The organism is Streptomyces olindensis (assembly GCF_040645895.1).
Lineage (GTDB): Bacteria > Actinomycetota > Actinomycetes > Streptomycetales > Streptomycetaceae > Streptomyces > Streptomyces olindensis.
The window spans coordinates 99,685-149,574 of sequence record NZ_JBEYZD010000017.1 but is presented as its reverse complement, the minus strand read 5'-3'; the positions used below and the strand labels follow the sequence as shown (position 1 = coordinate 149,574).

General features: G+C 70.6%; 45 protein-coding genes and 2 pseudogenes. 20 read left to right on the top strand and 27 right to left on the bottom strand.

Annotation, left to right across the window (positions count from 1 at the left end; translation table 11 throughout):
- Window positions 1–63: 63 nt before the first annotated feature.
- A pseudogene (locus ABZ948_RS13895) lies at window positions 64–873 on the top strand (SDR family NAD(P)-dependent oxidoreductase).
- 438 nt (window positions 874–1,311) lie between these two features.
- Here ABZ948_RS13895 and ABZ948_RS13890 read toward each other — a convergent pair.
- The gene (locus tag ABZ948_RS13890) at window positions 1,312–2,271 is read right to left on the bottom strand and encodes a DMT family transporter (protein ID WP_359759184.1); all 960 of its coding nucleotides are present in this window, start codon (window positions 2,269–2,271) and stop codon (window positions 1,312–1,314) included.
- A 146-nt stretch (window positions 2,272–2,417) separates the two neighbouring features.
- On the opposite strand from ABZ948_RS13890, the gene ABZ948_RS13885 reads away from it, so the two are divergent.
- Window positions 2,418–2,870, top strand: a complete 453-nt coding sequence (locus ABZ948_RS13885) for an Lrp/AsnC family transcriptional regulator (protein ID WP_359759182.1) — start codon at window positions 2,418–2,420, stop codon at window positions 2,868–2,870.
- 916 nt (window positions 2,871–3,786) lie between these two features.
- Here ABZ948_RS13885 and ABZ948_RS13880 read toward each other — a convergent pair.
- The 3 genes from ABZ948_RS13880 to ABZ948_RS13870 all read right to left on the bottom strand — a co-directional run bounded on the left by ABZ948_RS13880 (window position 3,787) and on the right by ABZ948_RS13870 (window position 5,646).
- Entirely contained in the window at window positions 3,787–4,263 is a 477-nt protein-coding gene (locus ABZ948_RS13880) for a GNAT family N-acetyltransferase (protein WP_359759180.1), read from the bottom strand.
- 34 nt (window positions 4,264–4,297) lie between these two features.
- Complete coding sequence (locus ABZ948_RS13875; RefSeq protein WP_359759178.1) at window positions 4,298–4,462, bottom strand: hypothetical protein; 165 nt, start codon at window positions 4,460–4,462, stop codon at window positions 4,298–4,300.
- Between the two features lie 311 nt (window positions 4,463–4,773).
- Window positions 4,774–5,646 (bottom strand): alpha/beta fold hydrolase, encoded by an 873-nt coding sequence (locus ABZ948_RS13870; protein ID WP_359759176.1) that lies wholly within the window; start codon window positions 5,644–5,646, stop codon window positions 4,774–4,776.
- Window positions 5,647–6,130: 484 nt separating this feature from the next.
- Here ABZ948_RS13870 and ABZ948_RS13865 point away from each other — a divergent pair, with 484 nt between their 5' ends.
- A complete protein-coding gene (locus ABZ948_RS13865; protein WP_359759174.1) occupies window positions 6,131–7,393 on the top strand; it encodes a TolB family protein in 1,263 nt (420 codons plus the stop codon).
- 86 nt (window positions 7,394–7,479) lie between these two features.
- Here ABZ948_RS13865 and ABZ948_RS13860 read toward each other — a convergent pair whose 3' ends face one another.
- Window positions 7,480–8,400, bottom strand: a complete 921-nt coding sequence (locus ABZ948_RS13860) for an aminoglycoside phosphotransferase family protein (RefSeq protein ID WP_359759172.1) — start codon at window positions 8,398–8,400, stop codon at window positions 7,480–7,482.
- A 118-nt stretch (window positions 8,401–8,518) separates the two neighbouring features.
- A complete protein-coding gene (locus ABZ948_RS13855) occupies window positions 8,519–9,076 on the bottom strand; it encodes a TetR/AcrR family transcriptional regulator (RefSeq protein ID WP_359759170.1) in 558 nt (185 codons plus the stop codon).
- A 97-nt stretch (window positions 9,077–9,173) separates the two neighbouring features.
- On the opposite strand from ABZ948_RS13855, the gene ABZ948_RS13850 reads away from it, so the two are divergent.
- Both ABZ948_RS13850 and ABZ948_RS13845 read left to right on the top strand, forming a co-directional pair.
- The gene (locus tag ABZ948_RS13850; protein WP_359759168.1) at window positions 9,174–10,331 is read left to right on the top strand and encodes an FAD-dependent monooxygenase; all 1,158 of its coding nucleotides are present in this window, start codon (window positions 9,174–9,176) and stop codon (window positions 10,329–10,331) included.
- Window positions 10,332–10,699: 368 nt separating this feature from the next.
- Window positions 10,700–11,380, top strand: a complete 681-nt coding sequence (locus ABZ948_RS13845; RefSeq protein ID WP_359759166.1) for a serine/threonine-protein kinase — start codon at window positions 10,700–10,702, stop codon at window positions 11,378–11,380.
- A gap of 559 nt (window positions 11,381–11,939) precedes the next feature.
- Here the strand turns inward: ABZ948_RS13845 and ABZ948_RS13840 are convergent.
- Window positions 11,940–12,884: a LysR family transcriptional regulator gene (locus ABZ948_RS13840; protein ID WP_359759164.1), complete on the bottom strand. Its 945-nt coding sequence runs from the start codon at window positions 12,882–12,884 to the stop codon at window positions 11,940–11,942.
- A gap of 176 nt (window positions 12,885–13,060) precedes the next feature.
- On the opposite strand from ABZ948_RS13840, the gene ABZ948_RS13835 reads away from it, so the two are divergent.
- Window positions 13,061–13,657, top strand: coding sequence for a DUF6817 domain-containing protein (locus tag ABZ948_RS13835; protein WP_359759162.1), 597 nt, complete (start codon window positions 13,061–13,063; stop codon window positions 13,655–13,657).
- Window positions 13,658–14,110: 453 nt separating this feature from the next.
- Here ABZ948_RS13835 and ABZ948_RS13830 read toward each other — a convergent pair whose 3' ends face one another.
- Complete coding sequence (locus ABZ948_RS13830) at window positions 14,111–14,761, bottom strand: hypothetical protein (RefSeq protein WP_359759160.1); 651 nt, start codon at window positions 14,759–14,761, stop codon at window positions 14,111–14,113.
- Window positions 14,762–14,848: 87 nt separating this feature from the next.
- Between ABZ948_RS13830 and ABZ948_RS13825 the strand changes: the two genes are divergently transcribed.
- Window positions 14,849–15,481, top strand: a complete 633-nt coding sequence (locus ABZ948_RS13825) for an HAD-IA family hydrolase (RefSeq protein ID WP_359759158.1) — start codon at window positions 14,849–14,851, stop codon at window positions 15,479–15,481.
- Window positions 15,482–15,874: 393 nt separating this feature from the next.
- Here the strand turns inward: ABZ948_RS13825 and ABZ948_RS13820 are convergent, their stop codons facing one another.
- Entirely contained in the window at window positions 15,875–16,273 is a 399-nt protein-coding gene (locus ABZ948_RS13820; protein ID WP_359759156.1) for an SH3 domain-containing protein, read from the bottom strand.
- 306 nt (window positions 16,274–16,579) lie between these two features.
- Here ABZ948_RS13820 and ABZ948_RS13815 point away from each other — a divergent pair, with 306 nt between their 5' ends.
- Window positions 16,580–17,668 carry an NHL repeat-containing protein gene (locus ABZ948_RS13815; protein WP_359759154.1) on the top strand — a complete coding sequence of 363 codons (1,089 nt, stop codon included), beginning with the start codon at window positions 16,580–16,582 and terminating at the stop codon, window positions 17,666–17,668.
- A gap of 253 nt (window positions 17,669–17,921) precedes the next feature.
- On the opposite strand, the gene ABZ948_RS13810 is transcribed toward ABZ948_RS13815, so the two are convergent.
- Window positions 17,922–18,296 (bottom strand): hypothetical protein, encoded by a 375-nt coding sequence (locus tag ABZ948_RS13810; RefSeq protein WP_359759152.1) that lies wholly within the window; start codon window positions 18,294–18,296, stop codon window positions 17,922–17,924.
- A gap of 261 nt (window positions 18,297–18,557) precedes the next feature.
- On the opposite strand from ABZ948_RS13810, the gene ABZ948_RS13805 reads away from it, so the two are divergent.
- Window positions 18,558–18,938: an SbtR family transcriptional regulator gene (locus ABZ948_RS13805; RefSeq protein ID WP_359759150.1), complete on the top strand. Its 381-nt coding sequence runs from the start codon at window positions 18,558–18,560 to the stop codon at window positions 18,936–18,938.
- Between the two features lie 201 nt (window positions 18,939–19,139).
- On the opposite strand, the gene ABZ948_RS13800 is transcribed toward ABZ948_RS13805, so the two are convergent.
- The 5 genes and pseudogenes from ABZ948_RS13800 to ABZ948_RS13775 all read right to left on the bottom strand — a co-directional run bounded on the left by ABZ948_RS13800 (window position 19,140) and on the right by ABZ948_RS13775 (window position 23,772).
- Entirely contained in the window at window positions 19,140–20,159 is a 1,020-nt protein-coding gene (locus tag ABZ948_RS13800; RefSeq protein WP_359759148.1) for a zinc-dependent alcohol dehydrogenase, read from the bottom strand.
- Window positions 20,160–20,235: 76 nt separating this feature from the next.
- A complete protein-coding gene (locus ABZ948_RS13795; protein ID WP_359759146.1) occupies window positions 20,236–20,559 on the bottom strand; it encodes a putative quinol monooxygenase in 324 nt (107 codons plus the stop codon).
- 84 nt (window positions 20,560–20,643) lie between these two features.
- Window positions 20,644–22,155 carry a serine hydrolase domain-containing protein gene (locus tag ABZ948_RS13790; protein ID WP_359759144.1) on the bottom strand — a complete coding sequence of 504 codons (1,512 nt, stop codon included), beginning with the start codon at window positions 22,153–22,155 and terminating at the stop codon, window positions 20,644–20,646.
- A 538-nt stretch (window positions 22,156–22,693) separates the two neighbouring features.
- Window positions 22,694–22,807 (bottom strand): annotated as a pseudogene (locus tag ABZ948_RS13785) (hypothetical protein); the annotation flags it as partial.
- Window positions 22,808–23,097: 290 nt separating this feature from the next.
- Window positions 23,098–23,772 (bottom strand): PaaI family thioesterase, encoded by a 675-nt coding sequence (locus tag ABZ948_RS13775; RefSeq protein ID WP_359759142.1) that lies wholly within the window; start codon window positions 23,770–23,772, stop codon window positions 23,098–23,100.
- Between the two features lie 225 nt (window positions 23,773–23,997).
- Here ABZ948_RS13775 and ABZ948_RS13770 point away from each other — a divergent pair, with 225 nt between their 5' ends.
- The gene (locus tag ABZ948_RS13770) at window positions 23,998–24,585 is read left to right on the top strand and encodes a TetR/AcrR family transcriptional regulator (RefSeq protein ID WP_359759140.1); all 588 of its coding nucleotides are present in this window, start codon (window positions 23,998–24,000) and stop codon (window positions 24,583–24,585) included.
- 140 nt (window positions 24,586–24,725) lie between these two features.
- Here ABZ948_RS13770 and ABZ948_RS13765 read toward each other — a convergent pair whose 3' ends face one another.
- From ABZ948_RS13765 to ABZ948_RS13755, 3 genes are all read right to left on the bottom strand, one after another.
- Window positions 24,726–25,202 (bottom strand): tautomerase family protein, encoded by a 477-nt coding sequence (locus tag ABZ948_RS13765; RefSeq protein WP_359759138.1) that lies wholly within the window; start codon window positions 25,200–25,202, stop codon window positions 24,726–24,728.
- 86 nt (window positions 25,203–25,288) lie between these two features.
- On the bottom strand, window positions 25,289–25,915 hold the full coding sequence (locus ABZ948_RS13760) for an NAD(P)-dependent oxidoreductase (protein ID WP_359759136.1): 627 nt from the start codon (window positions 25,913–25,915) through the stop codon (window positions 25,289–25,291).
- Between the two features lie 201 nt (window positions 25,916–26,116).
- Window positions 26,117–26,698, bottom strand: a complete 582-nt coding sequence (locus ABZ948_RS13755; RefSeq protein ID WP_359759134.1) for a TetR/AcrR family transcriptional regulator — start codon at window positions 26,696–26,698, stop codon at window positions 26,117–26,119.
- 152 nt (window positions 26,699–26,850) lie between these two features.
- On the opposite strand from ABZ948_RS13755, the gene ABZ948_RS13750 reads away from it, so the two are divergent.
- From ABZ948_RS13750 to ABZ948_RS13740, 3 genes are all read left to right on the top strand, one after another.
- Entirely contained in the window at window positions 26,851–27,624 is a 774-nt protein-coding gene (locus ABZ948_RS13750; RefSeq protein WP_359759197.1) for a maleylpyruvate isomerase family mycothiol-dependent enzyme, read from the top strand.
- Window positions 27,625–27,745: 121 nt separating this feature from the next.
- The gene (locus ABZ948_RS13745; protein ID WP_359759132.1) at window positions 27,746–28,132 is read left to right on the top strand and encodes an ArsR/SmtB family transcription factor; all 387 of its coding nucleotides are present in this window, start codon (window positions 27,746–27,748) and stop codon (window positions 28,130–28,132) included.
- On the top strand, window positions 28,129–28,620 hold the full coding sequence (locus ABZ948_RS13740; protein WP_359759130.1) for an SRPBCC family protein: 492 nt from the start codon (window positions 28,129–28,131) through the stop codon (window positions 28,618–28,620). Before ABZ948_RS13745 ends, ABZ948_RS13740 begins: the two co-directional genes overlap by 4 nt.
- 90 nt (window positions 28,621–28,710) lie before the next feature.
- Here the strand turns inward: ABZ948_RS13740 and ABZ948_RS13735 are convergent, their stop codons facing one another.
- Entirely contained in the window at window positions 28,711–29,502 is a 792-nt protein-coding gene (locus ABZ948_RS13735) for a phytanoyl-CoA dioxygenase family protein (RefSeq protein ID WP_359759128.1), read from the bottom strand.
- A gap of 210 nt (window positions 29,503–29,712) precedes the next feature.
- Between ABZ948_RS13735 and ABZ948_RS13730 the strand changes: the two genes are divergently transcribed.
- Both ABZ948_RS13730 and ABZ948_RS13725 read left to right on the top strand, forming a co-directional pair.
- Window positions 29,713–30,135 carry a DUF350 domain-containing protein gene (locus tag ABZ948_RS13730; RefSeq protein ID WP_086603835.1) on the top strand — a complete coding sequence of 141 codons (423 nt, stop codon included), beginning with the start codon at window positions 29,713–29,715 and terminating at the stop codon, window positions 30,133–30,135.
- 229 nt (window positions 30,136–30,364) lie between these two features.
- Window positions 30,365–31,516: a S1 family peptidase gene (locus ABZ948_RS13725; RefSeq protein WP_359759126.1), complete on the top strand. Its 1,152-nt coding sequence runs from the start codon at window positions 30,365–30,367 to the stop codon at window positions 31,514–31,516.
- Between the two features lie 152 nt (window positions 31,517–31,668).
- Here the strand turns inward: ABZ948_RS13725 and ABZ948_RS13720 are convergent, their stop codons facing one another.
- Entirely contained in the window at window positions 31,669–31,845 is a 177-nt protein-coding gene (locus ABZ948_RS13720; protein WP_359759124.1) for a hypothetical protein, read from the bottom strand.
- A gap of 183 nt (window positions 31,846–32,028) precedes the next feature.
- Here ABZ948_RS13720 and ABZ948_RS13715 point away from each other — a divergent pair, with 183 nt between their 5' ends.
- On the top strand, window positions 32,029–33,204 hold the full coding sequence (locus tag ABZ948_RS13715; RefSeq protein ID WP_359759122.1) for a spore photoproduct lyase family protein: 1,176 nt from the start codon (window positions 32,029–32,031) through the stop codon (window positions 33,202–33,204).
- Window positions 33,205–33,624: 420 nt separating this feature from the next.
- Here ABZ948_RS13715 and ABZ948_RS13710 read toward each other — a convergent pair whose 3' ends face one another.
- Window positions 33,625–34,926 carry an MFS transporter gene (locus ABZ948_RS13710; protein ID WP_359759120.1) on the bottom strand — a complete coding sequence of 434 codons (1,302 nt, stop codon included), beginning with the start codon at window positions 34,924–34,926 and terminating at the stop codon, window positions 33,625–33,627.
- 208 nt (window positions 34,927–35,134) lie between these two features.
- Between ABZ948_RS13710 and ABZ948_RS13705 the strand changes: the two genes are divergently transcribed.
- From ABZ948_RS13705 to ABZ948_RS13695, 3 genes are all read left to right on the top strand, one after another.
- The gene (locus ABZ948_RS13705; RefSeq protein ID WP_359759119.1) at window positions 35,135–36,133 is read left to right on the top strand and encodes a LacI family DNA-binding transcriptional regulator; all 999 of its coding nucleotides are present in this window, start codon (window positions 35,135–35,137) and stop codon (window positions 36,131–36,133) included.
- Window positions 36,134–36,329: 196 nt separating this feature from the next.
- The gene (locus tag ABZ948_RS13700) at window positions 36,330–37,601 is read left to right on the top strand and encodes an MFS transporter (protein ID WP_359759117.1); all 1,272 of its coding nucleotides are present in this window, start codon (window positions 36,330–36,332) and stop codon (window positions 37,599–37,601) included.
- A 53-nt stretch (window positions 37,602–37,654) separates the two neighbouring features.
- Window positions 37,655–38,677 carry a zinc-dependent alcohol dehydrogenase family protein gene (locus ABZ948_RS13695; RefSeq protein ID WP_359759115.1) on the top strand — a complete coding sequence of 341 codons (1,023 nt, stop codon included), beginning with the start codon at window positions 37,655–37,657 and terminating at the stop codon, window positions 38,675–38,677.
- Window positions 38,678–38,716: 39 nt separating this feature from the next.
- Here the strand turns inward: ABZ948_RS13695 and ABZ948_RS13690 are convergent, their stop codons facing one another.
- The 5 genes from ABZ948_RS13690 to ABZ948_RS13670 all read right to left on the bottom strand — a co-directional run bounded on the left by ABZ948_RS13690 (window position 38,717) and on the right by ABZ948_RS13670 (window position 45,216).
- Window positions 38,717–39,559, bottom strand: coding sequence for an ABC transporter ATP-binding protein (locus tag ABZ948_RS13690; protein ID WP_359759113.1), 843 nt, complete (start codon window positions 39,557–39,559; stop codon window positions 38,717–38,719).
- Window positions 39,556–41,316: a dipeptide/oligopeptide/nickel ABC transporter permease/ATP-binding protein gene (locus tag ABZ948_RS13685; protein WP_359759111.1), complete on the bottom strand. Its 1,761-nt coding sequence runs from the start codon at window positions 41,314–41,316 to the stop codon at window positions 39,556–39,558. The genes ABZ948_RS13690 and ABZ948_RS13685 overlap by 4 nt, the downstream gene beginning before the upstream one ends.
- The gene (locus tag ABZ948_RS13680; protein ID WP_359759109.1) at window positions 41,313–42,254 is read right to left on the bottom strand and encodes an ABC transporter permease; all 942 of its coding nucleotides are present in this window, start codon (window positions 42,252–42,254) and stop codon (window positions 41,313–41,315) included. Before ABZ948_RS13680 ends, ABZ948_RS13685 begins: the two co-directional genes overlap by 4 nt.
- Before the next feature lie 9 nt (window positions 42,255–42,263).
- Complete coding sequence (locus tag ABZ948_RS13675; protein ID WP_359759107.1) at window positions 42,264–43,823, bottom strand: ABC transporter substrate-binding protein; 1,560 nt, start codon at window positions 43,821–43,823, stop codon at window positions 42,264–42,266.
- A 385-nt stretch (window positions 43,824–44,208) separates the two neighbouring features.
- Window positions 44,209–45,216 (bottom strand): LacI family DNA-binding transcriptional regulator, encoded by a 1,008-nt coding sequence (locus tag ABZ948_RS13670; protein WP_359759105.1) that lies wholly within the window; start codon window positions 45,214–45,216, stop codon window positions 44,209–44,211.
- A 150-nt stretch (window positions 45,217–45,366) separates the two neighbouring features.
- On the opposite strand from ABZ948_RS13670, the gene ABZ948_RS13665 reads away from it, so the two are divergent.
- The gene (locus ABZ948_RS13665) at window positions 45,367–46,143 is read left to right on the top strand and encodes an alpha/beta hydrolase (protein ID WP_359759103.1); all 777 of its coding nucleotides are present in this window, start codon (window positions 45,367–45,369) and stop codon (window positions 46,141–46,143) included.
- Between the two features lie 138 nt (window positions 46,144–46,281).
- On the opposite strand, the gene ABZ948_RS13660 is transcribed toward ABZ948_RS13665, so the two are convergent.
- Entirely contained in the window at window positions 46,282–49,644 is a 3,363-nt protein-coding gene (locus ABZ948_RS13660; RefSeq protein WP_359759101.1) for an alpha-L-rhamnosidase-related protein, read from the bottom strand.
- Between the last annotated feature and the right edge of the window lie 246 nt (window positions 49,645–49,890).

Sequence of the window (49,890 nt, the reverse complement as noted above, 5' to 3'; positions counted from 1 at the left end):
GACCACATCGGATTCGTCGAACTCGCGGTAGCCACTGCCCCGCCACTGCGGTCACAGCAACCCATGCTGCTCGTAACACCGAAGACGCACAGCACCCAGCAGTCTCCAACCATCGATCCGAAGTCCCTGGCGGGCAAGAAGACCGTGGTCACCGGCGGCACCATCGGCATGGGCCGGGCCATCGTCCAGGCCTTAACCGACCGCGGCGCCGAAGTGCTGTACACCGGACGCAGCGACCAGCGACTCGCCGAGGCCCAGGCCGCGCTCGACACCCCGCTGGCCCACGCGGTGCGCTCCGACGCCACCGACACCAACGCCATCGCCGCCCTCGGCGATCAGATCGCCGACCGCCTCGGCGGCATCGACTACCTGTTCGTCAACCAGGGCATCGCCGAGTTCCAGATACTCGAAGAGGCCACCGAGGAATCCTGGGACCGCATCTTCAACGTCAACGCCAAAAGCGCCTTCTTCACCGTGCAGCGGCTAGCGCCACTGCTGTCCGAGGGCGGCTCGATCGTGTTCACCACCGTCTCCAACGACCAGATCTTCCCCGGCCTGAGCGCCTACTCCGCAGCCAAGGAGGCCGTCGCCGCCTTCACCAAGGTGCTCGCCGCCGAACTGCTCCCCCGCAAGATCCGTGTCAACGCGATCGCCCCGGCTTCATCCTCATCCCCACCATGGGCGTCGCCGAACTGACCGACGAACAGCGCGCCGAGTTCATCGAACAAGGCAACACCCTCCACTCCTATGGGCCGAGGAGGCACCGTGGAGGAAATCGCCGCCGCCGCGCTGTACCTCGCCGTCGAGGCCACCTTCACCACCGGCATCGAACTGCCCGTGGACGGCGGATTCGGGCAGGGCATCGGCCACTGAAAACGCCGCCGGATGAACTCGCCCCAGAAGTCTCGACCGGCCAACCAGCCGGCGCACAGGAGCGCCGAAGGAACCGGGCGGGTGATCCGCTTCGACTGCCCCCCTGACGGTCATGACATGCCCGGAATGCGCCACCGGGGATAAGCGCTGATCCCCGGGCCCCTGGTGAGGCCGGCTCAGGTCAGGTCAGGGTTGGGTTCGCCTCAGCTCAGCGGGCTCTCCGTTCAGGACCACAGGCGTTCAGTAGTCAGTGGTCACGAAGTCTTCGAGTTGGCGGACGACACCGGCGTCGGACTGCGGGACGGTGACCACGACACGGGTCTCTTCCCCGGCATCTACGTGCTGACCGGGCTGCACCGCTACAGCAGACAGGGACTGGCTCTGCCGACCCCAAAAAACAGGGCCTCGACTGCCAGCTGATCACTCACCACGACACCGTCACTCCGCCGCAGCCCGGGCGGTCGCTGTCCCTGCAGGTTTGCTTCCGCTCGCCTCCGACTGCCCCGGGACTTCCCCTCCCCTGTCAATCATGCCCAGCGCCACCCCGACGATGATGATCAGGCCACCCGTGACCTGCGCGAGCCTGATCAACTCGCCGTTGATCACGACGGCGCCGATGACACCGAAGACCGGGACCAGATTGAGGATGTTGACAGCGACGCTCGACGTCATCCTGCGCAGGCCGTAGTTGTAGAGCAAGAAGCCGCCGACCGAGCACGCCACGGCGAGGTAGGCCAGCAGCGATGAGGCGGTCGCGTCCGGCATCCGCCAGTCGTCGGCCTCCAGCAGGGAGGCGAGCAGGAAGCCCCCCGCGCCCGCCAGGGTCTGGTAGTAGGTGACGCTCATGGCGTCCTGGCCGGCGCTCGCGCGTTTGCCGAGCACGTTGTAGCCGGCCCAGGCCAGCCCGCCGAGCAGCAGCAGGACATCCCCCAGCCAGCGCGAACTGCCGCCGACCTCGGCTCCATTGCGCACGACGAGGAAGGCACCGACAGTAGCCAGCAGCACGCCCGTCACCCTCGGCAGCGGCATCCGGGTGCGGAAGACGAACAGTTCCACCAGCATCGTCATCAGCGGATATGTGGCCACGATCAGCGACGCGTCGGATGCCGTGGACAAATCGACACCGACGTTCTCCAGGACGAAGTACACCGTGATGCCGAGGAAGCCGCTCAGGTAGAGCTGCCGCTGCTGCCGAGGGCCCGGCCGGGCCGGGCGGTGCCGACTCATTCGTACCATCACCCCCAGGAGTAACGCCGCGAGCGTGAACCTGATGGCGCCGATGCTGAGCGGACCGACGTCCTGCAGTACCCGCTTGGTCACCGCGTACGAACTGCTCCAGAACAGTGCGGCCGCCATGACCGCACACACCGCCCAAACCGTGGTGCCACGTTCACGCATATCGAGTCGCCCTCTCCAACACCCAGCGCCGATCACCTCGTCGTGACCGAATGAACTTCAGTCAACTAGGCTGGAGGCTAACAACATCATCGACGGTAATGCGACGAGGCCGAACTACCTTCGGAATCTCGCGGGATGAGGCAGGCGTGGACGAACTAGATTCGGCATTGGTGCGGATGTTGCAGGAAGACGGTCGGCGCACCAACCGGGACATGGCGGAGGAACTCGGCATCGCCCCGTCCACGTGTCTGGAGCGCGTGCGAGCACTGCGCAGGACCGGCGTCCTGACGGGGTTTCACGCGGAGGCGGATCTCGCCGCGATCGGCCGCGGGCTGCAGGCGGTGATCGCCGTACGTGTCCGCCCGCCGACACGTGCCGTGATCGAAGCCTTCCAGACCTTCCTGGAGACCATGCCCGAAGTCGTCTCGATCTTCGTCCTCACCGGCAACGACGACTTCCTCGTCCACGTCGCCGTCCGCGACACCGACCATCTCCACGCAGTCGTCCTGGAGAAACTCGCCAAGCGCCCCGAACTCGCCGACGTCCGGACATCCGTGGTCTACGGCCACATACGCAAGAAAATCATCGATCCCGCATGACACCGCCGCCATCCCGCCCGCAGCAGACCGGCCACCAAACCGGGTGTGGGCGCATCGCACTGAAGAAGCAGTACGCTCCCGTGAACTGGCTCTGGTCGGACAGCGGAGCGACCGTATACGCCCTCTGACAAGCCATCATCGCGAGAGCCATGCACGGTGCGGTGATCCCGTCCAAGGTGGCGGTCCGTGTGCGCTGTTCGGGTGCACCCCTCGCCCGCCGACGAGTTTGTCCTCGTCGCCGAACGGTCGTGGGTCGCACGCGGCGCGGACCCGGCGCTGCCGGGCGAACTTGTGGTGACACTGGAGTCGCCGGAGGCGGTCTGCGTTGTTCGAGGTGGTGACCTCGGCCGGTTGTGCGTCGAGAACCAGGCGCTGACCGCCGCCGGAACTACCACGCAGCGCTTCCGCCGTCGCAACGCGCGACCGGCGGAAGTATGCGGCGGGCTGCACTATTCAGAGACTCCGAGAGCACAGGCCGTTGACGCGTGGTTGCGGCTGACTCCGGCTATGAGCAGCAGGTCCCGGCACAAGCCCGTATCCACCCTCTCTGCCACACGGCACGCCTCCTTCACTCGGGGGCCGACTTCGTAGCCCTTTTGGTGAAGGTAGTTCCGGCATTGGACTTCAGTGGCCTGTGCGGGCACGGCGGAAGCCAGGACAGCGGCCCCTCCAATGAACACGGATGCCGCTAAACCGGTCAGCACTCGCTTCTTGCGCACGGTTTTCACCTTTCTTGTCGCTTCCTTGGTCATGCGCACCCACGGTGCCCTTGGACGCTGCCCCGCGCGAGCATGCGAATAAACGGTTCCGCGGCCGATGTTCGGACGGGCCGACACATACAGCCCTCGCCGCACCCGTACGTCTCGGTACCATGCTGGACAGGGGCACCACGGGTCCCCGCAGGCAATCTTGTCGCTCAACTTTCGGCCTCGACTGTGCCGTGTAGTCGGGTGCTTGGACACAGGTAGAAGAGTTCGGGATCGCCTTCGTCCAGGCCGTGGAGCAGGCCGACCGGGCTCCAGCCGACGAACTGCAGCAGGCGCTGCATGGGGTGGTTGGAGACATTGGTCGAGGTGAACAGCTTCGGGGTGGTGCACGCGGCTTCGGTGGCCTGAAGGAGATGCGTGCCCACGCCTTGTCTGCGGGCGGTGGGAGCGACCATCAGCATGGTGACGAAGCCCTGCTCGAAAAAGGTGTATTCCAGCACGCTGTAGCCCAGGGGGCCGGATGCGTCCTGGGCAAGAAGGACCAGACCTTGTTCGCACCAGCGTCGGATGCTCACGCCACGCGCGTGGTCGCCCCCTGCGGCGATGGAGTCGATGCTGACCAATCCGGTCCAGTCCGAGGCCTTCGCTCGACGTGTCACAAGCTTGCCGGGATTCTCAAGATCCATGGGGTGCATCGTGGCAGTCGCGTGGGCGGGGTGCTCACCTTTTGAGTTCGGCGGGCTTGGTGCCCTTCCTGTGGTGTGCGGGCCGTATGTAGGGCACGCCGCCATGCTTGGACGGCCGGTCGGCCTTGGGGTTGTTGACGTGGGGTGGTGTCGAGCGGTGCACCGCCCGGTCCGAGCGCAGCCGTCCCAGGATCTCCACGGGGGAAAGGTCAGTGAGTGGGCGCTGTGCGGGGCGGCGGGTCCTTCACGCCGGTCGTCACCCGGGCGCCCGGGATCTTCGCGAGAGCCCGGAACAGGCCCGCCTGGACGTTCGGCGGGATCAGCAGCGACCGGTACAGGATGTCGAGCTCCCGCCAGTCGCCGCGCTGTGCGCGCGTCTCCCCCTTGATGGAGCCGATGGCGTGCTCCGCGCGGATGCGCTTCGCCCGGGTGGGCGGACACAGCAGCAGCTCACCGCCACGACCGGGGATTCCGGCCTGCGGATAGCCGGTGGGCCGGCATCGACTGGCCTTATGCGTGTTGCTGGCCGGCGAAGAATTCGGCGAGGGCGGAGGCGAGCGCTTCCGGAGCCTCTTCGGCGACGTGGTGTCCGGAGTCGATGCCGTGGCCGCGTACGTCCGAAGCCCATGACCGCCAGATCTCCACCGGGTCCCCGTACAGGTCCTCCAGGTCGTCCCGCAGTGACCAGAGGATCAGTGCCGGGCACCGGATCCGTGCCCCGGCGGCGCGGTCGTCCTCCTCGTGCCGGCGGTCGATGGTGAGGCCCGCCCGGTAGTCCTCCAGCATGGCCCGCACCACGTCGGGGTTGCGCGTGGCCGCACGCCACTCGTCGTAGTTGTCCTGCCCCATGGCCTCGGGGTCGCCTCGGTACCAGCTGTCCGGGTCGGCGTTGATGACGCGCTCGGGGATGTCCGGCTGGGCGAAGAAGAACCAGTGCCACCACTGTGTGGCGAACTCGGTCGTGATGCGGGACAGGTGCTCGGTAAGAGGCAGACAGTCCATCAGCGCCACCCGCGAGACCGCCTCCGGGCGATCGAGGGCGAGACGCAGCGCGACATAACCTCCGCGATCGTGGCCGGCCAGCGCGAACCTGCCATGTCCGAGGGAACGCACCACCTCCACCACGTCGCCGGCGACGGCCCGCTTGGAGTGTCCCGCGTGATCCGCGGTAGGTGCCGGACCTGTGGACCGCCCGTACCCGCGAAGATCGGGACAGATGACGGTGAAACCCCGCCGGACGAGAAGCGGGGCGACGCGATGCCAGGTGGCAGAAGTGCGGGGGTGGCCGTGCAGCAGCACCACCGGCGGCCCTTCCCCGCCATGGCGAACAAAGATCGATCCCCCATCGACCTCGACCCGCTTTGCTTCGAAACCCTCGAACAAGGCCCGAACCTCCCGCCCTCTCACACCGCCCGTGCCGCCGATCGGCCTCCACCGACGAGCGCTCAACCGGCCCAGCCTTCCTCCTGCCCCCACGTGCGCCGTAGATTCAAAGGGATCGAGACTGTCTCCGAGGCCACCCGCGATGTCGACGCGGGGAAAAGATCAGCGGACGCAAGAGACACATGGCGGTGCCAGGGCGGCGACCCTGTGCCGAACGGCCGACTTCAGTCTCAGGCCCAACGTACGGACCGCTGATCTTGCCGCCTGGTTGTACCGCATTCATCGGATTGTTCGGGGGCGGCAGGTGGAGTTTCATCGAAGACGCGCCGCCTGCCGCCCCGACGTCCGGTGTGTGACCGCCCGGTCGACGCTGACGGCCGCCGCCGATGCCTGGCGCGCGGGGCATGCCGAGCCCGGGCGGCGTCCATGTCCGTACGAGTCAAGGGGAAACAAATTCATGCGAAACAGACTCGGAGCCACAGCCGTGGCTGTCACCGCCTGCGTGTGCGCGGCGGCGTTACTGGCGCCGACGGGGGCACAGGCCGCACCGCACGACCCGCACCGCGAGCACGACGGGAAGAAGGCGGGCGCCGAGCACCACGGGAAGAAGCCGGGCGCCCGGTACTCCGTCCGCCTCAGCCAGGGCGCCGACGGCGCGTCGGACGCCCCGTCGCTCAGCGCCGACGGCCGCTACGCGGTCTTCACGTCGTCGGCCTCCAACCTGGTCCCCGATGACACGAACGGCGCCCCGGACGTCTTCCTGCGGGACCTGAGGACCGGCCGCACCCAGCGTGTCAGCACCAACGCCGCCGGAGGCCAGTCCGGGCTCGGCGGCACCGAGGGAGCCATCAGCGCGAGCGGACGGTACGTGGTCTTCGTGTCGGCCTCGACCGACCTGATTCCGGGAGAAGTCCACGACAAGCCGTCGGTCTACTGGCGCGACCTGCGGACCGGGGAAGTGCGGTACGTCGGCAACGACCTCGGCAATTACCTGACGTGGGCGCTGCACGCGTCCGTCAGCGCCGACGGTCGGTATGTCGCCTTCGCCGTGAGCGAGACGGTCCCCCGACCGGGCGCCTCGATCGGCGTACGCGACATGCGCACCGGGGAGCTGACGAAGCACCCGTTCGCCCTGCACCGGGCCACCCGGCCGCTGCTCAGCGACGACGGCAGCGTCATGGTGTACACGAACAGCAGCTACTGGCCGTACGACAATCCGGCCTCCGACGTCAAGGTGGCCGACCCGCTCACCGGGACCCACCGGTCGCTGCACACCACACCCGACGGCGCCCGGGGCAACGGCAGGGCGTCCCAGGCCGGCATCAGCGGCAACGGCCGCTACGCCTCCTTCACCTCGACCTCCACCGACCTCGGCCCCAAGAACACCAACGGCGACGCTTCCAACGTCTTCGTCCGCGACCTGCGCACCGACGCCCTGCGCATCGTCGAGGCGCCCGACCCCGCCCTGTCGACCGCCGACGGGGCGCTCAGCCGCGACGGCCGGTACCTGCTCTTCCGGGCGTTCGCGGGTACGTCGGATCCGGGCACCTGGCACCTGCGCGACCTGCGCAACGGCCGCACCAGAGTGGCCATCACCGACGCCGCCGACACCCCGGCCCAGGCCGACACGGGAGACCGGCCGCTCGACGCCCGGGCCCGGACCGTGGCCTTCTCGTCCACGGCCGACAACCTGGCACCGGGCCCGCCCAGCCCGAAGGCGGACGCCTACGTGCGACGGCTGCGCTGAGTGCTTGCCCCACCGAAAACCGAGTAGGAGGGAGGACCGCAGCCCGCCTCCAGCGATGAGCGAGAACAGTTCCAAAGAGGCGCGCATCAAACGCCCTTCAGTACATGCTCAAGTGCCGCTCGGCCTACAGGTCCCCAGTGCGGCTTGCCGCCGGGAAGACCCCGATCTCCGTTCTGCCCCATGAGCATCAGGAAGAGGCACTTCAGCGCGGCCAGCCCGCGGGCACGCCGGATCGCCGCCTCGTCTGCATGCGCGTACGCGTCGAAGAACCGTGTGGTCGTGCCCGCGGGCAGCAGCACCCATGCGGCGGCGAGGTCCCACGCCGGATCGCCCGCGAACATGGCACCGAAGTCGACGACGCCGGAGAGCGTTCCGTCCGAGACGACGACGTTCGCCGGATGGAGGTCGCCATGCACCCACACCGGCGGCCCCTCCCACGCCTGGGCCGCAACCGCGTCGTCCCAGACGGCCCGGACGTCGGCAGCGACGTCGTCGGGGGCAACGGCCCGAAGGAAGTTCTCGAAGCCGTCCGTGCAGTCCCTGGGATGGGCACCGCGGTCCGTGGCGATCGGCGCCTCGGCGGGCGCCTCCACATGGAGCGCCCGGAGAAAATTTGCCAGCGTGTCGGCCGCGTGGGTGCCACGGCTGATCGAGCCGTGGTCCAGCGGCTCGCCGGGAACCCACGTCATCACGGTCCAGTGCTTGGGGAAGCGCTCGGACGGTTCGCCGAACCGCACCGGAGTCGGCACGGCGAGCGGCAGACGCGGAGCCAGCACCGGCAGCCACCGCCGTTCCTTGAGCTGGAGCTCCGGGGTGGGGTCCATGCGCTGCATGCGCACCGCCAACTCGTCCCCGAGCCGCCACATTTGGTTGCCCCAGCCGCCCGCCACCTCGCGGATGGCCAGCCCTGCAAGGTCTGGATGTTGCTCCCGCAGCAGGTCGCGAACCAGCTCTGCGGTGATCTCGATCTCGGTGTCGGTGTCGGTGTCGGTGTCGGTGTCGGTCATGCGAAGTCACGGTACTGAGGCGGCCGGCGGAACGGCGCTCGCTCTCCGGAACATCTCGCTGTGATGCCTCGGGCACCATCGGCCGTGTCGTAGATCGTTTCCCTCTTCGCGGGACGGGTCATCGCAGCGCCGCCGCCACGAGCCCGCGGATCTCCGTTTCGGACACACTTCCACCGCTCACCAAGCGGTCGAAGACCAACCCGTCCACGCACGTCAGCAACGTGACGGTCCGGGTTTCGGTGTCCGCCATGCCTTGCGCGGTCAGGAAGGCCTGTACGACCTGCCGTCCGGCGTTCTTTCGCGGCTCGAGGATCTCCCGAAGCTCGGGGTGATGGACGCTCTCGATGGCGCAGGCGTAGCGCGCGAGAGAGCGTCGCCGTCCTTCTCCTGTGAGCCGCTGCTCGATGAAGGCGGCGATCCCCGCGACCAGTTCCTCGGCGCTCCGCGGTACCGGCGTCCGGTTCCCGATCTCCTCGAGTTCTGCCTGGTCGAGGGCGACCAGGCGCCGGACCAGTGCGGTGAGCAGCGCCTGGCGGGTGCGGTAGTAGGCGGAGGTGGTGCCGGGCGGCAGGCCCGCTGCCCGGTCCACGGCTCGGTGGGTCAGTCCCCGCATTCCGGAATCGGCGAGCACGGTGATGGCCGTGTCGGCAAGGACGGTACGTCGATCGTCGGGCACCCCTTCTTTCTACACCCGTAGAGGCCAGGGGTGCTGCCAGGGGTATCCTTCTTCTACATCTGTAGAAACCGGGCGAGGCAGTCGGAGAGGGGCTGGCATGGGCGGCAGTGCGGTGGTGGTCGGGGGTGGCATCGGCGGGCTGGCCGCGGCGATCGGCCTGCGCCGGATCGGTTGGGAGGTGACGGTCGTGGAACGCGCTCGCGTCCTGGCCGACGTGGGCGCGGGCATTTCCCTGCATGCCAACGGCATCCGCGCGCTGGACGTCCTCGGTGTCGGCGAAGCGGTACGCGCCGCCGCGCGGCCCCAGTACACCGGGGGCACCCGCACTCCCCGCGGCGCCTGGCTGGCCCGGATGGACGGAGCCGTGCTGGAGCGCGAGCTGGGCACGCCGATCGTCGGTGTCCCCCGGGCTGTTCTGCACCGCCTGCTGCGCGAGGCGCTGCCTGCCGAGTGCCTTCTCGTCGGGGTCGAGGTGACATCGGTCGACCGCTCGGAGCCGGGCCGGGTGCGGGTGCCGGTCGAGGACGGCGTCGTGGACGCGGACCTGGTCGTGGCGGCCGACGGCGTGCACAGCCGGCTGCGCGGCCAGTTGTTCCCCGGCCATCCCGGCCCCGCCTACAGCGGATCGACGGTCCTGCGTGCCGTCACCGAGCATCCGGTGGCGCTGCGCAGCGACTTCGAACTGACCTGGGGAAAAGGGGCCGAGTTCGGCCACATCGCCTTCACCGACGGTCGGGCGGAGTGGCACGCGGTGCTCAACTCGCCGCCCGGCATACGGCATGCCGACGCCCTTGCCGCCATGCGCCGCCGGTTCGGCGACTGGCACGATCCGATCCCCGCGCTGCTGGACGCGACCCGGCCGGACGCCGTCCTGCACCACGACATCCACGAGTTGGCCACACCGTTGCCCGCCTACGCGGAGGACCGGATCGCGCTGCTCGGTGACGCGGCACACGCCATGACCCCGAACCTCGGTCAGGGCGCCTGCCAGGCCCTGGAGGACGCGGCCGCTCTGGCCGCCGCGCTCACCAGCGAGTCCACCATCGAATCCGCACTGACCCGTTACGACGCCGAGCGCCGCCCGCGCAGCCAGGCCGTGGCCCGGGCCGCGCGCCAGGCCGGCCGGATGGGCCAGCAGGTGTCCCACCCGCTGGCCGTGGCCTTGCGCAACACGGGACTCTGGCTGGCGCCCTCCGGCATGACCGTCCGGGCCATCCTGCGGCATGCCGACTGGGCCCCGCCGAGCCTGGGCTGACGGCACCAGAACCGCCATCGGCCTGGGTACGCTCCGTCCCACTCCAGATCGGACCAGACCCGCTGGCGCGCTCCAGCCGTTCGGGCCCGTGGGGGGTCTGTCAGGTGACACGCGTTCTCGACCGTCTGCTCGGCAGGGCATCGGCCATGAGGGAAGCCCACGAGGGGCGGGCGCCGGGGCCCTGGCCCCGTGTACGCGGTCTGCCCACCGACGAACCGACGGTGAACAAGCGACGGGCACCGCGTCGGCGGTCACGGGCTGCACCTGGTGTATACGGTCGGCGACAGTGTCGTCGTCGCATCCGACGCCTGGGGTAGGCCGGCGAGGAGACGACGTGGCAGACGCTCAGTACGCTGGGGCGTGGCGCGATGGGCGAAGTCCGGCGTTCCACCGACTTGGTGTTGGGCCGGCCGGTCGTGGTGAAGCTGCTGCACACCGACGGGTCCGGGCAGCCGGCGGCGACGGACACCGAGCGGTTCCGCCTGGAGGCCCGGACCGCCGCCCTCCTCAACCACCCCTACCTGGTCGGCGTCAACGACTTCGGCTCGCACGAAGACCAGCTCTACCTGGTCATGGAGCTCGTCGACGGCTGCACCCTGGCTCAGGATCGGTCGCTGCGCGGGAGCTTGCCCTGGCAGGAGGCGGCCCGGATCGCGGCGCAGATGGCGGCCGGCCTGGCTGCAGCGCACCGCCCAGGCGTGATCCACCGGGACATCAAGCCGGCCAACGTGATGCTCACCGCCGACCGCACCGTGAAAATCACCGACTTCGGCATCGCCCGCTTCGCCGACGAGGCCTCCGGCCAGCTGACCACCACCGGCAAGATCGTCGGAAGTGCCGCCTACCTGGCCCCCGAGCGGGCCCTCGGCCGCCCCGCCGAGCCCGCCTCGGATGTGTACGCCCTGGGCTGCGTGCTGCACGAACTGCTCACCGGACGCCCGCCGTTCACCGGCGACACCTCCCTCGTCGTGGTCCAGCAGCAGGTCGACGCCGCCCCGGCCCAGCCCCGCCGACTTCGCCCGGACATCCCCGGCCCGTTCGCCGACTAAGCGCTGCGCCTGCTCGCCAAGGACCCACCCAGCGTCCCACCGCCGAGCAGGCCGCGGTCTGGCTGTCCGACCCCGAGCAGCCGGCCGACCTGCCGGCGCCCCACCTGGTCACCGGGGTGGGCCCGCCCTCGACGTCCCCACCGACGGCGTATCCGTCGCGAACACAGACCCTTCCGCAAGCACGGCCACCGGCCGTCCGGCACCCCGGCGCGCCTCGGAAAGTGCTGGCCCCCATCGGCGGCACGGTCGTGTTCGCCGTATCGGTCACCGTCGGCGCGGTGCTGACGAGCGGCGGTGAGGACGCGGCCGCGTCGGCCGTCGGCGGTCAGACAGGACCCTTCCTTGTGCGAGGACGAGCCGCGGGCGAAGGTGCGTGACGTCACCGACGGCGGCAGGCGGATGAGCAGACAGGCACTCCGGATGCCCTCCGGGGCACTTCTTGCCGCCGGGTTGAGCTGACGCACACCGACCATGTCGAGACGTCGACTACCCGAGTCAACCCACCCGCGCGCGTGCGTCCTGGTCAGCAGGCGTAGGCGTTGCTTCTCACGGATCGCGCCTACTGATGAGTGTCGGCGGGGCGGGCATGCCACCAGCCGCGTGCATCGGCGGCCTTCTCCTTGCAGTGGCTGGCGACCGTGTCGGCGAAGACCTGGGCGAGCGGAGTGAGGGCGTCCCAGCGGCGCACCGCCCAACCCACGGGGAGAGGGGGAAGTCGGGGAATGGGGACGAGCCGAAGAGGGCCGTCGTCGCCGGGTATCTGACGGCCTGGCAGGGCAGGTACGACGGCGTGGCCGAGACCGAGTTCGGCCAGCAGGAGGGCGGTGTCCCAGTCGGCGACGCCGGTGTCGGAGCTGCTTCGGATCCCCAGTTCGGCGAATGCGGCGTCGAGGCGGGCACCTGAGGTGGAGTTCTGTGGCAGCCGGATGAGGCGGATGCCTGCGAGGTCGGCCACGTCGATGCGAGTCCTGCGTGCGAGCGGATCGTCGGCGCGGACGGCCAGCACCCAGGGCAGGTCGACGACGGGGCGCTGCTCGATGCCCCGCACCGGGCTGCCGATGGTGACCCAGGCGAGGTCCAGGTCGTCGGGGGCGAGGGCATCGAAACAGCTGCGGCTGGAGGTCTCTGTCTGGAACTCCAGGTTCACCTTCGGGTACTGCTGCCGGAAGGCGACGATGGCCTCGGACATGAAGTGCCGTACGGTCGTTCCCCCCGTGGTGACGCGCACAGAGCCGCTGTCACCGTTGACGAGGTCTCCCAGGCGCCGCAGGGCCAGATCCAGTCCGGCGATGCCATCGGCGGCAGCGTCCCACAGGACACGACCCGCGTGGGTGGGTACGACACCTCGCGCCCGGCGCTCCAGGAGACTCACTCCGGTCTCCCGTTCCAACCGCTTCACATGCTGGCTCACCGCCGACTGTGTGCGGTCCAACTGCCGGGCTACGGCGCTGAGGCTTCCCGCCCGGCACACGGCCACGAAGACCCGCAGGTCGTCCAAAGTCATGAACCCCAAGCTACAGCTTGGGTGTTGCGAGAAAACTACAGGATTGACTGGGGTGTGCCCGGACCGCGATGATCAGCGCAGGGCCCAGGCGGCAACCCGTCCGGCGCTTTCGTCGGTCCGGACCCCAGGCGAAGGCACGGACGGGTGCCGACCCGAGCGACGGAAGGATCCCGCCCGTGCCTGTTCCCCCTGCCGCTTCCGATCAAGCCATCGCTCTCCTGCGTGAGCTCGGAGCCGCCGAGATCGCCCATCCAGGAGGTACGCTCCTGGCGCACCTCGAGCGCGTCCACGAGCAACTCGCCGTGTGGGGCGCCCGCCCCGCCCTCCAGCTTGCGGGTCTGTGCCACGCGTTCTACGGCACCGACGGCTTTCCCACGGCGTTGTTGTCCCTTGAGCGCCGCGCCGAACTCACAGCGGCGATCGGTGTCGAGGCCGAAGCCATCGTGTACTTCTACGCCTCGTGCGACCGGAAGGCCACCTATCCCGGGCTCGCGGATGCGGACGCCTCGTTCCACGACCGGTTCACCGGCCGTGCCCGTACTCCCGCATCGCAGCACCGGCGGGACTTCGCTGAGCTGTCGGCCGCCAACGAACTCGACCTCGCCCGCATCGACCCATCCTTCCGTGAGAAGTGGGGAGCTGAGCTGCTGGCCCTGTTCACCCGCTTCCGTCCCTTGCTGAGCCGACCAGCTTGGTCGGACTGCCGCGTCGTACTCGCCTCGGATCCCCCGCCTCAGGACCGTGCAGGGCGCAGGAAAGTCGACACATCATGAGGGTCGCGTCCCCGTCGTCTGCCCCTTGTGACAGCTCTGCTGAGCCCACGGGGGCGCCGGAAGACTGAGAGTCAACGGCGGACCAGGGGGCCCGCAAAGGCCATCCGCCCGTCCATGCTCTGCATCGCTCCGTACGGATGCCCCGGAAGTCCGGACCGCGCCCGCGCCGGCCATCGCTCCCGGGTCCGGGGCGACCACGAACAGCTGCTTCGCCCGCGCGTGGCAGGCCGCCGGGTACTCGCCCATCGTCAGCCCGCGGTAGTCGACCTGGGCCCGGCCCGTGGCTTCTCACCCGCACGCTTCTCACCCGCCATGGTCCGGCCTCGGACGGCGGCCACGTCGGAGCGGGTGGCGGCCATGACGGCCTGGAACTCGCGATCGGAGTGCCCCGGGCACGCCGTGGGCGTTGGCTGGGCCCCATGGCCGGCTGCGTGCGCTGCACATGTCAGGCGTTCAGCCCCACGTCTCGCCGACGACCAGGTCCAAGCCGAAGTATCGGGCGGCGACGGACGCAAGGGGAGGCAGCGGGCCGTCCTCCATCGCGTGTTTGAAGGTGTGCACCAGGCATGTGCGCACCGGATGCAGCGGCCCATGGGGATTCCAACCGTCGTTCGTGGACAGGGGCCGGTTCTGCGGGCGGGCCAGGGCGAAAGCGACGAGCATCGTGCGCGCGTCTTCGAACCGGAAGTAGTCGGCGATCGCCCGGTTGGTGAAGTCGAGGTGATGGAAGACGACGGCGACGTCCTCCTCCCCGTACGGCGCCCTTTGCAGGGCGGGCACTACGTCGAGAATGGCGTCGCTCCGGGCCAATACGCGGGCCCGCTCGTGGGAGTCCCCCCACGGCGGCGGGTCGTCGTCTCGCAGCCCTTCGGGATACTTTTCCGAGCTCAGGACCGTGCCGGCCCCAGGGTTGTCCCAGCGGGCCTGGCCGCTGACACTTCCCCAGTTCAAACTCGCGTTGACGCACAGTTCACCGGCCAGCAGCGACCAGGGTGTGCAAGCCACCCGTTCGCGCGCCAAGTCGACCACAAGCCGTCCGAAGTCTTCCCGCGGCAATAGGACTGGCTTGGCGGGCGCGGTGAAGGCGTCGGTCCATATCCCCATGCGACGGGTGTACAGGCAAGTCCTGGGTCAGGGCCAACGAAATACGTCCCGTGGGCTGCTTGCAGTTCTCTGTGCTATGCACGGGTGATGACGATCACCAACGCTTGCGGATGGCCGTTCGACGCGGTGCTGTGCGACCTCCACAACGTGATCCGCTTCTATGACCTGACCCGATTGGCGGCTCTGGAACAGGCAGTTGGACTGGCCGAGGGGACAACCACGAGGGTGGCCTACGCTCCGGAGACAGACCTGCCGCTGCTCCTTGGAAAGATCAGCAAGCAGGAGTGGGTGGAGGCCATCGTGCTGGGACTCACCGGTGAGGTCTCGGAGCCTCAAGCCCGTGAACTGGGAACGGCACTCGCTGAGGCACCTTTCTGGGCTGACGAGGTGGTGGTCACGATGCTTCGCCGGATGCGGGAACACATGCCGGTCGTCCTGGTGACCAACGCAACTCTTGAGTTGGAGAGTGACCTCATATCGCTGGGGTTGTCCGACCTGGCAGACCATGTCGTGAGCAGCGCCCGGGTCGGAGTGGTCAAGCCCGACCGCGAAATCTATGAAATCGCCGCCGAGCGAGCGGAAACCGATATGGAGCGGTGTCTGTTCATCGACGACCGGCTGGAGAACATCGAGGCTGCCGTCGCACTGGGGATGACGGGTGTGCACTATCGCGGGCCGGAGGACCTGCGGAGGGTGTTGGGCTTCGCGCTCGATGCCTGAGGTTGCACAAGGCCAGCCGGAGGGCCCGACGCTCGTGAGGGCATCTGGTTCGGTGGGCATGGCTGGCCGTGCGGCTTCCGGAGCGGCTGGCAGGGCAACGATGGTGACCGGCTGCTGGCAGGGCGGACAGTTGCGAGTCGCTGCGGCAGCCGGGAGAGCAAGACCTACCGGAAGCAGACCACCACGCCCCCTGCCGACGGCGGCTCCTGGCAGCAGCTCCTCAGGGCGTGTCGATGGCCTTGTCCACCCCCGTACGCCGGCGCTCGCGCCTGCTTGGGGGGCGCCAGCCCGGGGTGACGGTTCGGGCGCGGGCGCACGGGGCTGCGACCCGGGTTTCGCCGTGGTTCGACCGGAGCTGAACCTCCTCGTGCACGCGGTGGCGGGACCCGCTGGTCAGCAGTGTCGGATCTGCTGCTGCCACACGCTGGGGTTGCCGGTGTTGAGGTACCAGTCGTTGACGTAGCCCGACCGCACCCCCAGGTCGATGAGCATCCAGTAGCGGTAGTTGGGGTTGTCCGCCGCTCCGTCGCCGGTCGTCCAGCAGGTGAGGCCGACCTCGTCACCGTTGAGGAGCGTCCCATGGGGAACGTTGGCGTACCCGTATCCGGGACCGGTGCGCATCTGCAGCCAGGAGCCCGGGTCGATCCCGGTCACCGTCGTGCAGTTCGTCATGTCCCCGGAGATGCTGCATCGGTGGATCGCCGCGTTCGCGGGCGTCGCCAGGCCCAGCACAGCGGCGGCGGTGGCCAGCGCGGTGATGAGTGCGGCCGGGCGACGAGGTCGAAGTGTCATGGTGATCTGCGTCCTCTCGGGTGACCGGCACCAGGTGTGTCCGGCTCGTTCGCCATGCTAGGTAGGCGAGCTACGAGCAGGTTCCTGACAGTTGTCAGGGTGGCCATGGGCCCAAGTGCGACGTCTGACCGGCACCACTCGCCCAGCCGGTATGACTATCCAGAGTTCTGTTGACAGACCTGAGTAGAGCCAGCACATGATGGCCGTCGACGGATTAGAGACTTTTGCAACTCGGCCGTCACCGCGAATAACTGGTCTGCCGGAAAACATCCCTGAACATCCCTGAAAGACGATCAGGAGTTCCGCATGAATGTCGCGACTCCGTTATCCCACGACGGGCGTGATCCGGTTGCGTCGTGTTTCAGGCGGTCTTTGACGGAACATCGGCTGCCTCACGCCGTTGAGACCCATGAAATCATCCCGCTTGCGGGCGGCGAGGGTGTTCTCATCTCTCAGCGCGAACCCAGCCAACTGGTGAAGGTTCCCCTGGACCCCGTCACGGGAGCTCTCGGCGAACCCACCGGTTACCGCCTCGGCAGTGCCGCGTCCGGCGCACACGGTCTCGCCGTGGGACACTCCCCCACCACACGTGGCCGGGTCTGGCTCACCCAGGAGTACATCGACACGGTCCTGCTCATCGACCCCGCCGGTGACGACCCGGCACATGAACCGACCGTCGTCAGACAACTGCCGCTTCCCCCGAACGCACGAGGACCGCATTACGTCGGGGAATACGGCGACGACCTCTGGCTCTCCCTCAAGGGCAACAACAGAGTGCTGCGCCTGAACCACACCGATCCCACCGACTACACCCTCTACCCCGGCTTGGACGTGCCGATCTTCGTCGCCCGTCACCCGGCCACCGGGCACTTCTACGCCACACAGGACCGGGAGAACCACCTCATGTGGATCGATCCCGACGAGGGCGCCGTGCGCCAGATCCCGGTACCGGCCGAGCAGGGCACCACACCCGTCGGCATGGTCGCGGGCCACGGTGCGGTCTGGGTGGCTCTGCTGGGTGATGCGCGCACCGGCACCGGCGTTTTCGGCCGTATCGACGGTGAGGACCGTGTCACCTGGTTCCGGCTCTCCGGCGAGGGACTGCAGGCCAGTCTCCTTCATCTGGCCTTCGACCCGCCCCACCAGCCGACCTGCGCCTGCGGCACCGACACGACGGAACAGATCCGCCTGTGGCTGCTGAGCTCATCCCTCCTGAGCCAGAAGGCAGATGACGCGATCTTTGAAGTCGTCATCCAGGACGACCGCGTCATCAGCCAGCAGCGGCATCTCCTCCCCACTCAACGATGCATGGCTCACCGCCTCCTGCGGCTGCCTGGCAGCGTGCTGGCCACCCAGATGCACACAGCATCCGTGGCCCAGTTGATCGTCGGCTGAGCCGACGCAAGCTGATCCTTGTGATCAACTGCCCGCAGACGCGTCCCGGCACCGCTACCGCTCGGCGGAGTGGCGCCCCGCCGCCCGGGGGCACGGTTCCGCGTTGTCGTTCGAGAGTCAGGGCCGCGGGGTCAGCACGAAGAGACCGGGACCGCTGTGGCAGAGCCTGGGCCGACGTCGTCGGCGATGGGCCGGGTGAAGTGGTAGCACTGACCGGCCGTTGTGTGCGACCTGGAGAGCAGGATGGAGACGGTTACCGTGTCTGCCCTGCGCACCGCGCTCTTGACGTCGTAGGAGCGCCGTCGTCCCGTGGGGTCGAGGGCAGGGCGGATCTCGCGGCGGTGGCGGTGAATTCGCGGCGGGACGTGTCGTAGGTGATCACGGGAGCTTCTGTGTGCCGCCAGATCACGCCGATGAGGGCGTCGGTGTCGGTGGCGCCGCTTGTGTCGAGTGCGCGGGTTGTGTCGTCCGCCGTGGCGCGGGCCTGCTTGAGGATCGATGCGAACGCCTTGTCCCTGCGCTCACTGTTGACGTTCCCGTCGTGCCAGTGCCGGTACCACAACCAGGAGACGGGGACGCCGAGAACGGTGATCAGCGCGATCAGGATGGTCAGGCAGCCGGTGGTCATGAGGCGGTTGGCCTGCCTCGTGATTACCAGTTTTCGTTCGGAGGTGGGGTGCCTCAGCGGCGCTTGGTCGCCCTGCGGCGAGCAGCGAAGCCGCCCAGTACGGCTGCCTTCAGGAGCAGGAGCGCGGCAACAGCGCCTACAGCCCCCGCAGACAAGTGCCAGTTCGCAACCAGCACACCCCCGAGCCCCAGCGGCCGGCACCTCGAGCACTTGGCCCACATCCGCGATCAGAGTGAGGATGCCGGCGAACGACTGGAGGCCGTGCTGCGGGCGTTCGCCCTCATCACGCACGACGTGGGCCATCACCACGACAGCGGCCTGGCGGCTTCCCTGCACAGTGGTCCACGGGTCGTGCAGGCGCAGCGGGAGCTGTACAGCATGGTCGAGGAGCTGCTGGCCGACGGCGCGCGCCAGGGTCGCGTCCGGGGGGACATCGCGCCCGGTGAGCTGGCGAGTTACTGCTTGCACGCCCTGGCCGCGGCCGGCGGCCTGCCCGCCCGGGCCGCGGTCCATCGCCTCCTCACGGTTACGCTGGCGGGGCTGCACCCCGTCGCCGTCCCCGCGTCGCATACCGACAGCGCCGCCGCCCACCCGGGGAAGCGACCTGGGCACCAGTCCCGCAGCTCCCAGCGACACGGGTGAAGCGCCCATCCGCTGCTCCGCAAGCGAGGCGCAGAGGCACGCCGTGAGACGGTTGCAGCCCCCGAGGCGGCGCGAGTTGTTGCTTGCCTGTCTGCGCCCGGCCGACCTGACCGCCGACCGGTACCCACCCCGGCGCTCGCGCGCTGGCCGGTGCCGGCCCTCTCCGCGCCCGGGCAACCAGCCCTCGCCGACTCCGACGCCTCAGTTCTCCAGGACGAAGATCGGCTTGTGGCCTGCCCGGTCGGAGGTCAGGACGTCGGGGATCTCGTCCCAGCGGTGGATGCCGCTGGTGACCAGCTCGGGGTGGAGCGTGCCGGCGGCCACCGCCTCCAGGGTCGGTGTCATGTTGGGCCGTGCGTGGCCCTTGCCGTTGTGGAAGTGGACTCCGCGCTGGTACAGCGCGAGCAGCGGGAGCTGGACGTCGTCGAAGTAGATGCCGACGCTGTTGACGTGGCCCTCGGGGACGACCGACAGCAGTGCCTTGCGCAGCCGCTCGGGGTCGCAGCCGGCGTCCACGGCGAGGTGGAAGTCCTTCTCGCGCCTGCCGTGGATGTCGTGGACCTCGGCGCCGAGCTGCTCGGCGACCTTCATCCTGACCGGGTCGTCGTCGTAGTAGACGGTGCGGGCGCCGGCGCAGTGGACCGCGACGTCGACGCAGTACAGGCCGATGGAGCCGGTGCCGCCGAAGACCGCGACCTTCGGGTCGGGGATCCCGGCGACGGTCGGCATCACGGTCTCCCAGCCGAGGGCGAGATTGTCGCCGATCGAGGCCAGGTGCACGGGGTCGACCCCGGCGGGCAGCTTGGCGAGGTTGAAGTCCGCGTAGGGAACGCGGATGAGTTCGTCGAAGGTGCCGCCCCAGGCCCCGTTCACCGGCAGGCCGTACTGGGCGTCGCCGTGACGGAGACAGCGCGCGGGGTGCCCGAGCTCGCACTGCGCGCAGCTGCCGCACGCGATGTGCCACGCGACGCCGACGACGTCGCCGACCGTGACCTCCGTGCAGTCGGGGCCGGCCTCGACCACCGTGCCCACGCACTCGTGGCCGAGGGGGAACGGGCCGAAGCCGGAGAACGGGGTCTTGTCGGCGATGACATGGTGGTCGAGATCGCAGGTCGTGGCCGCGAGCGGGCGCACGAGCGCGTCGGTGCCCTCGACGATGACGGGGGCGTCGACCTCGTCGAAGCGCAGCTGACCGGGCGCGACGAACATCAGGCTCTTCATGGGAAAGCTCCTCGCTTTCGTGGGATTCCGGGCCGGGCCGGCCGGTGTCGGCCGTCGGTCCGGCCCTCGTGGTCGGTCAGACGGCGCCGGCGTCCGGGTCGCCGGCGGGGACGGCGTCCAGGAAGACCATGTCCGGCGGTCCGGCCAGGGCCTGCGCCAGGGCGACGCCGATCTCACGCATCGCGGCGCCCTTCGTGTGCGCGTCCAGCGCCTCCCGCGAGGCCCACTTCTCGATCATGACGAACTCGCCGGTGGTGCCCGCCTTGCGGTGCAGCGCGTAGCGCAGGCATCCGGGTTCGGCGTGCACCGCGGGCAGCGCCGCCGTCAACGTCTTCTCGACCAGCTCTTCCTGGCCCGGCGTGGCGACCATCGTCGCCACCAGGACTACGGGCTCGGCCATGGGCTACCTCTCTCGCTTTATGACAGTCGTTATAACTATGGCAGATGGGCGGGGCGCTGCCGTCGATCGGGCAGGGCACCGCCTTCAGTCCAGGGCCGCGATAGCGGCCTTGACGTACTGGGTCGTGCGGTCGCCGCCGAGCAGTCCGGTGCCCATGCGATTCGTGACGTACGCGATCGCGGCCCGTCGTTCGGTGTCGATCACGACCACCGATCCGCCCCAGCCGGTCCAGAAACAGATCCGTCCCGGCGGGAGATACGGCACCGCCGGGGACGGCAGCCCGAACCCGATGCCGAAGCGCAGGTGTGCGCCGAGTACGAGGTCCGGCCCGTCCGTCTGCCGGTGGAAGATCAGGTCGATGGTCCGCGGTGACAGCAGGCGTATGCCGTCGAGCGTGTCGCCGCAGGCGATGACGGAGTGGATCCTGGCCGGCGACCGGGCGTTGCCGTGGCCGTTCGCCGCGCCGATCTCGGCGCGGCGCCACTCGGGATGCCGCGACTCCTCGGCGCCGCCCAGGGGACCGGTGAAGGTCTTCATCGACACGCCGTCCGGATCGGCGGCGGCGAGATCGCTCGACCGGAACGGCGGCGGTACGACATCGGCGACCCTGCCGAACTCGGAGTCCGGCAGACCGATGTGGAAGTCGGCGCCGAGCGGACCGGCGATCTCCTCGGCGACGAACCGGCCCAGGGTGCGTCCGTCGGTCCGCCGGACCAACTCGCCCACCATGTGCCCGTAGCTGAGCAGGTGGTAGCCGGCCGGACGCCGTGCCCGGGGCCACCACGGCGCCTGCGCGGCCAGCCGGGCCGTCGCCGCCGGCACGTCGCGGACGTCCGCGACGGTCACCGGCCGGTCCCACCCCGAGACGCCGGAGGTGTGCGACAGCAGGTGCCGGACCAGCACGCCCTCCTTGCCGCGGGCGGCGAACTCCGGCCAGTACCGGGCCACCGGGGCGTCGACGTCGAGCAGTCCGCGCTCCACCAGCAGCAGCGCGGCCAGGGACGTGACCGTCTTCGTGCACGACCAGACGTTGATGATCGTGTCGCGCCGCCACGGCGTCGTACGGTCCTGGTCGGCCCAGCCGCCCCACAGGTCGACCACCGGCTGCCCGTCGACCACGAGCGCGATCGAGGCGCCGAGTTCGTCTCCCGCGTCGAGGTTCTCGGAGAGCCGCGCGGCCAGCTCCGCGAAGCGCTCGTCGCACGTTCCGTCCGGATCCGCCATAGTCAGCCTCGGGTCCGCAGGTCGTCGCCGGCCGGCCGCAGCGCCGTGCGAGGCACTCCGCGCAGCTCGCGTCGGAGGCCGGCGCGCGCGATGTCGGCGGTGTCCAGCAGAGGTCTGGCGCATCCGCCACGGGGCGCGGTGGCCCTGCCGGGGGAAGCCCTGGACGCCCCTCTGGACGTAGCCGGAGGCCAGCTCGATCAGGGGCTGTTCCCGGACGCCGGGCTCCGCGGGCGGGGTGACCGCCGCGAGGTCCGCGCGGCGCATGTGGTTGAGGATGCGGCAGACCAGGCGGGCGGTGAGGTCCGCCCGCATCGTCCAGGACAGGTTGACGTAGCCGAAGCAGAGCGCGAGGTTCGGCACGTCGCTGAGCATGGTGCCCCGCCACAGCAGGGTGACGCGCGGGCTCGACCGGTTCGCCGTCGACGCTCACCGTGATGTGGCCGAACGCCAGCATGCGCAGCCCGGTCGCCGTCACGACGATGTCGGCCGGCAGGACCCTGCCCGACCGCAGCCGGATCCCCTCGGCGACGAAGCCGTCGATGTGATCGGCGACCACGTCGACCTCCTCGCGCTCGATCGCCTTGAACAGATCCGCGTCGGCGGCGATGCACACCCTCTGGTCCCAGGGCGCGTACGACGGGGTGAAGTGCTCACGCACCGCCTCCTCGCCGATCCGTCGCGCGGCGGCCCTGGTGAGCAGCGTCCGCGCGCGGTCCGGGAAGCGCCGGCAGTAGTGGTGGAAGCCGTTGGAGTAGGCGGCGTTGTGTGCCCTGATGACGCGGTGCGCCGGTCCGGCGGGCAGCCTCCGCCGGATCCTGGCGGCGAACCGGTCGCGCCGCGGCAGCGCGCTGATCCAGGTCGGGGTGCGCTGCAGCATGGTCACCTGCGCCGCGTCGCGGGCCATCGCGGGGACGATGGTGATCGCGGTCGCGCCGCTGCCGATCACGACGACACGCTTGCCCCGGTGGTCGAGCCCCTCGGGCCAGAACTGCGGATGCGCCACCGTCCCGGCGAAGGACTCGATGCCCGGGAACCGCTGGTCGTGCCCGCGCTCGTAGTCGTAGTAGCCGGTGCACAGGTAGAGGAACGAGCAGGTGACGGATCGGTGTAGTGGGCCTCCAGGTACTCCACGACCATGCGCCGCAGTTCCGGGTTGACGGGGGTCGACATCGGCCGGGTGAAGAGCTTCGCCGGCACCCGCAGCAGGGCACGGCCGGTGTCGAACCGGACCGGCGCGCCGAAGAACCCGGTGTACACCGACTCGTCGGTCAGCGGCGGGTGGGGCAGGTACACCCCGAGCAGTTCCTGGCGCTGTCACGTTTCCGGCTGCAGCCCGGGGAAGAGTGCGCGGAAGCGCTCGGGGTCGGGCGCGATGAAGACACCGTCCGCTGTGACCAGGTGCGTGGCAGGGTCCTCCTGGGTGGTGATCGTCCCGGTCACGTGGACCTTGCGGTTGTCCGTGCCGGTGACGCGTCCGAGGAGCCGCAGTGGTGTCTCCAGCGGGATGGGCCGGTGGTAGCGCAGCTGGAGGGAGACGGTCATGCCGGGGGTTCCGGCCACGGTGCAGGCGTGGCCCATGAGTTCGTCCAGGAGCATGGCGCTCACGCCGCCGTGGCCGTAGCCGGGCGGGCCTTCGTGGGCGATGCCCAGCGTGCAGTGTCCCATCACACCGTCGTCGGTGGGCGTGATGCGCACGGGCGGGGCCAGCGGGCTGCCGGCCCCCACGACCGGGCTGTACATCCGCGGACCGCCGGGGAACCGGTCCACTTCGGGGATCTCCGTGCGTGCGCGCCGTCGCCCGGTCAGCTGGCCGGTGACCTGACGGACGCCGTCCGCCACGCGGTGCAGGGTGTCGGGCGAGGCGGCGGTGCGGACGGTGGCGTCCACCAGCGCGCGCAGTTCGTGTCCCAGGCGGGTGATGGCGGCCCTCCGGTGCTCCAGGGACTCGGCTCCCGCTTCGGCGGGCGGCTCGGTGAGAGGGGTGTGCATCGGCAATCTCCGGGTGGGGAGGGGCGAGTTCTGGGTGGGGAGGGGCGAGGTCCGGGTGTCGTGGTCGGTCGTCGGCCCGGACGACGTCCGGGGATGCGACGCTTTCCGGGTCGGTGCTTTCCGGGTCGGTCTCGGCGGCAGAGCGGGCCTGTGTCAGCGGCGGCGGGAGACGATGACGTAGACTATGACGATTGTTATAGATCAGACATCGGAAGGGGTTCGCGGGTGACCAAGTCCAGTCCGTCGGCGCGGGAGCGGATCGTGGCCGGTGCGGCAGACATGATCAGTCGGCGTGGCCTGAACGCGACGAGCATCCGCGAGACGGCGAAGCACGCCAGCGCACCGCTCGGGTCGACGTACCACTACTTCCCCGAGGGCAAGCAGCAGCTGGTCACCGAGGCCGTGCGTTACACGGGCGAGTGGACCGCGCGCAGCCTGCGCAAGGAACTGCGGGCCGGGCCGGTCGCCGGTCTGCAGGCCTTCCTCGCTCTGTGGCGCAAGATCGTCGTGGACAGTGACTTCCGGGCCGGCTGTCCCGTCCTCGCGGTCTCCATCGAGGAACCGGCTCCCGGCGAGTCGTCCGCCGCGCTGGCGGCGGCCGCCGACGTCTTCACCACATGGGAGGGTCTGCTCGCGGACTCCCTGCGGGAGCACGGTGTCGAGCCCGAGCGGGCGGCGAACCTCGCGACGCTCGTCGTCGCGGCGGTCGAGGGAACCGTGGCCATGTGCCGTGCCAAGCGCAGCACCCAGCCCCTCGATCGCACCGCCGAGGAGTTGCGGGCACTCATTCTCGCCGCTCTCGCGGCGGACTGAGCCCGACTCACCGCGGACCGAACCCGACTCGCCTCGGTCGACGAGGACTGAACCCGGCTCGCCGGCCCGCCCCGGCCGCATCCCCCGCGCGTCCACCGCGGACCCCGGCAGCAGCATCGCCGCGTTCGCCACCTCCGGCTTCATACGCCCAGCGCGGCGCGGACCGCCTTGACCCGGTCCTCCGTGAACACTCCGCTCTCCAGCAGCGGCAGGATCGACAGCACGCCACCGGACGAGCCCCAGCTGCCCTCGTCGATCACCCGGAAGTTGACCCACCAGGCCGGCGCCGGCTTCTCCAGCCCGCAGGCCGCCGCCAGCGCGGCCAGCACGCGCTCGATGACCTCGGCCCGCACCTCCGGCTGCCAGGCCGCGTCCATGACCGCGAGGTCGATCACCATCACGTCGAGTTCAGGGTCGGCGTCCGCCAGTAGCCGGCCGCCGATGGCCATCATGTCCCGCTCCCGCTCCACGAAGTGCACCTGGAAGCCGGGCCGGGCGGCCGGAGCGAACCGGCCCACCTCGGGGACCAGTACCGCGTCCGTCAGCGTCTCGGCCAGCTCACGGCGCTGCTCCAGGCTCAGGCGGCCTTGGGGTGTGTTCACGGTGATGATGGTCACGACATCCTCCTATGACAGTCGTTATAGGAGGCAGGCTACACACCTTCCATAACGACTGTCATACCGGGCGGACTCCGAAGGAGACGTCAGTCGGTGACCACGGGGCTGCGGTGGATCCACTCGCTGCCGTGTGCCGCCTGGTACATGAAGGCGGCCACGTCAGCGCGGCTGATCGTCGGGTTGCCCTTCATCGGCAGCCGGTCCCCCGCGCTGTACGCACCCTTGGCGGGACCGTGGGTCAGCCGGGTCGGGTAGACCACGGTCCAGTCCAGACCACTGGAGCGGATGCGCTCGTCGGCGATCTCCTTGTCGGCGTAGATCGACCGCAGCAGCGTGCGGTAGATCGCCTTCTGCGCGGCGCTCGACTCGTCGAAGGTGTAGCCGACGCCGAACGACGACAGCCACACCAGCCGGGAGACGCCCGCCTCCTTGGCCGCGCCGATCACGGCCGCCGAGGAGCGCGTGAAGAGTCCGTCGGCGCGCACCGAATTTCCCCTGCCCAGCGCGGAGATGATCGCGTCACGCCCGGCCGCGCCGGCGAGGACGTCGTGGTGCGACGTGGCGTCCCCGGCGACCACCGTGACCTTGTCGGCCAGGTCGCCGAGAGCCGCCGGGTCGCGTACGAGGGCCGTGACCGAGTCGCCGGAGCGCAGGGCCAGATCGACGACATGGCGGCCGGTGGGGCCGGTCGCCCCGAGGACAAGCAGTTTCATGGCGAGGGCATCTTCCGTGAGGGCGCGGGGTGGACGTACGCGTGCGACATCGGGCTGCCACGCAGGAGCCGCGACGACAGAGCCGAACCGGACAGCAGTCCGCTACCCGGAAAGTAGCGGACTGCTGTCCGGTTAACAAGGTCGACCCCGCACCTCTCGCCACTGCCGTCCGGCCCGACCGCACTCACTGCCCGGCCGCCCTCACTGCCGGCCCGGCGCCCCCGCGCGCAGGCCGTCCATGACGATGTCCAGCAGCCGGGTGACCTGGGGGCGCCAGTCGCCGTTGATGTCGATCTGCCAGATGCCGGCGACGGCACGGAGGAAGTCGTCCGCGGTCACGTCCGGGCGAATGGTGCCGGCCTCGTGGTTGGCGTCGAGCAGGAACTCGATCGATCCGTACACCAGCGAGTATCCGGACGACCCCGGCCCTCCCGTCGCGCCGATGACCTGACGCAGCGCGTCGGCCAGCCCGGTCTTGGCCATGATGAAGCGGGCGAGCCGGTCCATCCACGCGCGCAGGGCCTCGTCGGGCTCCCTCGTCTTCAGCAACTCGACCGCACTGTCGGTGAGTTGCTGCACCTCGTGGCGGTACGCCTCCAGAACGAGCGCCTCCCGGTTGGGGAAGTTGCGGTAGAGAGTGCCCTGCCCCACGCCCGCCTTCTTGGCGATCACACTCATCGGGACTTCCGCGGAACGCGACAGCTCCACCAGCGCCACCTCCAGGATGCGCTCCCGGTTGCGTTGCGCGTCCGACCGCTGAGGCCCTCCGGTCCTCGACTCCACGTGCCCTCCTCCCGGGCTCCCGCCCGAAGCCCTTGCAGACCGGACAGCGGTCCGGTACTTTCCACGTGCCGGACTGCTGTCCGCTTTCGTTTCACCATAGCGGCGAAACCGTTCGGGGACGTTCGGGGTCGTCGAGCGGACGCGCCGACCAGATCATCACCGCCCTGCGCAGCGGGCACGAACACCTCGCCTCGCTGGTGCGCGGTCGGGGCGCCGGGGACCTCACCCGGACGTCCGGGGCGGCGGCGTGGGACGTGTCGCAGGTGCTCGGTCACCTGGGCAGCGGGGCGGAGATCGCCCTGGCCGTCCTCGAAGGCGCCCTGGACGGCACGGATCCCGAGGACGCTGAATTCAACAGGTCGGTGTGGGCGCGCTGGGACGCGATGTCCCGGGGCGAACGGGCCGAGGGGTTCCTGTCCGCCGACGAGGCCTTGGTCGCCATCTTCGAGGGACTCGACGCGCAGACGCGCGACGAACTGCGGATCAGCCTCGGTTTCCTGCCGGAGCCCGTGGACGTGGCGACGGTGGCGGGTCTGCGGCTCAGCGAGTTCACCTTCCACACCTGGGACATCGAGGTCGCCTTAGACCCGGCGGCCGTCCTGGCGTCCGACGCGACCGGACCCCTGCTCGACCAGGTCGGCATGTCCATCGGCCGCCTCGGGAAGGCCGACGCCCTGGACGGCCGTCCGGTCCGCCTCGCGGTACGGACCACCGCGCCCGAGCGGTCCTTCGGTCTCGACCTCGGCGAGGCGGTCGCGCTGGGCGAGGAACCGGCCGAGCCCGACGCGGTGTTGAGCGCGCCCGCCGAGTGGTTGCCGCGCCTCACGACGGGCCGCCACGCGCCCGCCTGCACGCCTACGGGCGTCACCCTCACCGGGGCCGCTCTGACGCTGGACGACCTGCGGCGGGTCTTCCCAGGGTTCTGAGCCGGGGGCTGCCCTGCGCGGTCGGGGCGGCCCCGGCCCTGCCCGGCTGCCCCGAGCCGGGAGCGCACGGAGACGGCTTTCTGGCCGCCCAAACGCGTAACCCATCGGTTACGCTTTCGGTGTGGACGAGCTGAGTGAGGTGGCCGACGCCATCGCCGATCCGGTGCGACGCGAGATCCTGCTCCTGCTGCGTCGCGCCCCGCTGACTGCGGGCGAGATCGCCGCCCGATTCCCCATCAGCCGACCCGCGGTGAGCCGTCACCTGCGCGTTCTGCGGGAGAGCGGCCTGGTACGGGACGAGCAGATCGGGCGCCACCGGAGCTATTCGCTCCTCCACACCCGTCTCGGCCACCTCGCCGCGTGGCTCGCCCGGTTCGACGACCGACAGCCCGACTGGACTCAGCGCCTGGCAGCCCTGGAGACCGAGGTCCACCGGACGCGGCGGGAGCGGAGCCGGGCCGCAGCACCCACCGACACCCACACCCCGACCCAGAAGGACACGGCATGACCCCCGAAGCCACGGGACGCCTCGTACCGATGCCGACCGGAAACGACCTCGTCCTCACCCGCACCTACCGCGCCTCCGTCGACGACGTCTGGGCGAGCATCACCGAACCGGAGCGCACGGCCCGCTGGTTCGGTCCTTGGCGCGGCGAAGCGGGGCCGGGCCGCACCGTCGAGCTGCAGATGGCCTTCGAGGAGTCGGCGCCCTGGTGCCCGCTGCTGATCGAAGGCTGCGAGCCGCCACGGCGACTCGCCGTCTCGATGCGGGACGAGGCCGGTCACTGGTCGATGGAAGTGCTCCTGTCCGAGGCCGAAGGCACCACCGAGCTCCGGCTGATCCACCACCTGACGTCCACGGAACAGCTCGGCACGACCGGCCCCGGCTGGGAGTACTACCTGGACATGCTCACCGCCGCACGCACGGGCGGACCCCGGCCCGACTTCACGGACTACTACCCCGCGCAGAAGGCGTACTTCGAGTCCCTGGCCTGAAACGCTGTCGGTGCCACCCGGCATGCCCCGGTGGGCAAGCCGTGCCTTGCGGCTTCTCCAGAAGATCCGGCCTCCGCCGGCGCTCGCTCCTCAGTGCAGGCCGATGGCCGGGGTGTCCAGTCCCAGGCCCCGGCGGATCGCGATCTCCACGGCGGAGTACGCGCCGTCGGCCCGCTCCAGTTCGTACGGCGCGGCCGGCATCAGTGGCGGCTGGGCCATGAAGCGCGGACGCACCCCGTGGTGGGGTTGCGCCGCGTGCACCAGGAACGGATGGCACAGGAAGACGTCGCCCGGGGACCCGGTGGCGAGGGCGACCGGCCGGTGGTCGGACGCCGCCACCAGGTCGGGCGCGAGAGTCAGTCCGCTCGCCCCGTCCTCCCCGTACTTCTCCAGCACCTTCGGCACGTCGAGGTGTGAGCCGACCCGGATGCGCGTCGGAGCGTCCTCCGCACCGACCTCGCTGAACAGGAACAGCATCAGCAACGCCCGGCCCCGGGAGCGCAGATCGGTGAAGTACCAGCTCTCGCCCTCCGGCAGATAACTCCCCTCGATGTGCCAGCCCGCGTCGTCAGGTTCCTCCTCGTGGGGGAAGCGCAGCGGGAACGTGCCCAGTGAGTAGCGCGGTTCCCAGCGGCCCGGACCGACGAGCAGGTCGTAGGCGCGGTGCAGGGCCGGGGAGTTGGGAGCTGCCGCGAACGGCCCCTGTGCCATGCCGGGAATCCAGTGCACGGGCTGTGTCCATGTCGCCGGGTCGTCCGGGTCGCAGCCCGTCTCCCGCCACAGCAGCCGTGCGCAGTCCGCGGCCACGCGGGGCGCGACGGCGCCCTCCAGCTTCACGAAGCCGTCGCGGAGGAAGCCGGATACCAAGGTCGTGTCGTCCATGCCCCCATCGTGCGGCGGACGGATCCCGGACACCCGACATCTTCCGCACCACCTTTGCCGGGTGGCCGTCGGGCCACTTCTCGCATCCGGGCGCCGGTCCGGCAGACGCGGCAGCCGGGCGATGATCAGAGGACGGAACGTCTGCGCTACATTTTGCCTCTCCTTGACCGCGATCACTCACGATCTCAACTTTCTGGAGTCGGCAACCCCATGAGCGACATCGTCAACGGACTCGGGCGGGCCACCGCGTACGGCGGGCTGGGGCTGGTCCTGCTGGTTCTCGGCATCGTCCTGGTCGACGTGCTGACGCCCGGAAAGCTCGGCCGGCAGATATGGGAACAGCGCAACCGCAACGCCGCGATGGTGCTCAGCTCGGCGCTGCTCGGCATCGGCGGCATCGTGTTCACGTCGATCTGGACGACGTACGAGGACTTCGGCAAGGGGCTGGTCTCGACCGCGGCCTTCGGGCTGCTCGGGCTGGTGATGATGGCCGTGGCGTTCCTGGTGGTGGACCTGATCACGCCGGGGCGTCTGGGGGCGACGCTGGTCGAGACGGAGCCTCATCCCGCGGTCTGGGTGACGGCGTCCTGCAACCTCGCCGTGTCGGCCATCATTTCGGCTTCCATCGCCTGACGTTCGCCACCTCAGAGGGAAGTTGTGGCCGCACCGCGGTCGAGGCCAGGGTGCGCCCCGCGTCGCCGTGCAGGGCGAAGCGGGGCGCGACTCATGCAGTGAAGGGTGGCCGGAGTTGGTATAGACCCCTTCATGGTCCCGGGCTAGGCTCGGCCGCGCACAACAAGAGAGCGCTCTCAAGTACGGCTGTTCCACCCCCACTCCGTTGGAACAACGAAGGGTCATTCCCTTGAGACGCATCACAAGCCTGCGTACCGGACTGTCCGTTCTTCTCCTGCTCGGCAGTTGGGCGGCCACGAGTGCCCTGCCCGCCTCCGCCGCGGACGCTCCCGCACGCTCCACCGAAGCACCCGCCTCCCCCGGGCTCCTGACCGCGATGCAGCGCGACCTGGGGCTGACCCGGGACGAGGCCGAGGCACGCCTGGCCGCGGAGAAGACCGCGACAGCCGTCGAACGCAAGGCGCGCAAGGCCGCCGGATCGGCCTACGGCGGCTCCTGGTTCGACGCCGACCAGGGCAGGCTCACCGTCGCCGTCACCCGTGCCGCGCAGGCCGACGCCGTACGCGCGACCGGAGCGAGCGTACGGCTCGTGCGCCACGACGCGCGGCAGCTCGACGCGGCGAAGCAGCGCATCGACGCCCTGTCCGCGCCCGACGGGGTCGGCAGCTGGCACGTGGACCCGAAGGCCAACAAGGTCGTCGTGAACGTCGTCGCCGCGCACCGCGACGACAACGATGTCCGGGCCTTCCTCGCCCGAGCCCGCCAGGCCGGTCCCGTGGCGGTGCGTCAGGCCCCGGCCGCACCGCGCACCTTCGCCGCCGGCACCGTGGGCGGCGATCCCTACTACACGGGCAACGTCCGCTGTTCCATCGGCTTCTCCGTGCACGGCGGCTTCGTGACCGCCGGGCACTGCGGCCGGCCGAGCGCGGCGGTGTACGGCTGGGACCGGTCGTACATCGGCAACTTCCAGGGGTCGTCGTTCCCGGGTGACGACTACGCCTGGGTGAACGTGGGCAGCGGCTGGTGGACCGTACCGGTGGTGCTCGGCTGGGGCACGGTCCCCGACCAGCTCGTCCGCGGCTCCGCCGAGGCACCGATCGGAGCGTCCGTCTGCCGTTCCGGTTCCACCACCCACTGGCACTGCGGCACCGTGCTGGCGAAGAACGAGACCGTGAACTACAGCCAGGGCGCCGTGTACCAGATGACGAAGACGAGCGTCTGCGCCGAGCCCGGGGACTCCGGCGGCTCCTTCATCAGCGGCGACCAGGCCCAGGGAGTCACCTCCGGTGGCTGGGGCAACTGCGCCGGCGGCGGCGAGACCTGGCACCAGCCGGTCAACGAGATCCTCAACCGGTACGGGCTCCGGCTTCACACCGCCTGACCCGTCCCGTCCCTCAGCGTGACCGGGCGGGCCTCGTCCATGCGGCGGCCGACGGGGCCCGCTCCGGCTGCGCCTCCCGCTCGTGCCGGGACGGCCTGGGACATCACCGAGCGCTGAGCGGCCGTGTCGCTCCGTTCCGGGTCTCCGCCCGGTCAGCGCCTGCGGCCCCGTGCCGCCCAGCCGCTGCCGACCCCCGCGACGTGCAGGGCGAGCAGGGCCAGCCCGAGCAGCATGACGTTGGTCGAGGTGAAGACGTCGTTGGTGGAGACCTCCGCCGCGTTGATGAGGAACGCGAGAAGAAACAGGACTGCCGCGACGATGCCCAGCACTCTGCGCCTCCTTGGGTGGGGTGCCGACCGAAGGTTCTTGTCACGCGTATGCCCCCGGCGGCCCCTCTCACGCACGGTGCGCACCGTGCGTGAGAGGCCAGGACGCGGCTGTCAGACGTGCCTCGTACGGTTGAGGGGACGGGGCCCTCTCCGCCCCCTCGCACCATCCCTCCGGGAGTACTCATGCACCACCCGTCCGGCAGCCCAGACGACGACTCCGGCGTCCTGTTCGGGCTCGACGCCCTCACCCCCGGACCCACCGTGTCCGGCCGGCCCACCTCCTTCCGCACCTCCGCACAGGCCCGCCGGATGCTGCCCGTGCGGGAGATCCACGCCGAGCCCGCGGCCGCCGCGTCACCGCGCGGGAGGCAGATCACCGCCCGGTTCCCCGACGCGCGCGTGACCATGGTCGACTCCCACTGGCGCATCCCCGGGCTGCACGGCAACGAGGGAAACGTCGAGCGCTGGGTGCGGATCAAGGGGGAGACGCTGGTCCTCGGTGAGAAGAAGACCCTCACCACACGCCCCAACGGCCGGTCGGCGGACTGGATCGCTCCCGGTCCCTCCAACGGCTGCGCCATGGCCTGCGCCTACTGCTACGTGCCCCGGCGGAAGGGGTACGCCAACCCCGTCACGGTCTTCACGAACATCGACCGGATCATCGGCCACCTCGCCCGGCACGTGGCCCGGCAGGGGCCCAAGCCGGAGCCGAACCAGTGCGACGCCGAGGCGTGGGTCTACGACATCGGCGAGAACGGCGACTGCTCGGTGGACGCGCTGATCTGCGACAACACCGCGGACCTGGTGCACGCGTTCCGGCAGTGGCCCACGGCCAAGGCGTCCTTCGCCACCAAGTTCGTCAACCCCGACCTGCTCGCCCTCGACCCCCGGGGCCGCACCCGCGTCCGCTTCTCGCTGATGCCGCCGGACGACGCCCGGCTGCTCGATGTGCGCACCTCGCCCGTCGCCGAGCGCATCGCGGCCGCGGCGGACTTCCTGGACGCGGGGTACGAGGTGCACTTCAACCTCTCCCCCGTGGTCGTCCGTCCCGGCTGGGAGGACGCCTGGGCCGAGCTGCTCATCCACCTCGACGACGTCCTGCCGCGGCGGGTGAAGCAGCAGGCCGCCGCCGAGGTGATCATGCTCACCCACAACCAGGAGCTGCACGAGGTCAATCTCGGCTGGCATCCCCGTGCCGAGGAGGTCCTGTGGCGACCGGAAATCCAACAGGCCAAGCGCTCCGAGAACGGTGCCCTGAACGTCCGCTACCGCAACAGCGTCAAAGGGGATGCCGTGCGGAGCCTGCGCGCCCTGATCGACCGGTGTGCGCCGTGGCTGCGGGTGCGCTACGCGTTCTGAGCCCGCCGAGCCGGGGGGGCTCTGCCCCAGGCTGTGGAGGTAAGGGTGCCGCTGCGTGTCGCGCAGGCCCTGCTGGACTTCCTGCTCTCAGGATGGGCCGCCTATGTTTCCAGGAGGCGGCGCAGCCAGCGCAGCTTGGCGGCGCGGGCCTCCACGGACAGGGCCGCTTCGGGGACCAGGGTGTCGAACCCGTGTGAGCCGCCCGGCCACACGTGCAGCTCCGCCGTGCCGCCCCCCCTGCCAGATGCGGCTCGCGTAGGTGACGTCCTCGTCGCGGAAGTGGGAGCGGCACTCATGGGGATGTGCGGCGGACGGAGTCCGGGCTGGTCGTTCACGGGGTATGCGGCGGACGGAGCCCGGGCCGGTCGTTCACCGGCATGCGGGCGGACGGAGTCCGGCCGGTTCGGCCGTTGCGGCGGGTCACACCGCTGTCGGCCTGGGTGTGCCGTCCGCTACCGCGTGGGGCGCCGTCGGTTCGGATTCCTCGGTCCTGGGCAGGCGGGGCACCCAGATCAGCCCGATGACCGCCGCGGCCAGCGCCAGGGAGAAGAGGACGCCGAAGAGCAGGCGGGTGTGGCCGAGGGCGAAGGCGGGGGTGCCCAGCGCGGCCAGTCCGGCGACGGTCCGGGTGAAGGCCATCGTCACGCCCTGGGCGGTGGCCCGCAGCAGGGTGGGGAACAGTTCCTGCGACCAGACCTTGTAGACGGACTCACCGGCGAAGGAGTTGCCGAGGCCGGAGAGGAGCATGACGGCGACCAGGGTGACCTTGCTCGGCCCGAACAGCGCGGGCAGTGCCCAGGCCAGGACGATCAGCCCGGAACCGGCGGCGAACCAGACGTGCCGGGACGGTGTGTCGACCACCCGCATGAACAGCAGGCCGGCGACGAAGCCGACCGGCAGTCCGACCAGGGTCAGCTGGGAGAACTGCGCCACCCCTCCCCCGGCAAGGGCGGTCCACAGGAACGTGCCGAACTGGCCGAGGGTGTTCGCGCCGAGGTTCCACACGGCGTAGTACAGGCCCGTCGCGAGCAGGGCGTAACGGGCCGGGGCCCGGAAGAGGTCCCGGACGCGGCCGCGTTCGAGGGCCGAGGAGCGGGCCGCCGGCTGCTCGTCGGCCGCCCGGCGGGCGGCCGCCCACTCGGCCGACTCGCTCAGGGTGAGGCGCAGCAGCAGGACGGCGACCGCCACGACGAGCAGGTGGGCGAAGAGGATCCGGCCGCCCGCCATGCCCTGGACCCCCATGAAGGAACTCAGGACGAGCACGGCCACGATCCCGGCGAGCCAGAGCATGCCGGAGAACACCACCATCGTGGCCTTCCGGCCGGGCGGCGCCTCCTCGTTGACGAGGGCGAGCGAGACCGGAAGGTCCGCGCCGATCGCCAGGCCGGTGGCCACGACACCGGCGTAGAGCAGCGCGGGGTCCGTCGCCGCCAGGAGCAGCAGGACACCGGCCGTGTAGAGGACCAGGGAGAGGGTGAAGACCTTCCGGCGGCCGAACCGGTCGCCCAGCCGGCCGCCGCACAGGGCGCCGACCGCGAACGCCAGCGTCTGCAGACCCAGCAGGGCTCCGATGGCGTCGGCGCCGAGGTGGAGCGGCCCGGCGTAGTGGCCGCCGATGGCGATGCCCGACGTGACCAGGGCCGCGGCGTCCAGATAGGAGGCCATGCCGGCGAGGGCCGCGGTCTTCCACGGGTTCCTCGCGGTGGTCTCGGTACCGGGCATGGCTCCTCCTCGGCGCGTATGAGGGAGGGGGCGGGAGGTGGGGGCGGCCTGGCCGCGAGCAGTTCGGGTGACATCGGGAGGCGCTGCTCCGGCGGGAGCTGCCTACTCGTTTCACTTACGCGTGCCAGTCGAGCGTTGTGGCCGGTAAGCTAACCGCGGCCGGGGGCTTTGACAAGAGGTGCGACCGAGGCGAGGGCGGGTGTCCGGGGTGTCCGAGGGCAGACGGGTGACCAGCGCGGACGTGGCTCGTGAGGCCGGAGTGTCGCGCGCGACGGTCAGCTACGTCCTCAACGGCGTCCCCCACCAGAAGATCCCCGAGGCCACCCGGCAGCGGGTGTGGGACGCGGCCTCGCGGCTGGGCTACGCCCCCTCGGCCGCGGCGCGTGCCCTGCGCACGGGACGCTCGGAGATCGTGCTCGGCCTGCTGCCGGACTGGCCGATCGAGCACGTCCTCGGGCGGCTCATCCAGCAGCTCACCAACGCCTTCGCCGAGGCCGGGCTGACCTTCGTCGTGCACTCGTCGGCTCATCCGGCGCGCCCCCTGCGGGACATCTGGAAGGCCATGACCCCGGCGGCCGTGCTGGCCCTGCAGGACTTCGACGACGCGGAAGCCGAGGCGATGCGGGCCGCGGGGATCGAGGTCGTGATGGCGATGCACGGCTCGCCCCGGGGTGAACCCCGGGCGCCGCTGGTGTCCGAGCAGCCGATCGGCGCGCTCCAGGCCCGGCACCTCGCCGCCCCGCACCGCCGGCTCGGTTACGCCTACCCCGACCTGCCGGGACTCGACGTCCTGGCCCGCCCGCGGCTGGAAGGCGTCCGCGCGGTCTGCGCCGACCTGGGCATGCCCGAGCCGGACGTCCGGACAGTGCGGCTCGACGCGGCCGGGGCCGCCGAGGCGGTGAAGGGGTGGCTGGCCGCCGACCCGCCGGTCACGGGCATCTGCGCGTTCAACGACAACGTCGCCCTCGCCGTCCTCGCGGGCCTCGGCCATCTGGGACTGCGCGCTCCGCGCGACCTGGCCGTGATCGGCGTCGACGACATCCCGGGCGCGTCGCTGGCCCAGCCGCCGCTCACGACGGTCGTCCGCGACACCGACGCCATCGCGCGGGGACTGGCCCGCCGCGTCGTCGACACGCTGGGCGGCAAGGAGACCCCGGCCGAGCCCGTCCGGGACGACCTCCTGCTCCGCTTCCGGGAATCCGCCTGACGGGCGCGCGCCCGCACCGTTCTCCCCCGCCCGGCTGTCGGCGCGGCCGTCGGAGCGGCCCTTCCTGCCCGGGCCCGGGCACCCACCGCGAGGGGGGTTGAGCCGGTACCCCCCATAAACGCGGTCTCCCTCGCCCGCCGCCGGAGCTGTTTCGTGGGACGCGCACCACGTTCCCGATCTGCTGCGGAGACGACGTATGACCATGCGAGGAGGAACCCTCCACGCGCCTGCCGGCACCCGCGCCCATGACGGCGAGCGGCCGCCCACCCGGCTTCCGCTCGTCGTCCACGTACTGGCCCTGGGCACGTTCCTGATGGGGACGACCGAGTTCGTGGTGGCGGGCCTGCTGCCGGAGATCGCGCGGGACGTCGAGGTCGGTGTCGGGCGGGCCGGACTGCTGATCACCGTGTTCGCGGTCGGGATGATCGTCGGCGCGCCGCTGATGGCGATGCTGACGCTGCGGCTGCCGAGGCGGCTGACGCTGGTCCTCGCCCTGGGTGTCTTCGCGGCGGGGCACGTCGTCGTCGCTCTCGGCTCCAGCTTCGCGCTGCTGCTGGCGGCCCGGTTCCTGACGGCGCTGGCGACCGGGGCGTTCTGGGCGGTGGCCAACGTGGTGGCCGCCCGGGCCGCCGGTCCCGCCGCGAGTTCCCGCGCCCTGGGCGTCGTGGGCGCCGGGGCGATGCTCGCCAACGTCGTCGGGGTGCCGCTGGGGGCCTTCGCCGGGCAGCTGATGGGCTGGCGCGGACCGTTCTGGGCGCTCGCCGTCCTCGGAGCGGCCGCCATGGGGCTCATCGCCCGCCACGTGCCGCGTGACGCCGACGGCGACCAGGCGGTCTCGCTCCGCTCGGAGCTGTCCGCACTGCGCTCGAAGCGGCTGTGGCTGGTCCTCGCGGCCTGCACGACCACCACCGGTGGCGTGCTGTCGACGTACACCTACATCGCGCCGCTGCTGACCGGCGCGACCGGGCTGGCCGCCGGCCTCGTGCCGCTGGTCCTGGTCGGTTTCGGGGCCGGTGCCCTGGCGGGCTTCCTGCTGGGCGGCCGTCTCGGGGACCACCGTCCTCACCTGACGACGATCGTGGCGCCCGCGGTGACCACCGTCCTGCTGCTGGCGATCTGCCTGCTGGCCGGGCACGCCGCACCCACGGTGACGATGATCACCCTGCTCGGGCTGTTCGGGCTCGGCGCCAACCCGGTACTCATCTCCCTCGGCGTCCGTTTCGCGGGCGAAGCACCCACCCTGGGGTCCGCGTTGACCGTGTCGGGCTTCAACCTGGGCACCGCCGTCGGCTCCTGGATCGCCGGACTGGCCATCGATTCCTCCCTGGGGGTCACGGGACCCGCCGCCGTCGGCACGGTCATCGCGGCGCTGACCCTGATCCCCGCCGTCACCATCGCGCTCGTCCGGCGCCGCCGCCCGGGCTCGTCCCCCGCCCTGGCCGCCGGCGAACCCGCCGGGACGAGCTGAAGAACGAACCGGCGCCACGCGCGCCACAGCACAGAAACAAGGAGACAGCACCCATGCGCGGAGTAGTGATGCACAAGGCCGGCGACGTCCGGGTGGAGGAGCGCGAGGATCCGAGGATCGTCGAACCCACCGACGCGATCGTGAAGCTGACCGCCACCTGCATCTGCGGTTCCGACCTGTGGCCCTACCGCGGCATCGAGCCCGCCGACCACACCCTCATGGGCCACGAGTACGTGGGCGTGGTCGAGGAGATCGGCTCCGAGGTGAAGACCGTCAAGCCCGGGGACTTCGTGGTCGGATCGTTCGTCATCTCCGACAACACCTGCGAGATCTGCCAGGCCGGATTCCAGTCGAAGTGCGTGCACGCCGAGTTCGTCCACGCGGGCATCGGGACGCAGGCGGAGAAGGCCCGTATCCCGCTGGCCGACGGCACCCTGGTCGCCACCCCCGGGCAGCCCGACCCGGAGCTGATCCCCGCCATGCTGGCCGCCTCCGACGTGCTCGGCACCGGCTGGTACGCCGCCGTCGCCGCCAAGGCCGGACCCGGCAAGACCGTCGCCGTCGTCGGGGACGGCGCCGTCGGTCTGATGTCCGTCCTGGCCGCCAGGCAGCTCGGCGCGGAGCGCGTCATCGCCATGTCCCGCCACCCCGAGCGGCAGAAGCTGGCCCGCTACTACGGCGCCACCGACATCGTCGAGGAGCGCGGTGACGAGGGCGTCGCGAGGATCAAGGAACTCACGAACGGCCTCGGCGCGCACTCGGTGATCGAGGCGGTCGGCACGCAGGAGTCCTTCATGCAGGCCGTCGGCGCCACCCGCGGCGGCGGGCACCTCGGCTACGTGGGTGTGAACCACGACGTGAGCATCCCCGGCATCGAGCTGTTCTTCGCCGGCGTCCACACCCTCGGCGGCCCGGCGCCGGTGCGGCGGTTCCTGCCCGAGCTGATCCGGCTCATCTGGGACCGTGAGATCGATCCGGGCAAGGTCTTCGACCTCACCCTGCCCCTGGAGGAGGCCCCCGAGGGGTACAAGGCGATGGACGAGCGTCGCGCCACCAAGGTGCTCCTCACCCTCTGAGGCGTCGGTGTGCGGCCACCGGTCCGGGCCCCTGACGGCTCAGCCGGTGGCCGCTCGCGCGTCCGTCCGTTCCTGTCGGCGCCTGCGCTGCAGGACCGGGTCCGGGACGGGCGCGGCCGCCACCAGGCGCCGGGTGTAGGGGTGCCGCGGCCGCTCGCACACCTCGGCACTCGGGCCCTCCTCGACGATGCGTCCTTGCTGGAGCACCAGGGTGCGCGCCGCGAACTCCTTGACGACGGCCAGGTCGTGGGTGATGAACAGGTACGCGCAGCCGAACGTCCGCTGGAGTTCGGCGAGGAGGTCCAGGGCGGCGGCCTGGGTGGTGACGTCGAGGGCGCTGGTCGGCTCGTCGCAGATGACGACCCGGGGCTGCCGGGCCACCGCCCGGGCGATGGCGATGCGCTGACGCTGGCCGCCGCTGAACTGGGCCGGGTAGCGGCCGGCGGCGTCCTCCGGCAGGCCGACCCGGCGGAGCAGGTCGGCGATGCGCTCGTGGACCTCCGCGCGGGAGAGGGCGGAGCCGCTCGTGAGCAGGGGCTCGGCGAGGGTCCGGCCCACGGGCAGCGCCGGGTTCAGCGAGCCGTAGGGGTTCTGGAAGATGGCCTGGAGGTCGGCGGACAGGAGCCTGCGGGCCCGGCCGGTGAGACGGGTGATGTCGCGCCCGCCGAGCAGCACGCGTCCGCCGCTGACCGGGGTCAGTCCCAGCACCGCCTTGCCGATGGTGGTCTTCCCCGAGCCGGACTCGCCCACGAGCGCGACTGTCTCGCCTTCACCGACCTCGAACGACACGTCCTCGATGACGGTGGTCGGGGGCCGGCGGAAGCCGCGGGACGGGTAACGGACCGCGAGGCCGTCGAGTTGGAGTACGGGTGTTCCGGTCACGCGATCCTGCCCTCGGTGGGAACGATGCTGGGGGTGCTGGCGATGAGCTGCCTCGTGTAGGGGTGGCGGGGCCGGTGGAAGATGTCCTCGACCGGGCCTTCCTCCACGATCCGGCCCTGTTCCATCACGAGGGCGCGGTCGCAGCTGTCCGCCACCACGCCCAGGTCGTGGCTGATCAGGATGATCGCCATGCCGTGCTCGTCGCGCAGCGACCGCAGCAGGTCCAGGATGCCCGCCTGCACGGTCACGTCCAGTGCCGTGGTGGGTTCGTCGGCGATCAGCACCTTCGGGGAGCCGGCCAGCGCCATGGCGATGACGACGCGCTGGAGCATGCCGCCGGACAGCTCGTGCGGGTGCCTGCGCGCGACGTCGTCGGGGTCGCGCAGGTGGACGCTGGTGAGCAGGTCCCGGACGCGTTGCCGGACGGCTTCCTTCCCACCGGACACGGCGCCGGTGCGCCGGACGACCTCCGACAGCTGGGAGCCGATGGTGAAGTAGGGGTCGAGGGCCACCATGGGTTCCTGCGACACCAGGGCGATCTCGCTGCCGCGGACGCGCCGCAGCTCCCGTTCGGGCAGGCCGCTGATCCGGGTGCCGGACAGCCAGGCCGAGCCGCTCGTCACGGCCCCGTTGGGCGGGAGGAGCCCGAGCAGGGACAGGCCGGTCACGGTCTTTCCGCTGCCGGACTCCCCCACCAGGCCGAAGATCTCGCCGGGGCGCACGGTGAAACCGATGGAGTCGACGACGGTCCGTGGCCCCCGCGCGGTGGCGAACGCGATGGAGTAGTCCCGGACTTCGAGCACCGCCCCGTCGGACGGCTCACCGGGCGCGTCCGCCGTGTCCTGGGCGGCCGTGGCGGGGAGCGGCCGACGCAGCCGGCCGCCGGTGGCCCTGCGCCGGTCCTCCTCCAGGTCGCGCAGCCCGTCGCCGAGGAGGCCGAAGGAGATGGACATGAGGCCGATCAGACCGCCGGAGACGAGCAGTAGGTAGGGGTCCTGCTGCATGTTCTGCGCGGCCTCCCCGACCATGCCGCCCCAGCTCGGGGCGGGTGCCGGGGTGGCCATGCCGAGGAACCCGAGCCCGGTCTGGATGGCGAGGGCGATTCCCGCGAACAGGCAGAGCTGCACCAGCAGTTGGCCGGCCAGGCCGGGCAGGATGTGCCGGGCCATGATGCGCGCCGGGCCGAGTCCCGACACCCGCGCCGCGTCCACGAACAGTTCCTCCCGCAGGGCGATGCAGGAACTGCGGATGACCCGGGCGAGGTTGGCGGAGGCGAAGAAGCCGATCGTGAGCATGGCGGCGGCGTTGCTCTGCTGGAAGATGGCGAGGACGGCGAGGGTGACGATGATCGCCGGAACCGACAGCATGACGTCCGACACGGCGACGACGACCCGGTCGGTCCAGCCGCGCAGGTACCCGGCGAGGACGCCGAGGGTCACGCCGACGACCGCGTGGACGAGGACCGCGAGGCCCACGCCGAGCAGGGTCGGGCGTCCGCCGTGCAGCAGCCGGCTCAGTACGTCGCGGCCGAGGCTGTCGGTGCCCAGGGGATGGTCCGCCGACGGACCCGCGTGCGCGGCCGGCAGGTCCTGCGCCAGCGGCGGGTGCGGTGCCAGGAGGGGGGCGAGGAGCACGGCGGCGCTGACCCCGGCGACCACGACGAACGCCATGGCGGTGAGGGGACGCCGCCAGAGCCCGGTGAAGGGGTTGGTCCTCGCCCGGGGCAGCGCCTTCGGGGGCGGTTCGGCAGTGGTCATTCCGCACGCACCTTCGGATTGAGGAGGCCGTAGAGGATGTCGACGAGGAGGTTCACCACGATCACCAGGACCGTGAAGGTGACGGCGACGCCCTGCACCACCGGCAGGTCGTGCTGATTGGTCGCGTCCACGACCGTGGTCCCGAGGCCGGGCAGGGTGAACACGTTCTCGATGAGGATCGTGCCGGGAATGAACGCGATCATCGTCAGTCCGATCGTGGTCACGACCGGCAGTCCGCAGCCGCGCAGCGCGTGCTTCCAGATGAGCGACGCGGGCCGGACACCGGACGCCCTCAGCGTTCTGATGTAGTCGAGGCCGAGGGTGGTCAGCATCGCGTCGCGCGTGACTTTGGCGATCATGGCGACGCCGCCGATCGCCAGGGCGACCACGGGGAGGACGAGGCCGGCGGCCCACTGCCCCGGCGACTCGGTGAACGGGGTGTAGCCGGTGGCGGGGAACAGCGCGAACCTGACGGCGAACAGGGCGACGAGCAGCAGCGCGATCCAGAAGTTGGGCAGTGCGCCGCCCAGCAGGGACACGACGTCGACCACGCGGCGGCTGAACCTGCCGCGGGTGGCGCTGTGGACGCCGAGCAGGACGCCGACCAGGCTCGCGAGTCCGGTCGCCCCGATCACCAGCGCCAGGGTGACCGGCAGGCGTTGCCCGATCAGCCCCAGCACCGGCTCGTCGGTGAACAGGGAGGTGCCGAGGTCACCGTGGAGGACGCCGCTCAGGTAGAGCCAGTACTGCACGGCGACCGGCTCGTTCAGGTGCAGCGCGGCGCGCAGCGCGGCGTACTGCTCCGGTGTGGCGTTGAGCCCCAGCAGGGTGCGTGCCGGATCGCCCGGCACGAACGACTCGAGAAGGAAGGTGATCGCCGAGACGACCAGCAGCAGCGGGACGGACAGTCCCAGCCTGCGGAGAATGATCGGGAGCATGGGTCCTCGTCACCGGGTCGTCCACACCGTGGCAGATGTCGGCAGGGAACTGCCCTGGGGGAACTGCACGCCGTGGAGCTTCTTGTCGTGCATGACGATCAGGTCGGCGCCGGAGACCGGCAGGGCGAGCGCCTCGCGGGTGATCACGTCGGTCAGGTTCTTCGCCGCCGCATCCGAGGAACCGGCGTCGGACGCGGCGAGACGTGCGTAGGCGGCGTCGACCTCGGGGTCCTTCACGCCGAAGACGTTCATGATGCCGGTCTTGGTGAATCCCGCCTGCTGGGCGTAGAAGTTGGCGTCGCCGCCCTGTCCGGGCGAGAGTGCCGTGGCCGCGTACTTCTTCGTCAGCAGGTCGTCGATCCACCCGCCGAAGTTGGTGGCGGCCTTCAGCTTCAAGGTGACGCCCACCTTGGCGAGTTGGCCCTGTACGGCCTGGACGAGCTTGGCGGTGGTCGGGTCGAAGGAGCCGTAGTTGACCGGGATGGTCAGCCCGTCGGCGTAACCCGCCTGGGCCAGCAGCTTCCTGGCCTTGGCCGGGTCGTAGGGGTACATCTTCTGGGCCTCGGGGCTGAAGCCGTCGTAGCCCGGCATCGCGGGCTGGGAGACGGGTGTTCCGTAGGCGCCGTAGACCGCCTTGGTGATCGCCTCGCGGTCGATGGCGTGATTCAGCGCCCGCCTCACCCGCACGTCGGCGAGGCCCTTGACGACTTTGCCCTCGCGGTCGAGGAGGAACAGGCCGGCCCAGGTGGTGGGCTTCTTGACCACGGTGAGCGAGGTGTCGCCCTTGATGGTGGGTGCCACGTCGGGCGTGCCGAACATGAAGTCGATCTGCCCCGACTTCAGGGCCTGGACCTGCGAGTTGACGTTCGGGATCACCCGGACGGTGATCTTCTTGAAGTGGATGGCCGACTGGTCGTAGAAGTTCTTGTTCGGCACGTAGACGTAGTGGTCGCCGGAGACCGACTGCGCGGCGCTGTACACGTACGGCCCGGCGCCGAAGGTCGCGGAGGCGAGCTTCTTCGGTGCCTTCAGTCCCGCGGGGCTGATGATCGCGCCGCCCAGGAACTGGGGCGTGAACAGCGCGCCCATGTCCGGGTTGGGCGTCGGGCTCTTGACCACCACGGTCGTACGGTCGGGCGCGGAGAAGGTCAGCGGCCGGTAGTAGGAGGCGTTGGGCCCGCTGCCCTTCTGGAAGTACCGGAATGACTTGATGACGTCGGCAGCGGTGATCGGCGTGCCGTCGGCGAACTTGACCCCGCTGCGCAGGCGGAGCCGGAACTCGGTGTTCCCGCTGCCCTCGTAGCCCCACTTGTCGGCCAGTCCGGCCCCGAGGGAGCCGTCGGCGTTGCGGGTCAGCAGCGTGGCGTAGGCCGGGTCGAGGTAGTTCAGGAACGGCCCGGTGGCGATCTGGGCGGGGTCCAGGCTGTTGGGCGCCGAGGACAGGCCGATCGTCAGGCCGGCCGGACCGGTGCCGCCGGCGCCGCTGCCGCCGTTTCCACCGCCGCAGGCGGCGAGCGCGAGCGAGGCCACTGCGCCGAGCGAGACGTGGAGGGCGGTTCTTCTCTTCATCGAGGTCTCCGTGCGGTCGGGAGGGATGGGGAGGTGAGGACGGGAAGAGCGGGCGCGATGAGGGCCGGGAGAACGGGGCGAGCCGGGTGGACGCGGTGGAGCGCGAGGGAGCCACCGAGGCGGACCGACCTGGCGGCGGGCGCGGCCGGGGGGCCACCGCCGCTGTGGACGAGTGGGATCCCGGAGCGTTACTTACACCTTTAAGCGAGTGCCCGTAAATTAACTGTGTCGTCTTGGTTGCGCAAGGGGTTCACGGGTGACGGTCGCGGCGACGGCAACTCCGGCCCTCGCTTTCGCTCCGCGCCCGGGCGGGTGGACGACACCCCGGAATGCCTTGTCGCCCCTGTTCAGCGGCTTGTCGCCGACCGCGGCGCCCCGGGTCCGGTCAGGCCGACACCCGGACCTGGACTCGCAGGTGCTCCGTGACGGGATCGGTGAAGGGTCCCGTCTCTCCGAGGGCGTCGACGATGCGGCGGGCCAGGTCCCGCGCGATGAGGCCGGTGTCGCGGACGACCGTGGTCAGCGGCGGCCGGGCCAGCGCGGCGCCGGGGATGTCGTCGACGCCGATCACCGCGAGGTCACCCGGGGCCCGCAGGCCCAGCGAACGCAGGGCGGCCAGGACGGCCAGGGCGACGGCGTCGTTGAAGGCGCAGACGCCCGTCACCGGCGGGTCGGCGGCGAGCCAGGCGCGCACCGCCGCGACGGCGCCGTCCGGATCGGGGGAGACGGTCCGTACATCCGGCTCCGCGAGACCGGACTCGGCACACACCTTGCGCACACCCTCCAGTCGCGGCTCCGCCAGGACACCGAGCCGCGCCAGATCCGGGTAGGCGTAGCCGAGCCGCCGGTGCGTCCGTACCAGGTGGCGGGCCTGCGCCGCACCGATCGGCTCCTCCGGTACGAGGGCGGAGCGGTGTCCGCCCCGCGCCGAGCCGTGCACCGCCATGACGACCTCGACGCCCGCCGCCCGCATGGCCCCGGCCTCGTCCTCGGGGAACGCGTCCAGGGCCAGAACGGCCGCCGGTGTCAGGGCTTTCCACACCTCGCCCAGGGGCCGGGCCGGGTGCGCCGCCGAGTGCACGAGGAAGGTGAGTTCGTGCTCGGCCAGGGCGTCCGTCAGCTGCTGGACGAGCCGGCCGAGGACGTGTTCGATCGGCCAGTCGGGCAGCAGGCCGAGCACGATGTCCGAGCGCCCTTTGCGCAGACTGCGGGCCGCGGCCGACGGCGCGTAGCCGAGCCGGGCGGCCGCTTCCCGGACCCGCCGCCGGGTGGCCTCGGGGATCCTCTGGTGCGGGGAGTCGTTGAGGACGTAACTCACCGTCGCGCGGGAGACTTCCGCCTCGCGGGCGACATCCGCGCTGGTCACGCGTCTGCCACCGGGTCTTCCGGTCATGCGTCCCCTCCCTGTGGCGACTGTGGCGATGTCTTGCCAAAGCCCATGGGTGCGGCTAGCTTGTCCGCTCAGCTTACCTACACGTTTAAGTGACGCGATGAGCGGACCGCCGCGCCCGCCCGCACTCGACACGTCCCGAAAGGCATTCGCGTGATCCGCCCTCACGACTTCCGCCACGGCGGCATGACGTTGCGCTCCACCGTCCACATCCCCGACGGCCCGTCGCACACCCGCCGGCCCACGGTGGTGTTCGTGCACGGCTTCACCTCCAACCGGCTCGAACTGCCGAACTTCGTCGCCATGTCACGGCTGTTGGAGGAGCACGGCATCGCCTCCGTCCGGTTCGACCTCTCCGGCCACGGCGAGAGCGACGGCGACTTCTTCGACGTCACGATCGGCGGCGAGATCGCGGAGACCCGCGCGGTGCTCCAGGCCGTCCGGAGATTCGACTTCGCCGACCCCGACCGGATCGGCCTGGTCGGTATGAGCATGGGAGGTGTGGTCGCCGGGATCGTCGCCGCCGAGGAACCGGGCATCGGAGCGCTGTGCCTGTGGTCGCCGGCCGCGGTCGCCCCCTTCGAGCTCGCCGGGGGCCACCTCAAGGGCCGCAGCCTGGCGGCCGAGATCGAGGAGAAGGGGTACTTCGACGCCGACGGGCACCGGATGAGCCCCGCGCTCGTGGCGGACATCGCCGGTCTCGACGTGTACGGACGCTCCGCGCCCTACCGGGGCCCCGTCCACATCCTGCACGGCGACAAGGACGACATCGCCCCCATGGACCATGTACGCCGCTACCTGGACCACTACGACGGCAACGCGGAACTCGAGATCGTCGAGGGCGCGGACCACGCCTGGGGCACCGTCCCGCACCGCACCACGCTGCACCGGTCCACGCTGCGATTCCTCATGAGGCACCTGACGTCATGACCACGTTCCTCCCGCCCGAGGGGGGCAGCCCCCGCAGCCCGTCACGGAACTCGGGTCCGGCCGTCACCCCTTGCGCCTGCCCGGCTGACGGCCCCACGATCGCGGCCCGCTGTGCCCTGACACACAGCGGGCCGCTCTCTACTTGACGCTGATCTCCGCGAGTTGGAGGCGGTAGCGGGTCGACTCGTCGGAGGCCGGTCTGCCGAGTCTGGTGGCGCGCAGTCGCAGGTAACGTCCGCTCGCGGTGGTGAGCGTGTAGGTCTGGGCGGCTCCGTCGGGGTTGCTCTGGCCGGTGACCGTGCGCACGGTGGTGTAGGAGGAGGCACCGTCGGCGCGGGTCTGCAGCGTGAAGTCGACCGGGAAGCCCGCGGTTCCGCCGCCCGCGGCCGTCGTGTCGGTGCGCGGGTGGAGGGTGACGGAGCCGATCGCCCGGTCGGCGCCGAGGTCGATCTCGACCCACACCGGTGTGTCACCGACGTCGGCGGAGGAGAAGTCGATGCTCGTGAACCCCTTGGCACCGGCCACGCTCGTCGTGGTGCCGTCGAACAGGCGGGTCTTGCCCCAGTCGCCGTTCTCCAGGGTGTAGTTGCCGGTGACGGTGATCGCGGCGGTGGGGACGGTGAGTTCGGCGAGCTGGAGGCGGTACTTGGCGGCCTCGTCGGCCGCGGGGGCGCCGAGCCTGGTCGCTTCGAGGCGCACATGGCGGGCGGTGGTCGTCCTGAACCCGTACGTCTGCACGCGGCCGTCGGGGTTCGGCTGCCCGGTGACGGTCCGGACGGTGGTGTACGTGCCGGAGCCGTCGCGGCGGGTCCGGATCGTGAAGTCGACCGGGAACCCCGCGGTTCCGCCGCCCGCCGCCGGGGTGTCGGTCCGCGGGAAGAGGCGTACGGCGTCGAGGTCGGTGTCGGCCCCGAGGTCGATCTCCACCCACACGGGGCTGGCGCCGACGTCGGCGGAGGTGAACTCGTTGCTGGTGTAGCCCTTCGCCCCGGCCGCGCTGCGGAGTGTGCCGTCGGTGAGCCGGCTACGGCCCCAGTCGCCGTTCTCCAGGCTGTTGTTGCTGGTGACCGGACGGCCGAGGGCCAGGTCGTCGAGACGGCCCGTGCCCGTCGCCGTGAACGTCCACGTGCCCGGCTGGACGGTGAAGTAGACGTACGAGGAGTCCTTGCCCGCCTGGGTCAGACCGCTGACGCCGCCGGTGGCGGAGCCGTCGGTGAAGACCGTGGTGCCGTTGGCCTTCACGACCGGCCGGGCGCCTCCGTACGTGGGCACGCCCACCCGGGCGGTCGTCCCCTTCGGCGAGGTCAGGGTCAGGGTCACCTGGGTGCCGTCGCGCACGATGCCGAAGCGGATGTCGCCCTTGGCGGTGGGCGTCACCGTGTCGATCTTCGTGAGGGTGCCCGTCTGCGGGACCACCTCGTACGCCGTCCAGCCCGGCGCGGTGGGGCGGACCCCGGCCGCGTACGCGGACAGCGCGTACAGCGGGCCGCCGTTCCAGGCGTGGTTGTCGGTGCCGTCGGCCTTGGTCCACAGCTCCCACAGCGTGTGACAGGCGGGGTCGGCGACCTGGGCGGCGAAGCGGTTGCGCATGCGCTCCTCGGCGACGGTGGCCGCGCCCATCAGGTACAGCGCCTCCAGGACGTAGAACTCCATGTAGGGACTGGCGTTGAGGTGGGTGCGCAGCACCTCGGTCACCGCCCGGTGGCGTGCGGTGCCGGCCAGGCCGGCGACCACGGCCAGGGCGTTGGCTCGGTCGTCGGTGTCGCGGGTGTAGCCGGGTGAGCGGTACTCGCTCCGGGAGGCGTCCCACAGCACGCGGTCGAAGTTGGCCTTGACGCTGTCGCGCCGGGCCTGCCATCCGGCGACGTCCGCGTCGTTGCCGCTGAGGCCGGCGAGCTTCACGGCGGTGTCCAGGGCCAGGTAGTACCAGCAGTTGTCCAGGACGCGGGCGTCGATGTCGGTGCCCCAGTCCTCCCAGTCCCAGTCGCCGGCCCGGTGGTTGACCAAGCCGTCGGCGTCCAGGCTCCACAGGTTCAGGTACCGCTTCACCGCCGGGTAGGCGACGGTGACGGCGCTCGCGTCACCGGTGTAGAGGTAGTACGTCCAGAACGACCACACCGAGGCGAGCATCTGCACGGGCAGTTCGGCGGTCCAGATGCTCGCCGGGACCGGCGAGTACAGCGCTCCGCTGTCCTTCTGCCAGGCGGCGAGCTGGGCGATGGCCTTCTTGCCGAGCGCGTGGGAGCGGGTGTCGAAGGTGTAGAAGCCCTCCTTGAGCTGGTTGACGACATCGCCCCACCACTGGGCCCGTTCGCGGGTGGGGCAGTCCATGTAGTTGTCCCGCATGTTGACGTACATCGTGCGGGCGGCCTTGGTCCACAGCGTGTCCAGGAAGGCGTCGCCGCTGCTGAACGAGCCCGTGAAGTCGGTGTCGTAACCGGACTCCCGGTACTTCAGTTCCAGGATCGTCACGCCCGCCGGGATCGTGTACCGCACGGCGGTGCCGCTCATCCAGGCCAGCGGCTCGAACTCCTGGACGCCGCCGGTGCAGACGTAGGTGGCGCGCACGTTGTACTGCGTCCCCGGCTCGATGCCCACCAGCCCGGCGCCGTCGTCGTAGTGGTCGGTCTGGACGCCGATCACCGCACCGGCCGGGGCGTCCACCTTCAGGAACGGGGTCACCTGGATGTTGGACGGCAGGGTGGCCGAGATCGCGGTGGCGCCCTGGCCCGAGGAGGGCAGCGACGCGGCGTTGGTGTAGGACTTCAGTCCGGAGTAGCGGAACAGCGGGATCGGCCGCTCGACGAGGGCGTTCCAGGGCGAGGCGCCCGCCGCGCCGTAGTCGGTCGGGGCCGTCCAGCCGCTGTCGTCGAAGCCGGGCGACCGCCAGCCCGACACGACGGCGGCGGCCCGGGCGTCGTAGTGGATGTTGGACTCGGGCAGCCGGAAGTTGACCTGCGTGCCGCTGGTGTTGTTCGAGTAGCCCGGGTGAACGGTGTGCTTCCAACCGGTGTCGCTGACCAGCCGGGTGGTCGTCGAGCCGGCCTGGATGTCCGACTGGAACAACAGGCCGCCCTTGCCGCTGCTGTGGTGCGAGAAGCCCTGCTTGCCGAAGTGCCAGACCAGCAGCGCGATCGTGTTGCTCCCGCTCTTCAGGTACGGGGCGAGGTCGAGTTCGTCGTAGTAGGTGTCCGTGCGGTTGGGGCCGCGCTTGAGCCCGCCGTCGAACACCACCAGGGTGCCGTTCACCCACAGCCAGTACTTCGAGTCCACCGCGATCCGGGTCACGGCCTGGGAAGGGGCGGTCGCGAGGGTGAACGATCTGCGGAAGGCCACCCATTGGTTCGTCGAAGTGGCGGGCGCCCAGATCCACTTCGCGGTCCAGTCGACCGCGGCGGACGCCGTCGGCGCGAGACCCGGAAGAACCAGGGAGCCCAGGGTCGGGGCAAGGGCGACGGCTATGGCGGAGCGCAGGGCGGACCGGCGGGAGACGTACTGCATCGAGGGGACCTTCCCAGGGAGTGCTGCGGGGAGCGGGCCCGCTCGGAGGAATGTGTTGAATCGTTTCAATGCCGTACTTGCAGACGTGATCCTGAACCCTCCCGCGGGCCGTGTCAACGACTCGCGCAGGACGATGGGAAACGTTCCCCATCCGGGCGCCCAGGACGCTCGCCGGCGGGTGCGCCAAGGACGATCGCCGACGGCGCCGCCCAGGACGCCGGGGACCGGGCCGGGGCGCGAGGCCGG

Bases quoted from the DNA above. Each gene is read 5' to 3' on its own strand.
- ABZ948_RS13820 (WP_359759156.1), bottom strand. From the start codon at position 16,273: ATGACACTTCGACCTCGTCGCCCGGCCGCACTCATCACCGCGCTGGCC.
- ABZ948_RS13845 (WP_359759166.1), top strand. From the start codon at position 10,700: ATGGGCGAAGTCCGGCGTTCCACCGACTTGGTGTTGGGCCGGCCGGTC.
- ABZ948_RS13715 (WP_359759122.1), top strand. From the start codon at position 32,029: ATGCACCACCCGTCCGGCAGCCCAGACGACGACTCCGGCGTCCTGTTC.
- ABZ948_RS13815 (WP_359759154.1), top strand. From the start codon at position 16,580: ATGAATGTCGCGACTCCGTTATCCCACGACGGGCGTGATCCGGTTGCG.
- ABZ948_RS13800 (WP_359759148.1), bottom strand. From the start codon at position 20,159: ATGAAGAGCCTGATGTTCGTCGCGCCCGGTCAGCTGCGCTTCGACGAG.
- ABZ948_RS13890 (WP_359759184.1), bottom strand. From the start codon at position 2,271: ATGCGTGAACGTGGCACCACGGTTTGGGCGGTGTGTGCGGTCATGGCG.
- ABZ948_RS13695 (WP_359759115.1), top strand. From the start codon at position 37,655: ATGCGCGGAGTAGTGATGCACAAGGCCGGCGACGTCCGGGTGGAGGAG.
- ABZ948_RS13790 (WP_359759144.1), bottom strand. From the start codon at position 22,155: ATGCTCAGCGACGTGCCGAACCTCGCGCTCTGCTTCGGCTACGTCAAC.
- ABZ948_RS13880 (WP_359759180.1), bottom strand. From the start codon at position 4,263: ATGGATCTTGAGAATCCCGGCAAGCTTGTGACACGTCGAGCGAAGGCC.
- ABZ948_RS13710 (WP_359759120.1), bottom strand. From the start codon at position 34,926: ATGCCCGGTACCGAGACCACCGCGAGGAACCCGTGGAAGACCGCGGCC.
- ABZ948_RS13840 (WP_359759164.1), bottom strand. From the start codon at position 12,884: ATGACTTTGGACGACCTGCGGGTCTTCGTGGCCGTGTGCCGGGCGGGA.
- ABZ948_RS13670 (WP_359759105.1), bottom strand. From the start codon at position 45,216: ATGACCGGAAGACCCGGTGGCAGACGCGTGACCAGCGCGGATGTCGCC.
- ABZ948_RS13795 (WP_359759146.1), bottom strand. From the start codon at position 20,559: ATGGCCGAGCCCGTAGTCCTGGTGGCGACGATGGTCGCCACGCCGGGC.
- ABZ948_RS13810 (WP_359759152.1), bottom strand. From the start codon at position 18,296: ATGACCACCGGCTGCCTGACCATCCTGATCGCGCTGATCACCGTTCTC.
- ABZ948_RS13775 (WP_359759142.1), bottom strand. From the start codon at position 23,772: ATGCACACCCCTCTCACCGAGCCGCCCGCCGAAGCGGGAGCCGAGTCC.
- ABZ948_RS13700 (WP_359759117.1), top strand. From the start codon at position 36,330: ATGACCATGCGAGGAGGAACCCTCCACGCGCCTGCCGGCACCCGCGCC.
- ABZ948_RS13685 (WP_359759111.1), bottom strand. From the start codon at position 41,316: ATGACCACTGCCGAACCGCCCCCGAAGGCGCTGCCCCGGGCGAGGACC.
- ABZ948_RS13730 (WP_086603835.1), top strand. From the start codon at position 29,713: ATGAGCGACATCGTCAACGGACTCGGGCGGGCCACCGCGTACGGCGGG.
- ABZ948_RS13680 (WP_359759109.1), bottom strand. From the start codon at position 42,254: ATGCTCCCGATCATTCTCCGCAGGCTGGGACTGTCCGTCCCGCTGCTG.
- ABZ948_RS13740 (WP_359759130.1), top strand. From the start codon at position 28,129: ATGACCCCCGAAGCCACGGGACGCCTCGTACCGATGCCGACCGGAAAC.
- ABZ948_RS13830 (WP_359759160.1), bottom strand. From the start codon at position 14,761: ATGGGGATATGGACCGACGCCTTCACCGCGCCCGCCAAGCCAGTCCTA.
- ABZ948_RS13825 (WP_359759158.1), top strand. From the start codon at position 14,849: ATGACGATCACCAACGCTTGCGGATGGCCGTTCGACGCGGTGCTGTGC.
- ABZ948_RS13660 (WP_359759101.1), bottom strand. From the start codon at position 49,644: ATGCAGTACGTCTCCCGCCGGTCCGCCCTGCGCTCCGCCATAGCCGTC.
- ABZ948_RS13760 (WP_359759136.1), bottom strand. From the start codon at position 25,915: ATGAAACTGCTTGTCCTCGGGGCGACCGGCCCCACCGGCCGCCATGTC.
- ABZ948_RS13860 (WP_359759172.1), bottom strand. From the start codon at position 8,400: ATGACCGACACCGACACCGACACCGACACCGACACCGAGATCGAGATC.
- ABZ948_RS13675 (WP_359759107.1), bottom strand. From the start codon at position 43,823: ATGAAGAGAAGAACCGCCCTCCACGTCTCGCTCGGCGCAGTGGCCTCG.
- ABZ948_RS13735 (WP_359759128.1), bottom strand. From the start codon at position 29,502: ATGGACGACACGACCTTGGTATCCGGCTTCCTCCGCGACGGCTTCGTG.
- ABZ948_RS13850 (WP_359759168.1), top strand. From the start codon at position 9,174: ATGGGCGGCAGTGCGGTGGTGGTCGGGGGTGGCATCGGCGGGCTGGCC.